This window comes from Brevundimonas sp. (assembly GCF_035998205.1).
Taxonomy (GTDB): domain Bacteria; phylum Pseudomonadota; class Alphaproteobacteria; order Caulobacterales; family Caulobacteraceae; genus Brevundimonas.
Window position 1 is genome coordinate 393,468 of record NZ_DASYHT010000004.1, and the last position, 53,598, is coordinate 447,065.

58 protein-coding genes (2 of these 58 running past the window's edge) are annotated in these 53,598 nt (G+C 71.2%); 36 read left to right on the forward strand and 22 right to left on the reverse strand.

What is annotated here, in order from left to right; genetic code table 11:
* The 5 genes in view from VGN74_RS04565 to VGN74_RS04585 are tightly spaced (each overlapping or abutting the next) and all read left to right on the forward strand, a layout consistent with a single transcriptional unit that may run on beyond the window.
* Positions 1–1,133, forward strand: partial view of a Re/Si-specific NAD(P)(+) transhydrogenase subunit alpha gene (locus VGN74_RS04565; RefSeq protein ID WP_327446178.1) — the 3' portion only. The gene continues 1 nt to the left of window position 1, outside the view; only the last 1,133 of its 1,134 coding nucleotides appear in the window; the start codon is cut by the window's left edge — 2 of its three bases fall inside, at positions 1–2; its stop codon occupies positions 1,131–1,133.
* The gene (locus tag VGN74_RS04570; RefSeq protein WP_327446179.1) at positions 1,130–1,675 is read left to right on the forward strand and encodes an endonuclease domain-containing protein; all 546 of its coding nucleotides are present in this window, start codon (positions 1,130–1,132) and stop codon (positions 1,673–1,675) included. Before VGN74_RS04565 ends, VGN74_RS04570 begins: the two co-directional genes overlap by 4 nt.
* Complete coding sequence (locus VGN74_RS04575) at positions 1,675–2,010, forward strand: NAD(P) transhydrogenase subunit alpha (protein ID WP_327446180.1); 336 nt, start codon at positions 1,675–1,677, stop codon at positions 2,008–2,010. Before VGN74_RS04570 ends, VGN74_RS04575 begins: the two co-directional genes overlap by 1 nt.
* On the forward strand, positions 2,007–2,300 hold the full coding sequence (locus tag VGN74_RS04580; RefSeq protein ID WP_327446181.1) for a hypothetical protein: 294 nt from the start codon (positions 2,007–2,009) through the stop codon (positions 2,298–2,300). The genes VGN74_RS04575 and VGN74_RS04580 overlap by 4 nt, the downstream gene beginning before the upstream one ends.
* Entirely contained in the window at positions 2,297–3,712 is a 1,416-nt protein-coding gene (locus VGN74_RS04585) for an NAD(P)(+) transhydrogenase (Re/Si-specific) subunit beta (RefSeq protein ID WP_327446182.1), read from the forward strand. Before VGN74_RS04580 ends, VGN74_RS04585 begins: the two co-directional genes overlap by 4 nt.
* A 231-nt stretch (positions 3,713–3,943) precedes the next feature.
* On the opposite strand, the gene VGN74_RS04590 is transcribed toward VGN74_RS04585, so the two are convergent.
* Positions 3,944–4,216, reverse strand: coding sequence for a DUF2442 domain-containing protein (locus tag VGN74_RS04590; RefSeq protein ID WP_327446677.1), 273 nt, complete (start codon positions 4,214–4,216; stop codon positions 3,944–3,946).
* A gap of 5 nt (positions 4,217–4,221) precedes the next feature.
* Positions 4,222–4,506: a DUF4160 domain-containing protein gene (locus VGN74_RS04595; protein ID WP_414643523.1), complete on the reverse strand. Its 285-nt coding sequence runs from the start codon at positions 4,504–4,506 to the stop codon at positions 4,222–4,224.
* A 33-nt stretch (positions 4,507–4,539) separates the two neighbouring features.
* On the opposite strand from VGN74_RS04595, the gene VGN74_RS04600 reads away from it, so the two are divergent.
* Positions 4,540–4,962 carry a DUF1801 domain-containing protein gene (locus VGN74_RS04600; protein ID WP_327446184.1) on the forward strand — a complete coding sequence of 141 codons (423 nt, stop codon included), beginning with the start codon at positions 4,540–4,542 and terminating at the stop codon, positions 4,960–4,962.
* 58 nt (positions 4,963–5,020) lie between these two features.
* Here the strand turns inward: VGN74_RS04600 and VGN74_RS04605 are convergent, their stop codons facing one another.
* Positions 5,021–6,487, reverse strand: coding sequence for a sulfotransferase (locus VGN74_RS04605; protein ID WP_327446185.1), 1,467 nt, complete (start codon positions 6,485–6,487; stop codon positions 5,021–5,023).
* Positions 6,484–7,986 carry an Asp-tRNA(Asn)/Glu-tRNA(Gln) amidotransferase subunit GatB gene (gatB, locus tag VGN74_RS04610; protein WP_327446186.1) on the reverse strand — a complete coding sequence of 501 codons (1,503 nt, stop codon included), beginning with the start codon at positions 7,984–7,986 and terminating at the stop codon, positions 6,484–6,486. Before gatB ends, VGN74_RS04605 begins: the two co-directional genes overlap by 4 nt.
* 99 nt (positions 7,987–8,085) lie before the next feature.
* Here gatB and VGN74_RS04615 point away from each other — a divergent pair, with 99 nt between their 5' ends.
* On the forward strand, positions 8,086–8,427 hold the full coding sequence (locus tag VGN74_RS04615) for a hypothetical protein (RefSeq protein ID WP_327446187.1): 342 nt from the start codon (positions 8,086–8,088) through the stop codon (positions 8,425–8,427).
* A gap of 37 nt (positions 8,428–8,464) precedes the next feature.
* Here VGN74_RS04615 and gatA read toward each other — a convergent pair whose 3' ends face one another.
* The 3 genes from gatA to VGN74_RS04630 form a co-directional block, all read right to left on the reverse strand.
* Positions 8,465–9,943, reverse strand: a complete 1,479-nt coding sequence (gene gatA / locus VGN74_RS04620; protein WP_327446188.1) for an Asp-tRNA(Asn)/Glu-tRNA(Gln) amidotransferase subunit GatA — start codon at positions 9,941–9,943, stop codon at positions 8,465–8,467.
* On the reverse strand, positions 9,940–10,227 hold the full coding sequence (gene gatC, locus VGN74_RS04625) for an Asp-tRNA(Asn)/Glu-tRNA(Gln) amidotransferase subunit GatC (RefSeq protein WP_327446189.1): 288 nt from the start codon (positions 10,225–10,227) through the stop codon (positions 9,940–9,942). The genes gatA and gatC overlap by 4 nt, the downstream gene beginning before the upstream one ends.
* Positions 10,228–10,307: 80 nt before the next feature.
* Positions 10,308–10,796 (reverse strand): hypothetical protein, encoded by a 489-nt coding sequence (locus VGN74_RS04630; protein ID WP_327446190.1) that lies wholly within the window; start codon positions 10,794–10,796, stop codon positions 10,308–10,310.
* Positions 10,797–10,865: 69 nt separating this feature from the next.
* On the opposite strand from VGN74_RS04630, the gene ruvX reads away from it, so the two are divergent.
* The 4 genes from ruvX to pyrC all read left to right on the forward strand — a co-directional run bounded on the left by ruvX (position 10,866) and on the right by pyrC (position 14,677).
* Positions 10,866–11,330: a Holliday junction resolvase RuvX gene (gene ruvX / locus VGN74_RS04635; protein WP_327446191.1), complete on the forward strand. Its 465-nt coding sequence runs from the start codon at positions 10,866–10,868 to the stop codon at positions 11,328–11,330.
* Positions 11,327–12,247 carry an AEC family transporter gene (locus VGN74_RS04640; protein ID WP_327446192.1) on the forward strand — a complete coding sequence of 307 codons (921 nt, stop codon included), beginning with the start codon at positions 11,327–11,329 and terminating at the stop codon, positions 12,245–12,247. Before ruvX ends, VGN74_RS04640 begins: the two co-directional genes overlap by 4 nt.
* A 53-nt stretch (positions 12,248–12,300) precedes the next feature.
* The gene (locus VGN74_RS04645) at positions 12,301–13,272 is read left to right on the forward strand and encodes an aspartate carbamoyltransferase catalytic subunit (protein ID WP_327446193.1); all 972 of its coding nucleotides are present in this window, start codon (positions 12,301–12,303) and stop codon (positions 13,270–13,272) included.
* 121 nt (positions 13,273–13,393) lie between these two features.
* Complete coding sequence (gene pyrC / locus VGN74_RS04650; RefSeq protein WP_327446194.1) at positions 13,394–14,677, forward strand: dihydroorotase; 1,284 nt, start codon at positions 13,394–13,396, stop codon at positions 14,675–14,677.
* Between the two features lie 5 nt (positions 14,678–14,682).
* On the opposite strand, the gene VGN74_RS04655 is transcribed toward pyrC, so the two are convergent.
* Positions 14,683–14,910: a hypothetical protein gene (locus VGN74_RS04655; RefSeq protein ID WP_327446195.1), complete on the reverse strand. Its 228-nt coding sequence runs from the start codon at positions 14,908–14,910 to the stop codon at positions 14,683–14,685.
* Positions 14,911–14,987: 77 nt separating this feature from the next.
* Between VGN74_RS04655 and VGN74_RS04660 the strand changes: the two genes are divergently transcribed.
* From VGN74_RS04660 to VGN74_RS04705, 10 genes are all read left to right on the forward strand, one after another.
* The gene (locus tag VGN74_RS04660; protein WP_327446196.1) at positions 14,988–15,971 is read left to right on the forward strand and encodes a WYL domain-containing protein; all 984 of its coding nucleotides are present in this window, start codon (positions 14,988–14,990) and stop codon (positions 15,969–15,971) included.
* A gap of 58 nt (positions 15,972–16,029) precedes the next feature.
* Positions 16,030–17,454, forward strand: a complete 1,425-nt coding sequence (locus VGN74_RS04665; RefSeq protein ID WP_327446197.1) for a hypothetical protein — start codon at positions 16,030–16,032, stop codon at positions 17,452–17,454.
* Positions 17,455–17,491: 37 nt separating this feature from the next.
* The gene (locus tag VGN74_RS04670; RefSeq protein ID WP_327446198.1) at positions 17,492–18,805 is read left to right on the forward strand and encodes a replication-associated recombination protein A; all 1,314 of its coding nucleotides are present in this window, start codon (positions 17,492–17,494) and stop codon (positions 18,803–18,805) included.
* 67 nt (positions 18,806–18,872) lie between these two features.
* A complete protein-coding gene (locus tag VGN74_RS04675) occupies positions 18,873–19,322 on the forward strand; it encodes a hypothetical protein (protein ID WP_327446199.1) in 450 nt (149 codons plus the stop codon).
* 48 nt (positions 19,323–19,370) lie between these two features.
* Positions 19,371–20,117: an RluA family pseudouridine synthase gene (locus VGN74_RS04680; RefSeq protein WP_327446200.1), complete on the forward strand. Its 747-nt coding sequence runs from the start codon at positions 19,371–19,373 to the stop codon at positions 20,115–20,117.
* Positions 20,118–20,143: 26 nt separating this feature from the next.
* Complete coding sequence (locus VGN74_RS04685; protein ID WP_327446201.1) at positions 20,144–20,629, forward strand: CC0125/CC1285 family lipoprotein; 486 nt, start codon at positions 20,144–20,146, stop codon at positions 20,627–20,629.
* A 15-nt stretch (positions 20,630–20,644) separates the two neighbouring features.
* A complete protein-coding gene (locus VGN74_RS04690; protein WP_327446202.1) occupies positions 20,645–21,388 on the forward strand; it encodes an ATP12 family chaperone protein in 744 nt (247 codons plus the stop codon).
* A 201-nt stretch (positions 21,389–21,589) separates the two neighbouring features.
* Positions 21,590–22,039 carry a hypothetical protein gene (locus tag VGN74_RS04695; RefSeq protein ID WP_327446203.1) on the forward strand — a complete coding sequence of 150 codons (450 nt, stop codon included), beginning with the start codon at positions 21,590–21,592 and terminating at the stop codon, positions 22,037–22,039.
* Positions 22,036–22,332: a transcriptional regulator gene (locus VGN74_RS04700; protein ID WP_327446204.1), complete on the forward strand. Its 297-nt coding sequence runs from the start codon at positions 22,036–22,038 to the stop codon at positions 22,330–22,332. Before VGN74_RS04695 ends, VGN74_RS04700 begins: the two co-directional genes overlap by 4 nt.
* A 181-nt stretch (positions 22,333–22,513) precedes the next feature.
* Positions 22,514–24,046: an acyl-CoA carboxylase subunit beta gene (locus VGN74_RS04705; protein WP_327446205.1), complete on the forward strand. Its 1,533-nt coding sequence runs from the start codon at positions 22,514–22,516 to the stop codon at positions 24,044–24,046.
* 403 nt (positions 24,047–24,449) lie between these two features.
* Here VGN74_RS04705 and ileS read toward each other — a convergent pair whose 3' ends face one another.
* Positions 24,450–27,341, reverse strand: coding sequence for an isoleucine--tRNA ligase (gene ileS / locus VGN74_RS04710; RefSeq protein WP_327446206.1), 2,892 nt, complete (start codon positions 27,339–27,341; stop codon positions 24,450–24,452).
* Positions 27,342–27,563: 222 nt separating this feature from the next.
* Between ileS and VGN74_RS04715 the strand changes: the two genes are divergently transcribed.
* Positions 27,564–28,100 (forward strand): DUF3828 domain-containing protein, encoded by a 537-nt coding sequence (locus VGN74_RS04715; protein WP_327446207.1) that lies wholly within the window; start codon positions 27,564–27,566, stop codon positions 28,098–28,100.
* Here VGN74_RS04715 and VGN74_RS04720 read toward each other — a convergent pair.
* From VGN74_RS04720 to VGN74_RS04735, 4 genes are read right to left on the reverse strand one after another with little or no spacing between them, the layout of a single operon-like run.
* A complete protein-coding gene (locus tag VGN74_RS04720; protein ID WP_327446208.1) occupies positions 28,097–29,035 on the reverse strand; it encodes a bifunctional riboflavin kinase/FAD synthetase in 939 nt (312 codons plus the stop codon). The genes VGN74_RS04715 and VGN74_RS04720 overlap by 4 nt on opposite strands.
* Positions 29,036–29,042: 7 nt before the next feature.
* A complete protein-coding gene (locus VGN74_RS04725; protein WP_327446209.1) occupies positions 29,043–29,504 on the reverse strand; it encodes a MaoC family dehydratase in 462 nt (153 codons plus the stop codon).
* Positions 29,505–29,542: 38 nt separating this feature from the next.
* Entirely contained in the window at positions 29,543–30,412 is an 870-nt protein-coding gene (locus VGN74_RS04730) for a TIGR01459 family HAD-type hydrolase (protein ID WP_327446210.1), read from the reverse strand.
* A gap of 37 nt (positions 30,413–30,449) precedes the next feature.
* Positions 30,450–31,724: an EAL domain-containing protein gene (locus VGN74_RS04735; protein ID WP_327446211.1), complete on the reverse strand. Its 1,275-nt coding sequence runs from the start codon at positions 31,722–31,724 to the stop codon at positions 30,450–30,452.
* 105 nt (positions 31,725–31,829) lie between these two features.
* Here VGN74_RS04735 and VGN74_RS04740 point away from each other — a divergent pair, with 105 nt between their 5' ends.
* Positions 31,830–32,600, forward strand: a complete 771-nt coding sequence (locus VGN74_RS04740; RefSeq protein ID WP_327446212.1) for an SDR family oxidoreductase — start codon at positions 31,830–31,832, stop codon at positions 32,598–32,600.
* Positions 32,594–33,517: a lysophospholipid acyltransferase family protein gene (locus VGN74_RS04745; RefSeq protein WP_327446213.1), complete on the forward strand. Its 924-nt coding sequence runs from the start codon at positions 32,594–32,596 to the stop codon at positions 33,515–33,517. The genes VGN74_RS04740 and VGN74_RS04745 overlap by 7 nt, the downstream gene beginning before the upstream one ends.
* On the opposite strand, the gene VGN74_RS04750 is transcribed toward VGN74_RS04745, so the two are convergent.
* Genes VGN74_RS04750 through xseA form a run of 3 tightly spaced genes read right to left on the reverse strand, consistent with a single transcriptional unit; the run spans position 33,504 to position 35,788 of the window.
* Complete coding sequence (locus tag VGN74_RS04750) at positions 33,504–34,010, reverse strand: response regulator (protein WP_327446214.1); 507 nt, start codon at positions 34,008–34,010, stop codon at positions 33,504–33,506. The two genes, VGN74_RS04745 and VGN74_RS04750, sit on opposite strands and share 14 nt — an antisense overlap.
* A 59-nt stretch (positions 34,011–34,069) precedes the next feature.
* Positions 34,070–34,276 (reverse strand): DUF2093 domain-containing protein, encoded by a 207-nt coding sequence (locus VGN74_RS04755; RefSeq protein WP_327446215.1) that lies wholly within the window; start codon positions 34,274–34,276, stop codon positions 34,070–34,072.
* A 39-nt stretch (positions 34,277–34,315) separates the two neighbouring features.
* A complete protein-coding gene (gene xseA / locus VGN74_RS04760; RefSeq protein ID WP_327446216.1) occupies positions 34,316–35,788 on the reverse strand; it encodes an exodeoxyribonuclease VII large subunit in 1,473 nt (490 codons plus the stop codon).
* A gap of 85 nt (positions 35,789–35,873) precedes the next feature.
* Here xseA and purD point away from each other — a divergent pair, with 85 nt between their 5' ends.
* The gene (gene purD / locus VGN74_RS04765; RefSeq protein ID WP_327446217.1) at positions 35,874–37,166 is read left to right on the forward strand and encodes a phosphoribosylamine--glycine ligase; all 1,293 of its coding nucleotides are present in this window, start codon (positions 35,874–35,876) and stop codon (positions 37,164–37,166) included.
* Positions 37,167–37,169: 3 nt separating this feature from the next.
* Here purD and VGN74_RS04770 read toward each other — a convergent pair whose 3' ends face one another.
* A complete protein-coding gene (locus tag VGN74_RS04770) occupies positions 37,170–37,874 on the reverse strand; it encodes a murein L,D-transpeptidase catalytic domain-containing protein (RefSeq protein ID WP_327446218.1) in 705 nt (234 codons plus the stop codon).
* A gap of 120 nt (positions 37,875–37,994) precedes the next feature.
* Between VGN74_RS04770 and VGN74_RS04775 the strand changes: the two genes are divergently transcribed.
* On the forward strand, positions 37,995–39,299 hold the full coding sequence (locus VGN74_RS04775; protein ID WP_327446219.1) for an amidohydrolase family protein: 1,305 nt from the start codon (positions 37,995–37,997) through the stop codon (positions 39,297–39,299).
* Here the strand turns inward: VGN74_RS04775 and lpxK are convergent.
* Genes lpxK through VGN74_RS04795 form a run of 4 tightly spaced genes read right to left on the reverse strand, consistent with a single transcriptional unit; the run spans position 39,290 to position 44,137 of the window.
* Positions 39,290–40,300: a tetraacyldisaccharide 4'-kinase gene (gene lpxK, locus VGN74_RS04780; protein ID WP_327446220.1), complete on the reverse strand. Its 1,011-nt coding sequence runs from the start codon at positions 40,298–40,300 to the stop codon at positions 39,290–39,292. The genes VGN74_RS04775 and lpxK overlap by 10 nt on opposite strands.
* Positions 40,297–41,592 carry a 3-deoxy-D-manno-octulosonic acid transferase gene (locus VGN74_RS04785; protein WP_327446221.1) on the reverse strand — a complete coding sequence of 432 codons (1,296 nt, stop codon included), beginning with the start codon at positions 41,590–41,592 and terminating at the stop codon, positions 40,297–40,299. The genes lpxK and VGN74_RS04785 overlap by 4 nt, the downstream gene beginning before the upstream one ends.
* Positions 41,589–42,296: a lysophospholipid acyltransferase family protein gene (locus VGN74_RS04790; protein WP_327446222.1), complete on the reverse strand. Its 708-nt coding sequence runs from the start codon at positions 42,294–42,296 to the stop codon at positions 41,589–41,591. The genes VGN74_RS04785 and VGN74_RS04790 overlap by 4 nt, the downstream gene beginning before the upstream one ends.
* On the reverse strand, positions 42,293–44,137 hold the full coding sequence (locus VGN74_RS04795) for an ABC transporter ATP-binding protein (protein ID WP_327446223.1): 1,845 nt from the start codon (positions 44,135–44,137) through the stop codon (positions 42,293–42,295). The genes VGN74_RS04790 and VGN74_RS04795 overlap by 4 nt, the downstream gene beginning before the upstream one ends.
* A 153-nt stretch (positions 44,138–44,290) precedes the next feature.
* On the opposite strand from VGN74_RS04795, the gene glyA reads away from it, so the two are divergent.
* From glyA to VGN74_RS04845, 10 genes are all read left to right on the forward strand, one after another.
* A complete protein-coding gene (gene glyA / locus VGN74_RS04800; RefSeq protein ID WP_414643524.1) occupies positions 44,291–45,574 on the forward strand; it encodes a serine hydroxymethyltransferase in 1,284 nt (427 codons plus the stop codon).
* A 7-nt stretch (positions 45,575–45,581) separates the two neighbouring features.
* The gene (nrdR, locus tag VGN74_RS04805; RefSeq protein WP_327446225.1) at positions 45,582–46,049 is read left to right on the forward strand and encodes a transcriptional regulator NrdR; all 468 of its coding nucleotides are present in this window, start codon (positions 45,582–45,584) and stop codon (positions 46,047–46,049) included.
* On the forward strand, positions 46,046–46,687 hold the full coding sequence (locus VGN74_RS04810; protein ID WP_327446226.1) for a RibD family protein: 642 nt from the start codon (positions 46,046–46,048) through the stop codon (positions 46,685–46,687). The genes nrdR and VGN74_RS04810 overlap by 4 nt, the downstream gene beginning before the upstream one ends.
* 14 nt (positions 46,688–46,701) lie before the next feature.
* Complete coding sequence (locus tag VGN74_RS04815; protein WP_327446227.1) at positions 46,702–47,292, forward strand: riboflavin synthase; 591 nt, start codon at positions 46,702–46,704, stop codon at positions 47,290–47,292.
* Entirely contained in the window at positions 47,292–48,425 is a 1,134-nt protein-coding gene (gene ribB, locus VGN74_RS04820) for a 3,4-dihydroxy-2-butanone-4-phosphate synthase (protein ID WP_327446228.1), read from the forward strand. Before VGN74_RS04815 ends, ribB begins: the two co-directional genes overlap by 1 nt.
* Positions 48,422–48,892: a 6,7-dimethyl-8-ribityllumazine synthase gene (ribH, locus tag VGN74_RS04825; RefSeq protein ID WP_327446678.1), complete on the forward strand. Its 471-nt coding sequence runs from the start codon at positions 48,422–48,424 to the stop codon at positions 48,890–48,892. The genes ribB and ribH overlap by 4 nt, the downstream gene beginning before the upstream one ends.
* Positions 48,889–49,422, forward strand: a complete 534-nt coding sequence (gene nusB / locus VGN74_RS04830; protein ID WP_327446229.1) for a transcription antitermination factor NusB — start codon at positions 48,889–48,891, stop codon at positions 49,420–49,422. The genes ribH and nusB overlap by 4 nt, the downstream gene beginning before the upstream one ends.
* Positions 49,409–50,398 (forward strand): thiamine-phosphate kinase, encoded by a 990-nt coding sequence (gene thiL / locus VGN74_RS04835; RefSeq protein ID WP_327446230.1) that lies wholly within the window; start codon positions 49,409–49,411, stop codon positions 50,396–50,398. Before nusB ends, thiL begins: the two co-directional genes overlap by 14 nt.
* Positions 50,399–50,448: 50 nt before the next feature.
* Positions 50,449–50,874: a hypothetical protein gene (locus VGN74_RS04840; RefSeq protein ID WP_327446231.1), complete on the forward strand. Its 426-nt coding sequence runs from the start codon at positions 50,449–50,451 to the stop codon at positions 50,872–50,874.
* 188 nt (positions 50,875–51,062) lie between these two features.
* Entirely contained in the window at positions 51,063–53,213 is a 2,151-nt protein-coding gene (locus VGN74_RS04845; protein WP_327446232.1) for a sodium-translocating pyrophosphatase, read from the forward strand.
* Positions 53,214–53,309: 96 nt separating this feature from the next.
* Here VGN74_RS04845 and VGN74_RS04850 read toward each other — a convergent pair whose 3' ends face one another.
* Positions 53,310–53,598, reverse strand: partial view of an outer membrane protein assembly factor BamE gene (locus VGN74_RS04850; RefSeq protein WP_327446233.1) — the 3' portion only. Its footprint extends 191 nt past the window's final position; only the last 289 of its 480 coding nucleotides appear in the window; its start codon lies off the right edge, out of view; the stop codon is at positions 53,310–53,312.

The following is a 53,598-nucleotide window of genomic DNA, read 5'->3' on the forward strand; positions in this document are numbered from 1 at the left end:
TGGCCGCCACGATCGCCGTCACCCGCGAGCGCCGCGAAGGCGAGACGCGCTGCGCCGTCACGCCGGAGACGGTGAAGAAGCTCACCGCGCTCGGCGCCACCGTGCGCGTCGAGGCCGGGACCGGCGTCGGCTCCTCGATTCCCGACGACGACTATGCCGCGGCCGGAGCTTCGGTGCTTGCGGACACCAAGGCGGTGCTGTCGGGGGCCGACGTCCTGCTCAAGGTGCGGGGGCCGACGGCGCAGGAGACCAGCGCCCTGAAGACCAGCGCGGTGGTCGTCGCCCTGCTCGACGCGTGGCGCGACAAGGAGACGGTCAAGGCGCTCGCCGGCGCCGGCGTCACCGCCTTCGCCATGGAGTTCGTGCCCCGGATCACCCGCGCCCAGGTGATGGACGTCCTGTCGTCCCAGGCCAACCTCGCAGGCTACCGCGCCGTGATCGAGGCCGCCGCCGCCTACAGCAAGGGTTTCCCGATGATGATGACCGCCGCCGGCACCGTCGCGGCGGCCAAGGTGTTCGTCATGGGGGCCGGGGTCGCCGGCCTGCAGGCCATCGCCACCGCGCGCCGCCTCGGCGCCGTGGTCACCGCCACCGACGTGCGGCCGGCGTCGAAGGAGCAGGTCGAGAGCCTCGGGGCCAAGTTCATCGCTGTCGAGGACGAGGAGTTCAGGGCGGCCGAGACCGCCGGCGGCTACGCCAAGGCCATGTCGGCCGAGTATCAGGCCAAGCAGGCCGAGCTGACCGCCGCCCATATCGTCAAGCAGGACGTGGTCATCACCACCGCCCTGATCCCCGGCCGCCCGGCCCCGCGGCTGGTCACGGCGGCTCACGTCGCCTCGATGAAGCCGGGCTCGGTGCTCGTCGATCTCGCCATCGAGAACGGCGGCAATGTCGAGGGCGCGAAGCTGAACGAGGTCGTCACCACCACCAACGGCGTGACCATCGTCGGCCACGGCAACCTGCCGGGCCGCATCGCCGCCGACGCCTCGGCCCTCTATGCCCGCAACCTGTTCGCCTTCCTCGGGCTGATCCTCAAGGAGGGGGCGGTGACGCTCGACCTCGAGGACGAGATCCTCAAGGCCGCGGTCGTCACCCACGGCGGCGAGATCGTCCACGAAGGGGTGCGGGGATGAGGCAACAGCAGTCTCCCTTCCCCCCGGATGGGGGAAGGGTCGGGGATGGGGGTGCATCCGCTGACCTCGCAGGTTTGCATGCGGGAGGCGAGAGCGGGATCGCCTCTTGCGCGTCTTTGTTGGACCATCGAGACGGCACCCCCACCCAACCCTCCCCCATCGAGGGGGAGGGCTTCGCGCGAGAGCGGACACCCGGGCGGACGGTGAGGCGCGCCCGATTGCTACGAAGCACCCCGACATGGACCGAAGCGAAGTTGTGGGAGAGGCTTCGACGTCTGCCAGTGAGATTTCGCAGGCAGCCCGCTTTCGGTCGGTTCGTGCCCGACTTCGCCTGTCACCGGGCGGCTCTGGTCATCGAGATCGACGGCGGCGTGCACCAGCGTCCTGAAGTTGCTCTCCGCGATCTGGAACGGGATCAGTGGTTCGAGAGCCAAGGCTACGCAGTCCTGAGGGTTTCGACCGGCGAGGTCGAGGCTGATCTCGACGGACTCCTGATCCGAATTCGCGCGCTGGCCTCCAGCCGCATAGGCAAGGTCATCTGATGGAACACGTCGACCCCACCGTCTTCCGCCTGGCGATCTTCGTGCTCGCCATCTTTGTCGGCTACTATGTCGTCTGGTCGGTGACGCCGGCGCTGCACACGCCGCTGATGGCGGTGACCAACGCCATCTCCTCGGTGATCATCGTCGGGGGTCTGATCGCCGCGGCGGCCGCAACCGGCCAGGCCGAGGGTCCGAACGCCTGGATCGCCAAGGGGGCCGGCGTCGCCGCGGTGGCCCTGGCTAGCGTCAACATCTTCGGCGGCTTCATGGTCACCCGCCGCATGCTGGCCATGTACAAGAAGAAGGAACGCCCGGCGGGGGCGGCCCACAAGTGACCGCGCCCGATCCCGTCGCCCTCGCCGTCGGGGCCGCCTGGGTGGCCACCGCCGCCGGCATGGCCCTGTGGGTGTGGAGCTGGTTCGGCGAGAAATGCCCGGTCCAGCGCATCCGCTATCGCGACTGCGGGGTGGTGCTTGTCATCGGCGCCCTGCTGATCCGGGTGTTCTTCCCGGTTCGCCCGCTCAACACCTTTGACTGGCTCGTTCTGGCCCTGGGCCCGGTCTTCATCGGCGCCGCCCTGTGGCGGCTGGGCCGGACCGGCGCCTCCGAAGGAAAGTCATCATGAACGCCTCGCTCGCCGCCCTGGCCTATCTCGTCGCCGGGGTGCTGTTCATCCTGTCGCTGCGCGGCCTGTCGAGCCCGGAGACCAGCCGTCAGGGCAACACCATGGGCATGGTCGGCATGGCGCTGGCCGTGCTGGTGACCCTGCTGACCCTGTGGGGCTCGGGGACGCTGGATCTGCTGACTGCGGCGCTGATCCTCGGCGGGGTGGTGGTTGGCGGCGGGGCGGGGGCCCTGATCGCGGCGCGGGTGCAGATGACCCAGATGCCCCAGCTGGTCGCCGCCTTCCACTCGCTGGTCGGTCTGGCCGCCTGTCTCGTGGCCATCGGCGCCGTCTATGCCCCCGAGGGCTTCGGCATTTCCGACGGGACCGGCGGCATCAAGGCCCTGTCGGTGATCGAGCTGAGCCTCGGCGTGGCCATCGGCGCCATCACCTTCACCGGTTCGGTCATCGCCTTCGCCAAGCTCAACGGCAACATGTCGGGCGCGCCGATCCTGCTGCCGGCGCGGCACCTGATCAACATCGGTCTGGGGCTGGCCCTGGTGCTGCTGATCGGCATCATGGTCGGCTCGGACGGCGCGGCCACCTGGGCCTTCTGGGGCGTGTTCGTGATCGCCCTGGTGCTGGGCGCCACCCTGATTATCCCGATCGGCGGGGCCGACATGCCGGTCGTGGTGTCGATGCTCAACAGCTACTCCGGCTGGGCTGCGGCGGCGCTGGGCTTCACCCTCGAGAACATCGCCCTGATTATCACCGGGGCCCTGGTCGGCAGCTCGGGCGCCATCCTCAGCTACATCATGTGCAAGGGGATGAACCGCAGCTTCATCTCGGTGATCCTCGGCGGCTTCGGCGGCGACGCCGCCGCGGCGGGCGAGGGCCGGGTCGAAACCCGCCCGGTCAAGCAGGGCTCGGCCGAGGACGCGGCCTTCATCATGAAGAACGCCTCCAAGGTCATTATCGTGCCCGGCTACGGCATGGCCGTGGCCCAGGCCCAGCACGCCCTGCGCGAGATGGCCGACAAGCTGAAGGAGGAGGGGGTCGAGGTGAAGTACGCCATCCACCCCGTCGCCGGCCGCATGCCGGGCCACATGAACGTGCTGCTGGCCGAGGCCAACGTCCCCTACGACGAGGTGTTCGAGCTGGAGGACATCAACAGCGAGTTCAGCTCCGCCGACGTGGCCTTCGTCATCGGCGCCAATGACGTCACCAATCCGGCGGCGAAGACCGACCCGACCAGCGCCATCTACGGCATGCCGATCCTCGACGTGGAGAAGGCCGGCACCGTCCTGTTCGTCAAGCGCGGCATGGCGGCCGGCTACGCCGGCGTCGAGAACGAGCTGTTCTTCCGCGACAACACCATGATGCTGTTCGCCGACGCCAAGAAGATGGTCGAGGGGATCGTGAAGGGGCTATGACTAGCCTCTACGATCCTTGCGAACGAGCGTGCCCAATGAGAGAGGCTCCTCATTCAGCTCAATCCATGCTTCGGCTTGATCGTCCTTTCGGACAGCTCGGCGCTTGTTGCCATAATTGCAGGCGCGCCCGCCTCCCGGACGCGTGAATACAATTCGGTATACAGTCGTCAGCTTGCGCCCAGCATAGCGCACATCAACTGGCGTCTGACGTATCCAGTTTGGTGACCGCATCTAAGCCACCGCGCTCTCGACTTGCAGCACGCCCGCCGCCCGCATGTCGGCGTGCAGGGCTTCGGGGCTCCAGTCGAAGCCGTTGGGCCAGGTCAGGCCGCCGAACTCCACGAAGACCTTGTTGAAAAAGGCCGGATCCTTGAACGGCTCGACCATCGGCCCCCGCTCGACGTTCGCGAGGTCCGAGAAATCCCACTCGCCGGCCGTGCCATCACTGAACCAAAGCTTGAGGCGATAGCCCCCCAGCCGGAGCACGCGGATCACATGCACCATGTCGGTCACCGGGGCGTATCCAGACCCGGAATCCGCTGCAGCGGATTCCGCAACCCCGGGCGAGACCGCTCCCAGTTCTCCATCAGCGCCGCCTGATTGATCAGCGTCCATTCCTTCACCAGCCCGCGGGCAGACCTCGACAGTCGGCCCTTGATGATCTCGCCATCCGCAATCCGGACCTGCGCCTCATTGCCCGGCTCATACGCATGAAAGTGCGGCGGCGCATGGTCGCCGAAGTACATGCGGATGGATATCCCATAGAACCACGATATGGTCGGCACCCGGTCCACATAACATGGGTCGGTTGAATCCGGAACGCCGCCATGCCTGCAGACGCCAAAACCCGGCCCAAGCCCGCCTCGCCCGAGGCCTTCATCGACAGCGTCGAGCACCCCGGCCGGCGCGAGGACGCGCGCGCCGTGCTGGCCCTGCTGGCCGAGGCGACAGGCGAGCCGCCGGTGATGTGGGGGTCGTCGATCATCGGCTTCGGCAAGTACCGCTACACCTATGACAGCGGCCATTCCGGCGAGGCGCCGCTGGTGGGGTTCTCGCCGCGCAAGGCCAACCTGGTATTCTACATGGCCGCCTATGACGACGCGCGTCAGGCCTTCCTTGACCGGCTGGGCAAGCACAAGGCCGGCAAGGGCTGCATCTATCTGAACCGGCTGGCGGACGTGGACGCCGGCGTTCTGGTCGAGATGGCCCGCTGGAGCGTGAAGACCCTGAAGGAACGCCACCCGGACTGAGCCGGCGCTGACCGTGCCGGGGTGTCCGACGGGGTTCGCCCCGCCCCGGCCTGCCGCCCTATCCCGCGTAGGCCTCGAAGAAGGGCTGCAGGTGGCGCTCGTAGCGCCGCCAGGCGTCGCGCGAGGTGGTGTAGAGCGGCTTGCGCACCTGGGCGAAGCTGGCGGTGACCACGGCCCGCTCGGTCTTGTGGAAGTCCTTCAGCCCCTCCTGGAAGGGCAGGCCCACATGCTCGAGGATGCGGGCGATCCACGGGTCGGGATCCTCGACGAAGGATTCGTACGGGACGGTCAGGACGGCGTGGCCCAGCACCTCGGTCCAGTGGGCGTGCAGCCGGTCCTCGCCGCGGAAGTAGCGGCCCATGTGGCTCAGCGACCAGCTCCAGTCGACGCCGCGGGCGAAGCGGGTGCGGAAGCAGGACCAGGCCACCGCGCCCGGCTCGCGGCGCAGCCAGATGAAGCGCGCCTTCGGCAGCACATGAGCGATCAGGCCGAGGTAGCGGCTGTGGTTCAGGGTCTTGTCGACCACCCGCCCCTCGGGGCCGAACCGTTCCTCGAGCAGGTGCAGATAAGCCTGGCCGATCGCCGTGAAGCCGCCGGGCGAGCGGGCGCCGAAGGCCTCGACGAGGGTCGGGGTGAAGCCGCGGATCGGCATGGCGGCGGTGCGGAACAGGTTGAGCTCGGCCCCGTCGGTCACGGCGTCGTGGCTGACCAGCAGCTGCTCGATCATGGTCGTGCCCGAGCGCGGCAGGCCGAAGACGAAGATCGGGCGGTCGCTGTCGATGGCGCTGGCGGGCAGGGCGGCGAGCCGGGGCCGGTCAAAGCCGCTGATCACCTCGTCGACGAAGGCGTCGGTCTCGTCCGGATCGACCGTGCGGCCCGCATCGACGATGGCGGCGCCCTCGGCATAGGCGGCGAAGGCGGCGTCGACCTGTCCGAGATCGTCCCAGGCCTTGCCCAGCGCATACTGCAGGGCGCTGCGCGCTTCGCGCGTCTCCGGGGTGCGGCCCAGCGTCGGCAGCAACGCCTGCATGGCGGCGACGTCCGGATCGTCGGGGGTGAAGGTCTTGGCCCCGGCGATGGCCAGCCAGGCCCAGGCCGCGCCGGCCTGGCCGCCAGGGCTGGCGATGGCGCGGCGCAGGTCGGCGATGGCCTCGGCGTTGCGGCCTAGCTGGGCCCGGCAGGTGCCGAGGAAGTGCCAGGCGGCCGGGTTCTGCGGCTGGTCGCGGACGAAGTCGAGGCCGACCGCCTCGGCCTCGGCGACGCGCCCGTTCTGGGCCAGGATCTGGCCGAGGTTGAGCCGGGCGGCGGCGTCGTCAGGCTGGGCGGTGACCTGGCGTCGGGCGGCTTCGACCGCGAGGCCGATCTCGCCCACGGCGGCGGCCAGACGCGAGACGGCGCCCCAGCTGCGGCCCAGCGGCGGGTGGGCGGCGACCACCTGAGACAGAATGTCAGCGGTACGGTCGCGGTCGCGCGCCTTGAAGGCCTCCAGCGCGGCGGGAACGAGGGCCGCGGCGCCGGCGCTCACAGGCCCAGCTTGGCCTTCAGGATGTCGTTGACCGCAGCCGGGTTGGCCTTGCCGCCGGTCGCCTTCATCACCTGGCCGACGAACCAGCCCAGCGCCTGCGGCTTCTCCTTCACCGCCTCGGCCTTGTCCGGGTTGGCCGCGATGATCTCGTCCACGGCCTTCTCGATGGCGCCGGTGTCGGTGACCTGCTTCAGGCCGTGCTTCTCCACCACCTCGGCCGGCGAGCCCTCGCCGTTCCAGACGTGGTCGAACACCTCCTTGGCGATCCTGGAGGAGATGACGTTGGTCTCGATCAGCTCGACCAGCTGGGCCACATGGGCGGCGGGCAGGGGGTTGTCGGCGAAGTCACGACCGTCGGCGGTCAGCCGGGCCGAGACCTCGTTGGTCACCCAGTTGGCCACCAGCTTGGCGTCACGACCGTTCGCCGCCGCCTCGAAATAGTCGGCCTTGGCCTGTTCCGAGATCAACACCCCGGCGTCGTACTGCGACAGGCCGTACTGGCTCATGAAGCGGCGGCGCTTGTCGTCCGGCAGCTCGGGCAGGGAGGCGCGGATGCCCTCGATCCAGGCCTCTTCCAGCTCCAGCGGCAGCAGGTCGGGATCAGGGAAGTAGCGGTAGTCGTGCGCCTCTTCCTTGGAGCGCATGGAGCGCGTCTCGCCCTTGTTCGGGTCGAACAGGCGGGTCTCCTGATCGATCTTGCCGCCGTCCTCGAGGATCTCGATCTGGCGCCGCGCCTCGTACTGGATGGCCTGGGAGATGAAGCGGAACGAGTTGACGTTCTTGATCTCGCAGCGGGTGCCGAGGTGGCTGAAGTCGCCGCTGGCGCGGTACTTCTCATACTGGCCCGGGCGGCAAACCGAGACGTTCACGTCGGCGCGCAGGTTGCCCTTCTCCATGTCGCCGTCGCAGGTCCCGAGATAGATCAGGATGGTGCGCAGCTTCTTCAGATAGGCCACCGCCTCGTCCGGCGTGCGCATGTCAGGGCGCGAGACGATCTCCATCAGCGCCGTGCCGGCCCGGTTGAGGTCGACATAGCTCTCCGACGGCGACAGGTCGTGGATCAGCTTGCCGGCGTCCTGCTCCAGGTGCAGGCGCTCGATGCGCACCTCGAAGAAGCTGCCGTCATCGCGCTCGACCTCGACGACGCCCTCGCCGACGATCGGATGGTACAGCTGGCTGATCTGGTAGCCGGTCGGCAGGTCCGGATAGAAGTAGTTCTTGCGGTCGAACTGGCTGCGGCGATTGATCTGCGCCCGCAGGCCGAGGCCCGAGCGCACCGCCTGCTCGACGCAGAAGCGGTTCAGCGTCGGCAGCATGCCGGGGAAGCCGGCGTCGACCAGCGACACCTGTTCGTTCGGGCCGGCGCCGAAGCCGACGGCGGCTCCGGAGAACAGCTTGGCCTTCGAGGCGACCTGGGCGTGGACCTCCAGGCCCAGAACCAGTTCCCAGGGGCCGGTGCGGCCTTTGATGACATAGCGGGGGGCGGCGACGTCGGTCATGTCCGGTGTCTAGCTTCGCGCGCGCGGAAGGGGAAGTTTTGTCGTGACGCGGTCACGAATTCCGGGCCATCCTCCGCCCGTCCTTTTCGGAGACCCACAATGCAAAAGACCGCTCTCGCTCTCGCCGCCCTGATGATCGCCGCTCCGGCGGTCGCCCAGCAGGCCCCGGCCGCTCCCGCCGGCAATGGCCACGCGGGCCACGGCGCTCCGGCCGCCGCCACGCCGGCCGCCCCGGCCTTCACCATCGACACCCCGATCCGCGACATCCTCGCCAACCCGGCCGCCGCCGCCGTGCTGGAGAAGCACATCCCCGGCATCGCCGCCCACCCGGCCCGGCCGCAGTTCGAGGCCATGTCGCTGAAGCAGGTCCAGCCCCTGTCCCAGGGCGCCATCACCGACGCCATGCTGACGGCCATCGACACCGAGCTGAAGGCGCTCTGATTTCAGGGTCTCCCTCTCCCGGCGGGGGAGGGAGACCTTACCACCACCGCGCCGGCTTCGCCGTGAAGCCCGCCGCGTCTTCCAGCGCTTCCGCCACGCGGAACACGGTCGCCTCGTCGAGCGCCTTGCCGATCACCTGCAGGCCCAGCGGCAGGCCGCCGGCGTCGACCCCGGCGGGCACCGATACGCCGGGCAGGCCGGCGAGGTTGGCGGTCACCGTGAAGACGTCGTTCAGGTACATCTTCACCGGGTCGATCTGCTTGTCGCCCAGGGCGAAGGCGGCCGACGGCGTCGACGGCGTCAGGATGGCGTCGACCTGGCCCCAGACCTTGTCGAAGTCCTCGGCGATCCGCCGGCGCACCTTCAGCGCCCGCACATAGTAGGCGTCGTAGAAGCCGGCCGAGAGCACATAGGCCCCGATGGTCAGGCGGCGCTGGACCTCCTTGCCGAAGCCCTCGGCGCGGGTGGTCTCGTACAGGTCGGTCAGGTTGGCGGCCTTGTCGGCCCGGTGGCCGAAGCGCATGCCGTCATAGCGCGCCAGGTTCGACGAGGCCTCGGCCGGGGCGACGATGTAGTAGGTCGGCAGGGCGTACTTCGTGTGCGGCAGGCTGATCTCGACGATCTCGGCCCCCGCGGCCTTGAGCCATTCGACGCCCTTGTCCCACAGCGCCTGGATCTCCGCCGGCATGCCGTCGACGATGTATTCGCGCGGCACGCCGATCTTCAGGCCCTTCACGCCCTGGCCGAGCGCGGACGACCAGTCCGGGGTCTCGATGTCGAGGCTGGTCGAGTCCTTCGGGTCGAAGGAGCACATCGAGCGCAGCATGAGGGCCGCATCCGCCACCGTCCTGGTGATCGGGCCGGCCTGGTCCAGCGAGCTGGCGAAGGCCACCATGCCGAAGCGGCTGGCGCGGCCGTAGGTCGGCTTGATGCCGACGGTGCCGGTGAAGGCCGCCGGTTGACGGATCGAGCCGCCGGTGTCCGAGGCGGTGGCGGCGAGACACAGGTCCGCGGCGACGGCCGAGGCCGACCCGCCGGACGAGCCGCCCGGGGTCAGCTCGGCGTTCGACGTCGCCGACTTCCACGGGTTCTTCACCGGGCCGAAGGCGCTGGTCTCGTTCGACGAGCCCATGGCGAACTCGTCCATGTTGAGCTTGCCGAGCATGACCGCCCCGTCGCGCCACAGGTTGGCGGTCACGGTCGATTCATAGGGAGGGACGAAGCCGCGCAGCATGTTCGAGCCGGCGGCGGTCTGGACGCCCTCGGTGCAGAACAGGTCCTTGATGCCCAGCGGCGCGCCTTCGAGGGCGCCGCCCTCGCCGCGGGCCAGACGGGCGTCCGAGGCGCGCGCCATCTCCAGCGCCTTGTCCGCCGTGACCTCGACATAGGCGTTGAGCGCCGGGTTGGCGGCCTCGATGGCGCCAAGGAAGGCGGAGGTCAGCTCCTCGGACGAGACGCGCCGGGCCTTCAGGGCCGCGACGGCGTCGGTCAGGGTGAGGGAGGTCAGGTCGCTCATTCCACCACCTTGGGCACGACGAAGAAGCCGTCCGCCGCCTTGGGGGCGTTCGACAGGACCGCCTCGACCTTGTCGCCGTCCGTGACCACGTCGTCGCGCAGGCGCAGGGTCTGGGCGACGTTCGAGGTCATCGGCTCGACGCCGTCGACGTCGACCTCGTTCAGCTGCGCGATCCACGCGAGGATGCCGTTCAGCTCGGCCGCGAGGGGCTCGAGCCGGTCCTCGGGGGTCTTGATGCGGGCGAGGTGGGCGACACGCCTCACCGTCGCGGCGTCGATGGCCATCGGGCGCTCCGGACGTTGCGGGAACTCAAGCGGCCGGGATTAGCGTCCGAACGCCCGCGCCACAAGGCGCGTGACGCCGATCAGGCGGCCGGGGTCACGCTGATCGTCTGCGGCGGCGCGCCGTCCTCGCCCGGGGTCCAGCCGACGATGATCCGGCGAGTGGAGGCGGCGACCTGGCCGCTCTCGGCGTCGATGGCGCTTTCACGCAGCTCCAGATCGATCCGTCCGGGCGCCGAGGCCAGCACCTCGAAGCTTTCGAAATCACCGAGTCGGAACACGCGCCAGCCTTCTGCAGCCCCGCCGAAGAAGGCGATGTAGGTGTAGAGGCCGTTGACCGCCGGGTCGCCGGCGGCGGTGCCGAAGACCTTGGCGTTGAGGTCGGGCAGGGGCTGCATCTCGATCACGGACGCGGCGGCCTGCAGCCAGGCGGCGTCATCGACCTCCACCGTTTCGGGCGCGCCTGACGGCTCCAGGGCCGCCGGTGCGGCGACCTCCTGTTGGTCCGCGCCCTGGCCGCAGGCGGCGAGCAGGGCGGCGGCGAGCGCCAGGGCGAGGGTCGATCGGATCATGCGAGTCTCCTTCCGGTCGGCGGCACCCTCGCCTTTGACAGCGGCGATGGCAACGCCTAGCCACGGCCGGTGCCCGTCGTTGACCTGACCGATCTGCCCGCCGCCACGGCCCCGAACACGCCGTGGTTCGGTCTCGACCTTGGCGAGACGACCATAGGTGTCGCCGCGTCCGACCGCAGCCGCATGATCGCCAGTCCGTTGCAGACCCTGAAGCGCCGCAAGTTCACCCTCGACGCCGAACAGCTGTTCGCCCTGATGGACGAGCGCGAGGCGTCCGGTCTCGTCATTGGCCTGCCCGCCAACATGGACGGCAGCGAGGGGCCGCGCGCCCAGTCGGCGCGCGCCTTCGCCCGCAACCTCGAGCGTCTGCGTCCGGTCACCGTCGCTTTCTGGGACGAGCGTCTGTCCACCGCCGGCGTGGAGCGATTCCTCATCGAGGGGCTCGACCTCAGCCGCCGCCGCCGCGCCGAGGTGGTGGACCGGACCGCCGCCGCCTGGATTCTCCAGGGCGCGCTCGACAGGCTTCGCGCATGACCGGGGTGCTCAGCGGTGTCCTGCCCGTCTTCTTCCTGATCGCCCTCGGCTGGCTGCTGCGCCGACGGGGCTTCCTGCATGAGGACGGCTGGAAGGGCGTGGAGCGCCTGTCCTATGTGGTCCTCTATCCCAGCTTCCTGATCCCGGCGGTCTGGGGCGCGGACTTCGGCTCCGGCGCGGCCGGTCCTGTGGCCCTGTCCACCGTCGGCGTGACCCTGGCCTTCGCCCTCGTCACCCTGCTTGTCCGGCCGCTGCTCCGGGTGGACGGGCCGGCCTTCACCAGCGTGTTCCAGGGCGTGATCCGCTGGAACGGCTTCGTCTTCCTGCCGGTGGCGCTGGGGGTGCTGGGACCGGAGAGCGTCGGCCTCGCCTCTCTGGCGTTCGGCGTGCTGGCCCCCGCGGTCAATGTCATCTGCGTGCTGGTGCTGACCCGCTGGGGCGCGGACCAGGCCTCCGGCTGGCGCGGGGCGCTGCGCTCGCTGTCGCGCAACCCGATCATCCTGTCGTGCGCCGCCGGCGCCCTGCTCAATGTTTCGGGGCTGGAGCCGGAGGGGCCGGTGGCCAGCCTGCTGCGCCTGACCGGCGAGGCGGCGGTGCCGCTCGGGCTGCTCGTGGTCGGGGCCGGGCTCAGCTTCACCCATGCGGCCGGGCGACCGGTGACCCTCGGCATGATCGCCCTGATGAAGCTCGTGGCCCTGCCCCTGATCATGTACGGCGTGTGCGGCCTGCTGGGGGGAGATCGCACGGCCCAGGGCGTGGCTCTGCTGGCCGGCGCCGCCCCGGGGGCCGCCGCGGCCTATGTCATGGCGCGCCAGATGGGCGGTGACGCCAAGCTGATGGCGGGCTCGATCGCCTTCACCACGGTCGGCAGCGCCTTCACCATTCCGCTGCTCCTGATTGGCCTCGGCTACGCCTAGCTTCGGTCGAGGCGCTTCCCTCCGGGCGCGGACCTGCCTATAGCGAGCCCTCGATGACCTCCTCCGCCGCCCTCGTCGAGACGATCCGCGCGCGCCTGGTCCCGTTTCCGAAGCCTCACTTCCTGTCGGCGACCGACCTCAATCCGCACGCCACTGCACAGCTTCTGGATCTCGCCGACGCCTTCGTCGCCCTGAACCGGCAGTCCTCCAAGGGGCTGGATATCCTGCGCGGCCATACGGTCGTGAACCTGTTCTTCGAGAACTCGACCCGCACCAGCTCCTCCTTCGAGATCGCCGCCAAGCGCCTCGGGGCGGATGTCGTCTCCATGCCGGTGCAGGCCTCGTCGGTGGCCAAGGGCGAGACCCTGATCGACACGGCGGTGACCCTGAACGCCATGCGGCCGGACATTCTGGTTGTCCGTCACGCCGCGTCCGGGGCCGCGGCCCTGCTGTCGCAGAAGGTCGGCTGCGCCGTGGTCAACGCCGGCGACGGCCGGCATGAACACCCGACCCAGGCGCTGCTGGACCTGCTGTCCCTTCGCCGGGCCCTCGGCGATGTTGGCGGCCTGACCATCGCCATCTGCGGCGACGTGGCCCACAGCCGCGTGGCCCGTTCCAATGTCGCCCTCCTGTCGATGATGGGCGCGCGGGTCCGCCTCGTCGGCCCGCCGACCCTCGTGCCGGGCGACGCCGACCGCTGGGGCTGCGAGGTGTTCCACGACATGCGCGAGGGGCTGGCCGGCTGTGACGTGGTCATGATGCTGCGGCTGCAGCTGGAGCGGATGACCGGGTCGCTGGCCCCGTCGACGCGCGAGTATTTCCGCTTCTATGGCCTGGACCGCGAGAAGCTGGCGTGGGCGAAGCCGGGCGCGAAGGTGATGCACCCCGGCCCGATGAACCGCGGCGTCGAGATCGATTCGGACGTGGCCGACGATCTGTCCGTGTCGCTGATCCAGGACCAGGTCGAGATGGGGGTGGCGGCGCGGATGGCGGTGCTCGCGGCGCTGGCGGAGGCGCGCGCATGAAGCCCCTCCGTCTCGTCGCTTCGCGCCGATCCACCTCCCCATTCGCTGCGCGAACAGGGAGGAGAATGTTTTTCCTCCCCACGGCAGTGGGGAGGGGAACCGCGAAGCGGTGGAGGGGCCAATGACGTCGCTAGCCCTGCTGAACGCCCGGCTGCTCGACCCCGCCAGCGGCTATGATGGTCCCGGCGCCGTGCTGGTCGAGGACGGCCGGATCCGCGATGTAATGCGCGGCGCCGGCGCGGCGGCCCCGACCGGCGTCACGGCGGTCGATGCCGGTGGCCTGTGTCTGGCGCCCGGGCTGATCGATATCCGGGTCAAGACCGGGGAGCCCGGGGCCGAGCCGCGCGAGACGCTGAAGTCGGCGGCGCTGGCCGCCGCGGCGGGCGGCGTGACCACCATCGTCGTCCAGCCGGACACCGACCCCGCCCTCGACGATCCGGCGGGGATCGACTTCGTGCAGCGCCGTGGCGGGGCCCTCGGCCTCGTCAATGTCCGCGCCGCCGGGGCCGCCACGCGCGGGCTCGAGGGGCAGCGCATGGCCGAGATCGGCCTGATGGACGAGGCCGGCGCCCTCTACTTCACCGACGTCGACCATGTCATCGCCGACAGCCGCACCCTGATGCGGGTGATGAGCTACGCCACCGCCTTCGACGCCCTGATCGCCCACCGCCCGGCCGACCCGTGGCTGTCGCAGGGCGCGGTGGCGACGTCCGGCGAACTGGCGACCCGACTGGGCCTGCCCGCCGCTCCGGCCATCGCCGAACGGATCCAGCTGGAGCGCGATCTGGCCCTCGTCGAACAGACCGGGGCCCGTTTCCTTGTCGACCAGATCTCCACCGCCGGAGCGCTGGAGACCCTCGCCCGGGCCCGCGCCCGCGGGCTGGAGGTCGCCGCCTCGGTGTCGATCAACCATCTGAGCTTCAACGAGCTGGATATCGGCGACTACCGCACCTTCTTCCGGCTGGACCCGCCGCTGCGCACCGAGGCCGACCGGCTGGCGCTGATCGAGGCGGTGCGCGAGGGGCTGATCGATGTGATCACCTCGGCGCATACGCCTGCCCCGGCCGAGGACAAGCGGCGCCCGTTCCAGGAGGCTGCGCCCGGCGCCGTCGGGCTCGAGACCCTGCTGCCGGCGGCGCTGGCCCTGCACCACGAGCACGGGCTGGAGCTGCTGGAGGTGCTGCGGCCCCTGACCATCGGCCCGGCCGGCCTGCTGGGGCTGGAGGCGGGCGTGCTCGCCGCCGGGGCCCCGGCGGATCTGGTGCTGTTCGACCCGGGCGCGCCGGTGAAGATCGACGCTGACCGGCTACGCTCCAAGTCACGCAACTCGCCCTTTGACGGGCGGCTGCTGCAGGGGCGGGTCAGCCGCACCTTCGTCGGCGGCCGCGAGGTCTTCGCCGCCTGACCGGCTCAGGCGGCGCGGGCCCAGACGGCCGGCGCCGCGTCCTCCGCCGGACCGCGCGCCTCGTCCCACAGGGCGTCCTCGTCGGAGTAGCGGCTCAGGGTCGCCGCGGAGATCACGTCCACCACCTGCTCCTCCAGCCGGTCCCAGATGATCGACAGGTCCTGGCAGCCCTCCGCCTCGCAGGGCACGATCAGGTAGCGGCGGGCGGCGACGGCGGCGGCGGGCGAGAACATTCGGGTCTCCATCGATCGGTGTCTTGTCGATGATCCGAACATGATGCAGCATTGCGTCAGAAGCGGACGTAGGCGAAATGCGGCACGACAAGGCGGCCATGGTCATCGAACTGGCGCGGCGGATGGCCGCCAGCGCCGAGGGGCTGACGCTCAACGAGATGGCCTCGGAAATGGGCGTCGGCCGCCGTACGGCCGAGCGCATGCGCGACGCCGTGCTGGCCCTGTTCCCAGCCGCCGAGGAGGTGTCGGACCCGCCGACCAAGCGCTGGCGCATCCGCGGGGGCCTGTCCGCCTTCGAGCAGGCCCCGACCGCCGAGGAGCTGCTGGAGCTGTCCAAGGCCGCCCAGGCGCTGCGCGCGGCGGGGGAGGGGGCCAGGGCCCAGGCGCTGGAGGGGCTGGAGCGCAAGATCAAGTCGGCGACCCGGTCGACCGCCCTGAACCGCATCGCGCCGGACCTGGAGGCTCTTGTCCGGGCCGAGACCATCGCCGTGCAGGCCGGGCCTCGCCCTTCCGCCGACGAGGCGGTGCTGGCGGCCATCCGCGGAGCGATCCTCGCCGGCCGGCCGCTGGAGTTCACCTACAGCCGTCCCGGCGCGGAGCCGCGCCGGCGCAGCGTCGCCCCCTGCGGCCTGATGTTCGGCCGCGCCAACTATCTGGTCGCCGCCGATCGCGAGAGCGGGCGCATCCAGACCTTCCGCCTCGACCGGATGAGCGCCGTGGCGGCCGGGGAGGGCAGCGCCCCGCCGCCGCCGGACTTCGACCTCGCCGCCTTCGCCAACCGTTCGTTCGGCATCTACCAGGACGAGGTCGAGGACGTGCTGCTGCGCATCGCCGCCGAGGGCGCGGCCGAGGCCCGGGCCTGGCGCTGGCACCCGACCCAGACCCTGGCGGACCTGCCGGACGGGCGGGTCGAGGTGCGCTTCACCGCCTCGGGGCTGCGGGAGCTGGCCTGGCACCTGTTCACCTGGGGCGCCCAGGTGGAGATCGTTGCACCGGACCGGCTCAAGGCGGTGATGGCCGCCGAGCTCGACGCGGCGCGGCGCGCCCTCGGCGATGCATGAGCGAAGGTTAAGCTGACGCCCTCGCGCCTGCCGGATACGGGAGGGCGAGGAGACCCGGATGCTGACCTGCACATTCCAGCGCCTTGCCGCTGTCGCCGCCCTGACCCTGCTGGCCGCCTGCGCTTCGACACCGGCGGCGAGGCCCGCGGCCGAGGGGGTGACGGCCCGTGTCGAACGCAGCGGGGGGACCTGGACCGCCCGGCTCGATCTGGACCGGGATGCGCCGGTCTGGGCCTTCGTGCGCAGCGCGCTGCTCCGCGAGACGCGCCAGCCCTGGCGTCCGGCGCGCTGGACCGTCCGGACCCCCGGCGTGACCCTGGAGCGGATCGGCGACTACGATGTGCTCCGCAGCCTCGACGGCGGCCCCGTGCCGCGGCGGATCGACATCGTCCTGACCCATGGGTCCGGCGATCTGGAGGCGGACTATCAGCCGACGCTGATGTTCTCGGACGGAACGCGCGCCCTGTTCAGCGAACAGTTCAATCTCGTGCCTCTTCCGTCCCTCGAGGCGGCGCGGGCGTTGCCGCGGGATCTGAACGGTCTTGACCTGCCGGGCGGTCCGACGGCCGTGACCTGGCGCGACCGGGACGGCCTCGTGATGGTCGGCGGACGGCGGCAGCGCGAGGCGACCACCCGCGAGGCGGACACCTATGTGCTGTTCGGAGCCGCGCGTGTCGTCGGCGGCGAGGGCGTCGCCGCGGTCGTGGACCCGAACCTCCCGGTCTGGCTGGGGGAGCATCTGCGCGGCTTCACCCCGCGGGTCATGGCCCATTATCGCGAGCGGCTCGGGCCGGCCGGTGACGACACGCCGACGCTGATGGTCGCCTGGAACGGCCCGCGGGCAGGCCTGACCAGCATGGGCGGCAGCGTTCTGCCGGGTCTGATCGTCATGAGTTTCGAAGGCGAGGGGGTGCTCGCCCCCAGTCCGCCCATCCTGCAACGCGCGCGCTGGTTCATCGGCCATGAGGCGGCGCATTTCTGGCTGGGGTCCGACGGCCTGCGTTACGCCTTCGCCCGCGAGGCCTGGATCACTGAAGGCGGGGCCGACCTGATGGCGATCCGCGCCATGGGTGCGGTCGAGCCGGACTTCGACGTCGCCGCCGAACTCCAGCGCGAGGCTGACGAGTGCGTGCCCCTGATGGCCGCCGGCGTGGAGTCGGCGCCGGAGCGAGGCGAGCATCGCGCGCACTACGCCTGCGGAGCCCTGTTCTGGCTGGCGCTGGAGAGCTGGTCGCAACGCGGCGGGGAGGGCGATATTCTGGCGCTGGTGCGCCGTTTCCACGGGCAGCAGACCGACGGCGTCCTGAGCCGCGCCGACTGGCTGGCGGAACTGACCCGCCTCTCCGGTTCGGACGCCGCCGCGAGGCAGGTGGCCCGCTGGCTGGACCAGGGGGCGAGCGCGCCGGCGTCGGAACTGGCCGCATTCCTCCGCGCCGCCGGGACGCCCGCCCGGGCGGAGGGCGAGCGGCTCATCCTCGGCTGAGCTTGGCGCGGGCCCTGCCGAACGCCTAGGAAGGCGCATGAGCGATCTGTTCGAGGCGGCGGGGGTGGTCCCGCCCACGGCCCCGCTGGCCGACCGGCTGCGGCCCCGCGCGCTGGACGAGGTGGTCGGCCAGGACCACCTGCTGGGCGCGGGCGGGCCGATCCGGCGCATGGTCGAGGCCGGCCGGCTCGGCTCGATGATCCTGTGGGGACCGCCGGGCACCGGCAAGACCACCATCGCCCGGCTGCTGGCCCAGGCCGCCGGCTACCAGTTCCAGCAGATCTCCGCCGTTTTCTCCGGCGTGGCTGATCTGAAGAAGGCGTTCGAGACCGCCCGCGCCCGCCGCGCCGCGGGCCAGGCGACCCTGCTGTTCGTCGACGAGATCCACCGCTTCAACCGCGCCCAGCAGGACGGCTTCCTGCCGTTCGTCGAGGAGGGGACCGTCACCCTCGTCGGGGCCACGACCGAGAATCCCTCGTTCGAGCTGAACGGGGCGCTGCTGTCCCGGTCGCAGGTGTTCGTGCTGCGTCGGCTCGATGAGGCGGCGCTCGATCAACTGTTGATGAAGGCCGAGGCGCACCTCGACCGGACCGCGCCGCTGACCCCCGAGGCGCGTCAGGCGCTGATCGCCATGGCTGACGGCGACGGGCGCTATCTGCTGACCCTGGCCGAGGCGCTTTTCGATCTCAGCCCCGAGGGCGAGACGCTCGATCCGGCGGGCCTCGCGGCCCTGCTGCAGAAGCGCGCGCCTGCCTACGACAAGAGCCGCGAAGAGCACTACAACCTCATCTCGGCCCTGCATAAGTCGGTGCGCGGCTCGGATCCGGACGCGGCCCTCTACTGGCTGGCGCGCATGCTGCAGGGGGGCGAGGACCCGCTGTATCTGGCCCGCCGCATCGTGCGCATGGCGGTCGAGGACATCGGCGAGGCCGATCCCCTGTCGCTCCTCGTCGCCAATGCGGCGAAGGAGACCTACGACTTCCTCGGCAGCCCCGAGGGCGACCTGGCCCTGGCCCAGGCGGTGGTGCACCTGGCGACTGCGCCCAAGTCGGTCGCGGTCTATGAGGCCTTCAAGGCGGCGAAGCGGGCGGCGGCCGAGACCGGCTCGCTGATGCCCCCGGCGCATATCCGCAACGCCCCGACGAAGCTTTTGAAGGACCTCGGCTACGGCAAGGGCTACCAGTACGACCCGGACACGCCGGAGGGCTTTTCCGGCGCCAACTACTTCCCCGACGGCATGGCGCGCCGGACCTTCTATGCGCCGAAGGGGGAGGGGCACGAGGCGAAGATCCGCGAACGGCTGGAGCGCTGGAGCGCCCTGCGCGCCCGCCGCGGCGACGGCGCTGACTGAACGCCGTTCATTGTTCCCCGCCGTGCAGGGGCGCATGCTCCCGTCCTGATCCTTGGGAGGGGACGACATGAGCACATCCTTCGTGACCGGCGACACCGCGGGCAAGACGCCCTGGCACCTCTGGCTGGTCGGCGGCGTGGCGCTGCTGTGGAACGCCTTCGGCGGCGTCGACTACATCCTGACGCAGACGCGTAACGCCGCCTATCTGGCTCAGTTCACGGCCGAGCAGCGCGCCTATTTCGAGAGCTATCCGGTCTGGATGGAGGCGGTCTGGGGGATCGGCGTCTGGGGCGCGGTGGCCGGGTCGGTCCTGCTGCTGCTGCGGATGAAGTGGGCCTTCCACGCCTTCCTCGCCTCGTTGGTCGCCTTCGCCGTCAGCGTGGTCTACGGCCAGACCTCCGGTGGCAATGCGGTGATGGGGTCGACGGGTATGATCTTCAGCGCCGTGATCTTTCTGCTGGGGCTGGGCTTTGTGCTGTACAGCCGCGCCATGACCCGCAAGGGCGTGCTGCGCTGAAGTCGGCGCCGGGCTGACGCCGGGGCTGCGGGCCGCTATGGACGCCGGGTGACCGCCCGCACCCCCGTCCAGCTGACGCCTGAAGAGATCGCCGCCGTACGCTCGTGGGTGCTCCACGAGGACGCGGCGGTGATCGCCTTCGCCAAGCCCGCCGGCCTGTCCAGTCAGGGCGGGCGGATCCGCGCCCACACGCTGGACGACCTGCTGTGGGCCTTCGCCCGTTCCAACGGCAAGCGGCCCGAGCTGGTGCACCGGCTGGACCGGGATACCTCCGGCGTCATCCTCGCGGCGAAGACCAAGCCGGCGGCCGGTTTCCTCGGCAAGGCCATCCAGGCGCGCAAGCTGCGCAAGACCTACCTCGCGCTCGTCTCCACCGCGCCCGAGCCGGCGGCCGGCCGCATCGACCTGCCGCTGCGGCGCGAGGAGATCGGGCGGGAAAGCTACATGCGGGTGGCGACGGCCGAGGCGCCCGGGGCGCAGGTGGCGAGCAGCCTCTACCGCACCCTGTCGGCGGGGCCGGACGGGGCGCTGGTCGAGCTCAGCCCCGTCACCGGCCGCATGCACCAGCTGCGGGTGCATATGGCGGCGATCGGCCGGCCGCTGGTCGGTGACGCCCGCTACGGCGGAGCCCTGACCTTCGCCGGTCAGGCCGCGCCGCGGCTGATGCTGCATGCGGCGGCCCTGACCTTCCCGCATCCCGAGGGCGGCAGCCGCACCGTCGAGGCCCCGCCGCCGGAGGACTTCGCCCGCCTGCTGACGGCGGCGGGGCTGGCGGGAACCGCTGTCGCGCCCTGACGCTTGGCAAGGGAAGGAGCTTCGCCATGCGCCCCACCCTGATCGCCGCCGCCGTCCTCGCCCTGTCGCTCGCCGGCTGCGCCAGCCTCGCCCCCTACGGCCCGCAGGTTCGGCCGGGCGGGCAGGGCTTCGTCGAGCAGCGCATCGAGGCCGACCGTTTCCGGGTCACCTATAACGGCGTCGGCGCGCCCGGGCCGGTGGCGGATCTGGCCCTGCGCCGCGCCGCCGAACTGACCCTCGCCCAGGGCGCCGACTGGTTCGAGGTGACGCAGCGCTACATCGACGGTCGGCCCGACAGCGCCGGCGGGGTGCGCCCGTCCGTTTCGATCGGGGCGGGCTCCGGCCGCTACGGCGGCTGGTCCAGCTCGGGCGTCGGTGTGGGCGTCGGGCTGAACCTGTCCGGGCCGCAGCCGACCTCGACCACGCTCGAGATCCTGATCGGCCGCGGCCCGCGGCCTGACCGGCGCAACGCCTATGACGTCCGCGAGGTGCTGCGCGCGCTCGGCGGCTGATCTATAGGGCGCGGCATGACCGATCGCGCCCCGCCTTCCCGCTTCACCGAGTTCGCTCCCGACCGTCCGCGCCGCTTCTGGACGGCGGTGGATGTCGTTCCCCGCGACGGCGGCTTCGCCGTGACCCTCGACGGGCGGATCCCGAAGTCGCCGGCGAAGGCCGGGCTGGTGCTGCCGACCGAGGCGCTGGCGCGGATCTCTGCGGAGGAATGGGCGGCGGTGGGCGAGCTGGTCGACCCCGCGACGATGCCGGCGACCCGGCTGGCCTTCACCGCCATCGACCGGATCCCGGCGGTGCGGGCCGAGACGGCGGACGAGATCGCCGCCTACGCCGGCTCCGACGCCCTCTGCTACCTGGCCGAGGGACCCTCAAGCCTGGTTGAGCGACAGGCGCGCGAGTGGGCCCCCTGGCGCGACTGGGCGGCGCGGGAGCTGGGCGTGACGCTGGTCCCGGCCGAGGGCATCGTGCACCGGGCCCAGGACCCGGCGGCGCTGGCCCGGGTGCGGGAGCTGGCGCTGGCGCTCGACGACTTCGGCCTCGCCGCCCTGGCGCTGGCCACGCCGCTGCTCGGCTCGGCGGTGCTGGCCCTGGCCCTGCAGCGTGGCACGCTGGACGCCGACGCCGCCTTCGACCTCAGCCGGCTGGAGGAGGATCACCAGGAGCGCCAGTGGGGCGTCGACGCCGAGGCGGCGGAACGCACCGCCGCCCGCCGCGCCGAGGCGGTCCTGCTGGGACGGTGGTTCCGGGGACTGGCGTGAGCAGTGACAGTGCCAGTGAGCAAGGGGTGAGCAACGTCGTGTGACCCATTCCTTCCCCGCAGGGGGAGGGGGACCACGCGTAGCGTGGTGGAGGGGGCTGACGCGCAGCGCCTGCAGACTCTCACTTTCCACATTGGCAAATTGTAACTTGCCGAGCTGGAAAGCCGTGATACATTTTCCGCATTGGAAAGAGAGGCCGGCATGACCCAGGATCCCACCCCCCACGAGGCGCTCGCGAGCATCGCGCAGACCCGGTCCGCCACGGCGGGTCGGCTCGCCTATCCCCTTGGCCGGCAGCTGATGCACGCCGGCCTGATGACCGGGCTGGTCGGCGTGTTCGCCGTCCCCGCCTCGGTGGCGGTCCCCCTCGCGGCCATGCTGGCCGTCGGGGTGATCATGGTCGCCCGCCGGAATGTCGCCGACAGCGGCTGGCAGGCTCGGCCGCAGCTGTCGGCGGGAGCCATGGGTGCGGGTCTGGCGCTGGGCCTCGTCCTCATGGGACTGATCACCGTCGCCATGTCGCCGCGCCTGTTCGGCACGCCCGACTGGACGTCGTGGGTGGCGGTGGTCGCGGCCTTCCCGCTCACCTTCGTGGCGAACAGCCTGTGGATGCGGGCCTACCGTCGCTCGGTCGTCGCGGGCGCCCGATGAACGTCCCGGTCTTCGATGCGGTCATCCACGCGCCCGGCCGCCTGCAGATCTGCGCCCTGCTGACCGGGGTGGAGGATGCCGAGTTCGCCTTCCTCCGCGAGACCCTGGAGGTGTCGGACTCGGTGCTTTCCAAACACCTGAAGCAGCTGGAGGAGGCGGGCTATGTGGCGGTGCGCAAGGCGACGCAGGCGGGGCGACAGCGCACCTGGCTGAGCCTCACCGCCGCGGGCCGCAAGGCTTTCGCCGCCCATGTCGCCGAGCTCCAGCGCCTCGCCGGCCTGACAGGCGGCTGAACGGCTGCGGCCCGGGTGAACAGTGCTGGTGTCAGTGAGCAGGACGTGAACCTTGGCCCGCAGCGTACGATGTGCCCACCCCTCGCTCACTAGCACTGGCACTGTTCACCGGCCCCCGCGCCCCTCCCGCCTTGCCACCGGCGGCGCCCCTCCTTAAGCCTCGCGGCACAGGGAGACGCCCATGCAAGACATCCTCGACCAGCTCGAAGCCCGCCGTGCGGCGGCGAAACTCGGTGGCGGCGAAGCGCGCATCGCCGCCCAGCACGCCAAGGGCAAGCTGACCGCCCGCGAACGCATCGCCGTGCTGCTCGACGAGGGATCGTTCGAGGAGACCGACATGTTCGTGGAGCACCGCTGCACGGACTTCGGCATGGAGGCCCAGCGCATCCCGGGCGACGGGGTGGTCACCGGCCGCGGCACGATCAGGGGAAGGCTTGTCTATGTCTTCTCCAAGGATTTCACGGTCTTCGGCGGCTCTCTTTCGGGCGCGCACGCGGCCAAGATCGTCAAGATCCAGAAGATGGCCCTGACCAGCGGGGCGCCGATCATCGGCCTGTTCGACGCCGGCGGCGCGCGCATCCAGGAGGGTGTCGAGAGCCTCGCCGGCTATGCCGACATCTTCCTGCAGAACACCCTGGCCTCGGGCGTGATCCCGCAGATCAGCGTCATCATGGGGCCGTGCGCCGGCGGCGACGTCTATTCGCCGGCCATCACCGACTTCATCTTCATGGTGAAGGACACCTCCTACATGTATGTCACCGGCCCGGATGTGGTGAAGACGGTGACCAACGAGGTGGTCAGCCACGAGGACCTGGGCGGGGCCCGGGTGCACGCCGGCAAGTCGGGGGTGGCCGAGGGCGCCTTCGAGAACGACCTGGAGGCGCTGGCGGAAGTGCGCCGCCTGGTGGGCTTCCTGCCGCTCAGCAACCGCGACCGCCCGCCGGTGCGCGACAGCTACGACGACCCGGACCGCGACGAGGACAGCCTCGACACCCTGATCCCGGCCAATCCGAACCAGCCCTACGACATGAAGGAGCTGATCCTGAAGGTCGTGGACGAGGCCGACTTCTTCGAGATTTCAGCCGACTACGCGAAGAACATCATCACCGGCTTCGGGCGGCTGGACGGCCAGACCGTGGGCGTCGTCGCCAACCAGCCGCAGGTGCTGGCCGGGGTGCTGGACATCGACTCCAGCCGCAAGGCCGCGCGCTTCGTGCGGTTCTGCGACGCCTTCCACATCCCGCTGGTGACCTTCGTCGACGTGCCGGGCTTCATGCCGGGGACGCGCCAGGAGTACGGCGGGCTGATCAAGCACGGCGCCAAGCTGCTGTTCGCCTACGCCGAGGCCACGGTGCCCAAGCTGACCGTCATCACTCGCAAGGCCTATGGCGGCGCCTATGACGTGATGAGCTCCAAGCACCTGCGCGGCGACGTCAACTACGCCTGGCCCTCGGCCGAGATCGCCGTCATGGGCGCCAAGGGCGCGGTCGAGATCATCTTCCGCAAGGAGGCCGGCGACCCCGAAGCCCTGGCCGCCCGCGAGGCCGAGTACAAGGCGCGCTTCGCCAACCCCTTCGTGGCGGCGAAGCTCGGCTACATCGACGACGTCATCATGCCCCACGGCACCCGCCGGCGGCTGATCCGGGCGCTACGCACGCTGAAGACCAAGCACGTCGAGAACCCGTGGAAGAAGCACGATAACATTCCGCTGTAGGCAAACATGTCTGCCCTCCCTCTCCCGGCGGGAGAGGGCTTGAGCGCACGGCGGCGCAGCCGTCGTTCTGGCGCGAAAGGGTGAGGGGTTACGACGGGGTGGGACTTTTCTCTCCTCCCCCATAGCGAAGCGTATGGGGGAGGGGGACCGTCCGGAGCCCGAAGGGCGAAGGAGGGTGGAGGGGGCGACCGCAAGCGCCGCGCTTCGTCCCTTGCCCCCTCCACCGCCTTCGGCGGTCCCCCTCCCCCGCAAGCGGGGGAGGAGGGGTGCGGCCCGCGGCGCAGGCGCACCTTGCGGGAAGTCGGGGCACGGACGGCCGCCCAGGTAACCCCTCACCCTTTCGGCTTTTCCAGTCGCTGCGCTCCTGGAGCCTCAAGCCCTCTCCCTATGGGAGAGGGAAGGCTTACCCCCGCCCCTCCAGATACCGCACCGCATCCGCGTCGCGGGCGGAGAGCTCGGGGTAGTCGGGGTCGGCGCCGACGTCCGGCACCCGGCGCCAGGAGCGGGCGCACTTCGGATGGTCGGCGACGGCGACCTCGACGGCGATGGCGTCGCCGGCGACCAGTTCGGCGCCCGAGGTGCGGAACACCTCGGCGGCGTCCAGCCCCTCGAAGGCGGCGAGGGCGTCGGCGGGCAGGGTGACAGTCGGCCAGGCGTCGAGCGCCCCGCCGATGCGCTTGTCGCGCCGCGCCGCCTCCAGCGCCTCGTTGACCACCTCCAGCACGCCGTCGATGGTCGCCCACCGCGCCGCCTCGGCCGGGTTCTCCCAGGCCGCCGGGGTGTCCGGAATGACGCGGGCGCAGTTGCTGCCGGCCTCGGGGAAGCGGGTGGTCCAGGCCTCTTCCATGGTGAAGGGCGTCAGGGGGGCCAGCCAGGCGGTCAGGCGGGTGAAGACCTCGTCCATCACCGTGCGGCAGGCGCGGCGGCGGAGCGAGTCCGGCCGGTCGCAGTAGAGGCTGTCCTTGCGGATGTCGAAGTACAGGGCCGACAGGTCGCCGGCGCAGAACTCCAGCACCGGCCTCACCACGTCCTGGAAGCGGTAGGTCTCGTAGGCGCGGCGCACCTGGCCGTCGAGCTCCCACAGCCGGTGCAGGATGTAGCGCTCCAGCGGCGGGAACTGGTCGAGGTCGGTCAGCCGCTCGGCATGGTCGAAGCCGTTCAGCGCCCCCAGCAGATAGCGCACGGTGTTGCGCAGCTTGCGGTAGGCATCGACCGTGGTCTGCAGGATCTGCTTCCCGATCCGCTGGTCCTCGGCATAGTCGACCAGCGCCACCCACAGCCGCAGGATGTCGGCCCCGGACTCCTTGATGACGGTCGCCGGGTCGGTGGTGTTGCCCTTCGACTTCGACATCTTCTCGCCGTTCTCGTCGAGCGTGAAGCCGTGCGTCAGGACCGCCTCGTAGGGCGCGCGGCCGCGGGTGCCGCAGCCTTCCAGCAGGTTGGACTGGAACCAGCCGCGGTGCTGGTCCGAGCCTTCCAGATACAGGTCCGCGGGCCAGCGGCTGCCGGCGCGGCCCTCGAGGGTGAAGGCGTGGGTGCAGCCGGAGTCGAACCAGACGTCGAGGATGTCCTCGACCTTCTCGTACTGGGCCGGGTCGTGCACGCCGAGGAAGTCGGCGTCGGGGGTCTCGAACCAGGCGTCGGCCCCGCCGGCCTCGATGGCCTTGAGGATGCGGGCGTCGACCTCGGGGTCGTTGAGCGGCTGGCCGGTGTGCTTGTCGACGAACATGGCCAGGGGCGTGCCCCAGGCGCGCTGGCGGCTGATCAGCCAGTCGGGCCGGGTCTCGACCATCGACCGGATGCGGTTGCGCCCGCCGGCCGGGTGGAAGGCGGTCTGGTCGATAGCCTTGAGGGCCAGTTCGCGCAGGGTCTCGCCGTCGTCGCCGCCCAGCGGCTTGTCCATGCGGATGAACCACTGCGGCGTGTTGCGGAAGATCACCGGGGCCTTGGAGCGCCAGCTGTGCGGATAGGAATGCTCCAGACGGCCGCGCGCCAGCAGGGTTCCCGCCTCGATCAGCTTCTGCACCACCGCGGGGTTGGCGTCGGCGAACTTGCCGGTCTTCTTGCCCTCGGTCTCCAGCACCTTGAGGCCGGCGAACAGGGGCACGTGCGGATAGTAGGCGCCGTCGGGATCGACCGTGTCCGGCACCTCGTGGTGGCCGTGGGCCTTCCACACCTCATAGTCGTCGGCCCCGTGGCCCGGGGCGGTGTGGACGAAGCCGGTGCCGGCGTCGTCGGTGACGTGATCGCCGGCCAGCAGCGGCACGGCGAAGCCGAAGCCCGGATGCAGCGCCGCCAGCGGGTGGGCGCATTCGAGGCCGGACGGGTTCAGGTCGCTGACCCGCGTCCAGGTGGCGATCTTCGCCGCCTTGAACACCTCTTCGGCCAGCTTGTCGGCCACGATCAGCCGGTCGCCCGGCTTCGCCCAGGGCTCGAAATCGAGGCCCTGCTCCATCGCCTGGACCTCATAGAGGCCATAGGCGATCTCGGGGCCGTAGCTGATCGCCCGGTTGGCCGGGATGGTCCAGGGCGTGGTGGTCCAGATCACCACGCTGGGGGTGGCGTGGCGGAAGGCCAGCAGGTCGTCCGGATGGTCGTCGGTGGCCCCGGTGACCGGGAACTTTACCCAGATCGTCGGGCTGACGTGCTCGTGGTACTCGATCTCGGCCTCGGCCAGGGCCGTGCGCTCGACCGGCGACCACATCACCGGCTTGGAGCCGCGGTACAGCTGGCCCGAGCTCTTGAACCTGTGGAACTCGCGCACGATCGCCGCCTCGGTGGCGAAGTCCATGGTGGCGTAGCGGTTGTCCCAGTCGCCGATCACGCCCAGCCGCTTGAACTGGTCGCGCTGCACATCGATCCAGCCGGCGGCGTACTCGCGGCAGGCGGCGCGGAAGGCGGCCTTGGAGACCTCGTCCTTGCGCTTGCCCTGGGCGCGGAACTTCTCCTCGATCTTCCACTCGATCGGCAGGCCGTGGCAGTCCCAGCCGGGCACATAGTCGACGTCATAGCCCAGCAGGAAGCGGCTGCGGACGACGAAGTCCTTCAGCGTCTTGTTCAGGGCGTGGCCGATATGGATGTCGCCGTTGGCGTAGGGCGGGCCGTCGTGCAGCACATAGAGGGGCGCGCCCTCCGCCTGCCGCCGGCGGCGCAGGTCGCTGTACAGGTCGCCCCAGGCCTCGAGGATCTGCGGCTCCTTCTGGGGCAGGCCGCCGCGCATCGGGAACGGCGTGTCGGGCAGGAAGACGGTGTCGCGGAAATCGCGGGCGGGGGCGGTGGAATCGGCGTCGGCCATGGGGTGTCTCGGGTCGCGGAAATCGGGAAGGGCGGCGGTCCCGGCGAGCGCGGGGCGGACCCGGAGGCGCTACGCCGGGCGGCGAATCCCGATCAGGCGGATGCTCACGAACATGCCCGTGCCTCTAGCAGAGGGCGGCGGGCCCGCGCCATCCCTGATCGGGGGCCAGTTCACGCCGGCCGCGCCCGGTGCTAGCCCTTCCGGCCTGAGCTGGAGGGTCTCATGAAGCGCCTGATCGCCGCCGCCCTGATCGCCGCCGCCGCTGCGGCCTGCTCGCCGCCTGCCGAGGCCCCCGCGCCCGCCGAACAGGCGGAGCCGGCGCCGGCTGACCGCCGGCAAGCGGCTTACCGCGCTGGCGAGCAAGGCCCCGAGCCCTTCGTCCGCGCCCTGTTCGCCCGCTACGACATGGCCAGTCCGCTGCCGGCCGGCGAGACCCCGCCGCCGGGGCGCGAGCCCCTCTACGGCCGCACGCTCAACGCCATGATCGGGGCCGACGCCCGCAAGGCCGGGGACGGGGTTCCGTTCCTGAACTTCGACCCGGTGTGCGGCTGCCAGGACGGGGAGATCGTGCTGCAGTCGGTCGAGATCGCCGAGACAGCGGTCAATCAGGCTGACGCCCGCGTGGTCTTCACCCGCGACGGCCGCGAGGTGCGACAGCTGATGAAGCTGGAGCGCGAGGGCCCGATGTGGCGCGTCGCGGACGTCATTCCGGAGGGCGAGCGCCCGCTGACCGAGCGCCTGCTGGAGGTGATCGGTTAGCCCGCCTTCGCCAGCGCCGCGCGCGCCGCCTCCGCGTCGCGAGCGATCTGGGCCTTGAGGGCGTCGAGCCCGTCGAGCTTGGCCTCGCCGCGCAGGAAGGCGACCAGTTCGGTCTCGATCGTCTGGCCGTAGAGGTCGCCGTCGAAGTCGAACAGCCAGACCTCCAGCAGCGGGGTCTCCAGAGCATACATCGGCCGCACGCCGAGGTTGGCGACCCCGTCCAGGACCCGGCCGTCGGCCAGGCGGGTGCGGGTAGCGTAGACCCCGTAGGCGGGCCGCATGTAGTCGCCGAGCGCGACATTGGCGGTGGGCACGCCGATGGTGCGTCCGCGCTTGTCCCCATGGATGACCTCGCCGGCGATGGCGAAGGGCCGACCGAGGATGGCGGCGGCGCGGGCCATGTCGCCGGCGTGGACGGCCTCGCGCACGGCGCTGGAGGATAGTTTCAGGCCGTCCGGATCATCGACGCGCGGGCAGACACCCACCGTGAACCCGTGGACGGCGCCGTCCCGGGCCAGCGACTCCGGCGAGCCGGCGCGGCCCTTGCCGTAGGTGAAGTCGAAGCCGACGGCGGCGTGGGTCAGGCCCAGCCCCTGCGCCAGCACCTCGCGGGCGAACGCCTCCGGTCCGAGCGCCGCCATGTCGGCGTCAAACGGCAGGAGGAACAGGGTCTCGACCCCGAGCGGCGCCAGCGCCCGCACCATCTGGTCGGGCGTCATCAGCCGGAACGGCGCGGCGTCGGGCTGGAAGAAGCGGCGCGGGTGCGGGTCGAAACTGACCACGGACAGGGGACGTCCGAGCCGGCGCGCCGCCTCGGCCGCCGTGGCGATCACCGCCTGGTGCCCCCGGTGCACGCCGTCGAAGGCGCCGAGCGCGGCGGCGCTGCCGCGCAGATCGTCGGGCAGGCCCTGCCATTGACGGATGAGGCGCGTCACGGCGGGCTCAGCGGCTCTGCGGCTTCCGGCGGCGGGGGACCCGCACCACGGCGATGCCGTCCATCACCATCTTCTCGCCCGCAAAGCCCTCGCAGTTCAGCTCGACCCGGGCGCTTTCCGGATCGACCGAAATCACCGTGATGCGGATGAGGACCTGGTCGCCGATCCGCACCGGGAAGTGGAAGGCGAGGGTCTGGGAGACATAGATCGAGCCCGCGCCCGGCAGGATGGTGCCGACCACGGCCGAGCCGAAGGCCGCCGACAGCAGGCCGTGGGCGATGCGGCCGCGATAGGCCGTGCGGGCCGCATAGGCCTCGTCCAGGTGGACCGGATTGAAGTCGTCCGAGGCCTCGGCGAACAGCCGGATGCGGTCCTCGGTGACGTCCACGATCTTCTCGGCGGCCATGCCGACGTGGAGCTCCTCCAGGATGTAGCCGCCGGAGGGGTGCGCGTGGACGAGTTGGGTCATGGCCGGGCTTTAGCGGTCCCGGCCCGGCTTGGCGAGCCTCACCAGACGAGGTCCAGCAGGGCGTAGCGGGCATGGGCGCCTTCCGCCGCCAGCAGGGCGCCGGCGCGCGCCACATCGACCCGGCCATCGGCCCCGCGGGCCAGATCGCCATGGATGCCCGAGGCCACGAACAGGCAGTCGAGCCCCTGCCCATTGGCCCCCAGCACATCGGTCACCACGCCGTCGCCGATGCAGAGGATACGTGCGCGATCGACCGGCCCGCCGGTCAGACGTTTGGCCTCGGCCAGCGCGAGGTCGTAGATCGGGGCGAACGGCTTGCCGGCCATGACCACCGGGCCGCCCAGCGATTCATAGAGGTCGGCCAGCGCGCCGGCGCAGTAGATCAGCCGGTCGCCGCGCTGGACCACCCGGTCCGGGTTGGCGCAGATCAGCTCCAGTCCACGCGCCGCCGCGGGGGCGAGGCGGTCGCGATAGTCCTCCGGCGTGTCGACCTCGTCGTTGTCGGGGCCCGTGACCGAGATGAAGTGCGCCTCGGCCGGGTCCTGCGTCGGGATCACGCCGGTGCCGGCGTACAGCGGCGCATCGCGCGGCGGACCGATCAGCCAGGCGGGGCCGGGGGCGCGCCGGGCCAGTTCGGCGCGGGTCGCGTCCCCCGAGGTGACGAAGCCGCGCCAGGCCGATCGCGGCACGCCGAGGGCGTCAAGCTGGGCCACCACATCGCTGGCCGGCCGTGGCGAGTTGGATATCAGCACCACATGACCGCCGCCGGTGTTGAAGCGGCTCAGGGCGTCGCAGGCCTCCGCCCAGGATTCCCGGCCGTTGTGGATCACGCCCCACACGTCGCAGAGCAGGATGTCGTAGTCGGCGGCGATGCGGCCGAGGCCCTCGAGGGCGGAAAGCTGGGTCATGGGGCGCAGATAGGGGCTCGGAACGGCCCGGTCGAGGTCAGGCGTAGCGGCGGCGCTGTTCGGCGGTGCGCAGGGTGGAGCGCAGGAAGTCCGAGGGCGGATCGGTTTCCGCCAGCACCTGTTCCTTGATGGCGCGCGGCTCGCCGAACAGGTGGCCCTGGCCGAGGGCCACATCGAGCTCGAGGATGTCGATGACCTGACGCTCGGTCTCGACCTTCTCGGCGATCAGCTGAACGCCGTAGCGCTCGGTCAGGGCGGCGAAGTCGGCCGCCCGGATGTCCGGCATGGAGGGCAGGGGGGCCGCGCCGTCGAGGTCGAGCAGCTGTTCGATCAGCAGTTCCGCCGCCACCTTGATGAAGCGCACGTCCGACCGCTGCAGGTCGGCGAAGTCGAGGTCCAGCGTCTGCACCTTGTCCAGCGAGAAGCGGAAGCCGAGGTCGGCCAGCTTGGCCATGTTGCGGGCCTCGACTGCGCCGCGGGCGTCGAAGGTGGCCTGGCCCAGCTCGAAGATCAGCGACTGGCCGAGGTCGCGGTTCTGGCTGAGGAAGGCGAGGAACTCGGGGAAGAAGGTCTCGTCGCCCAGCGAGGTCAGGGAAATGTTGCAGAACACCCCCACCTTGCGGTCCTGCCGCGACAGCCGCCGCACGATCTGGGCGCAGCGGAACAGCAGCAGGTTGTCGATGGCCGGCAGAAGGCCCTCGCCCTCGGCCAGCGACAGATACTCCGCCGGCATCATGACGCGATCGGAGGCGTCGCGCAGGCGGGTGAAGCTCTCGTAGAAGATGGTCCGCCGCTGGGGCAGGGTGACCACCGGCTGCAGGTAAAGGTCGACCCGGCCCTCGGTCAGGGCCTCGTGCACCGTCTGCAGCAGGACGTTGGACTGCTGGCGCTTGCGGCCCTCGGCGCTGCGCGGATCCTGCAGCGGGGCCACCGCCAGACGCGCCTCGATCGAGTCGCTCATCTGCTGGACCAGGTCCTCCAGGATGCGCACCTCGCCGGTGAGGGTCTCGGTCTGGGTCAGGGCGCCCTTCTCGATGGCGTCGGTGAGGTCGGTGACGGCGCCCTGGGTCGCGTCCAGCGCATCGGCCAGCAACCTGTGCGCCTCGCGCAGCTGATCGAGGTCCCGGCGCAGGGCGCGTGCGTTCAGCGCCTGGGCGACAAAGCCGTGCATCGCGCCGAGCGTGCCCATGGCCCCCAGTGCGCCCGCCACCGCCGCGCCTCCGCCGAGACCGGCGCGCCACAAGGCGGCCCCCACTGTCAGCGACAGGAAGACGTAGGAGCAGAACAGGACCAGATGGGTCAGACTACGCATCAATGAAGGTCGGGCCTTCCCCGAAAGGATTCGGGACAGTATCCGATGAGAATCACCCGGCCGCCAGCGCCGAGCAGAACTGACGTCAGGGAAGGACGCCCACCCATGCAGCTCTTCGATCTCACCGGCAAGTCGGCGGTCATCACCGGCTCCTCGCGGGGCATCGGCAAGGCTATCGCCGAGCGCCTCGCCGAGCACGGGGCCCATGTGGTGATCTCGTCGCGCAAAGCCGGCCCCTGCGAGGAGGTGGCCGCCGACATCAACGCCCGCTACGGGGCCGGCCGCGCCATCGCCGTGCCGGCCAACATCGCGGAGAAGGCCGACCTGCAGCGGCTCGTCGACGAGACCAACGCCGCCTTCGGCAAGATCGACATCCTCGTCTGCAACGCGGCGTCCAACCCCTACGCCGGCCCGATGGGCGGCATCACCGATGATCAGTTCAACAAGATCCTGCAGAACAACGTCATCTCGAACCACTGGCTGATCCAGATGGCGGCGCCGCAGATGCTGGAGCGGCGTGACGGGTCGATCATTATCGTCTCGTCGATCGGCGGGCTGCGCGGCAACGCCCTGATCGGCGCCTACAACGTCTCCAAGGCCGCCGACATGCAGCTGGCCCGCAACCTTGCCGTGGAGTGGGGACCGTCGAACGTGCGCGTCAACTGCATCGCGCCGGGCCTCGTGCAGACGGACTTCGCCAAATACCTCTGGGAGAACCCCGAGATCCTCAAGACCGTTACCGAGCCGGCGCCGCTGAAGCGGATCGGCCAGCCGGACGAGATCGCCGGGGCGGCGGTCTACCTGGCCTCGCCAGCCTCGACCTTCATGACCGGCCAGACCCTGGTGGTGGACGGCGGCGTCACCATCGCATGGTGAAGCCGGGGCTGCGCCGCGATCTGGTCTGGCGGCTGGAGGCGGCCGGCTTCGCCCTGTTCATCGGCCTGATGCGGCTGATCGGGCTGGAGGCCGCCTCGGCCTTCGGCGGCGGCCTGTTGCGGGCGCTCGGCCCCCGCACCGGGACACACCGCACGGTGATCCGCAACCTCCGGCTGGCCTTCCCGGACATGCCGTCGGCCGAGCGCGAGGCTCTGGCCCGCGACGCTTGGGAGCAGACAGGCCGCACCTTCGCCGAGACGGCGGTGATGGACCGGCTGACCCCGGCCTCGGGGCGGATCGAGATCGAGGGGCTTGAGCGGTTGCACGCCATCCGCGACTCCGGCCAGCCGGTGGTGTTCGTCTCCGGACACCTGGCCAATTTCGAGGTCATGGCCGCCTGCATCCTCGCCGCCGGCGTGCCCTGCCAGATCACCTATCGCGCCGCCAACAATCCCTATGTCGACGCCCAGATCCGGGCCGCCCGCGCCCGCTACGGCGTGCGCCTGTTCGCGCCCAAGGGCGGGGATGGCGCGCGAGAGCTGCTCGCCGGAATGCAGCGCGGCGAGTCCGTGGCTCTCATGAACGACCAGAAGTTCTCCGAAGGCCCCGAGGTCGAGTTCTTCGGCCATCCCGTCAACGCGGCGCCCGGGCCGACACGGCTGGCGCTGAAGTTCGGCACGGTGCTGCAGCCGCTGTCGGTGACCCGCCTGCCGGGGGTGCGCTTCCGCCTGACCGTGCATCCGCCGATTGCGGTCGGCGGCAGCGGCGACCGGTCGGAGGACATCCGGCAGGGCGTCCAGGCGGTGACGCGCTTCGTTGAGCAGCGGGTGCGCGAGGCGCCGGCTGACTGGTTCTGGGTGCACAAGCGCTGGCCGGACCACGTCTACGCCCGGCTGACCGACCTCAGTCCAGATTGACGTAGTGCTGGTCCTCGGCGCGCCGCCACGGCCCGGCGTAGTCCGGGCGGGTGACCCGGCGGCGGCACGGGCCGAAGTAGTCGTTCGTGCGGATAAACGGACGCGGCTTCATCACCACCGCCTCGATCCGCGCCATGACGCTGCGGGCGGTCAGCGGCTTGACCACGAACTCATTTACCCCGGCGTCGCGCGCCTCATGCACCCGGCGCCGTTCCGCGTGCCCGGTCATCATGATGATCGGCAGGAAGGTGTTTGGACTCTCGGCGCTGTTGCGCACCAGCCGGGTGAAGGCGACGCCATCCAGCGGCGCCATGTTGAAGTCGACCAGCGCCAGGTCGGCGGGAAACTGGGCGAGGGCGCTGAACGCCTCGGCCCCGTCGCCGGTCTCGCGGATCATCTCGGCGCCCGCCGACCGCAGAATCGCGGTCAGGATCTTGCGCATATGGACGTTGTCGTCTGCGATCAGGATTCTGAAGGGCTGCAGGGCCGCCATGGTCGGGTCTTGAGGGCGTCAGGGGGAGCGTTACAGGCGCAAGGCGCAGTCAGTCGCAATCAGAAACGCGCGAGACGGGAAAGAGCTTCATCGGGTCCTGCATAGGCTTCCTGCCGACTGGCGCTCCAGTAGCGCAGCAGCTCCAGAGGCACGATCCGGCCGCTGACCGCGCAGCGGACATGCCGCCCCGGGCGCAAAACGACGAATTCGCCGTCACCGTAGTGCAGCTGGGCTTCGGTCGCAGCGTCGGGAGCAGGCGTCGTCATCACGCCACTCTATGTCGCGGATTCCCGTTCTGGAACAGCCTAGAAAAGCTGGCCCTGATCGGGCGGACGGCCCGGCGGCGCGGCAGGCCGCCGCTCCCGCGGCCTGGGCGGCGGCGGATCCCCATCAGAGATCTGCGCGGCGCGGCTCCCGTCCGCGAACACGAGGCGGACCCCATCCCCGGCGGCCAGATCTGCGGCCCGACGCACCAGCTGCCCCGAGGCGTCGTGAATGCGGGCGAAGCCCCGCTCCAGGGGACGGTCGGGATTCAGGCTGCCCAGCAGCCGCGCGGTGCGGTCGAGACGTTCGGCTTCCCGCGCCGGGACCCGCGCCAGCGCCGCCGCCATGCGCCGCTGCAGGCCGTCCAGCCGCTCGCGACCGCGATCCAGCTGGCCCCGGGCGCTTGCCGGCGTCAGGCGGGCTGCGGCGCGCAGAAGGTCACGTTCGTGAGCGGCGACGTTTCGGCCCAGCGCGGCCCCCAGCCGGCTGGCCGCCAGATCGAAGCGCTGCTGCGGCAGGGCGAGCAGCTCGTCGGGCCGCGGCGGAAGCCCACGCGCGGCGGCCCGCAAGGCCGTGCGCCGGTCCTCCACCAGCCGCCCGGCGGCGCGGGCGAGACGTCGGTCCAGTTCGGCCGTTGCCGCCCTCAGGTCGGCCAGGACCGGCGTGGCAATCTCCGCGGCGCCGGTCGGCGTCGGGGCGCGCCGGTCGGAGACGAAGTCGATCAGGGTGGTGTCGGTCTCGTGACCGACGGCCGAGATGATCGGCACGCGCGCCGCCGCGACCGTGCGCGCCAGCGTCTCGTCATTGAAGGGCCAGAGGTCCTCGACCGAGCCGCCGCCCCGGGCCACGATGACCACGTCCGGGCGCGGGATCGGGCCGTCCGCCGGCAGGGCGTCGAAGCCGCGCACCGCTGCGGCGACCTGGGCGGCCGCGGCCTCGCCCTGGACGACGCAGGGCCAGACGACAACGCGGCAGGGCCAGCGCTCGGCGATACGATGGAGGATGTCGCGCACGACAGCTCCGGTCGGGCTCGTGATGACCCCGATGGTCGCGGGGAAGGCGGGCAGGGGCCGCTTGCGGGCGGGCTCGAACAGGCCTTCGTCGCGCAGTCGGGCCTTGAGCCGCTCCAGCTGGGCCAGCAGGGCCCCGGCCCCTGCCGCCTCCATGGTCTCGATGACGATCTGGTAGCTGGAGCGCGCCGGGTAGCTGGTGATCTTGCCGGTGACGATCACCTCGAGGCCGGTTTCCGGCTGGACCCCCAGCCCGCGCACCTGGCCCTTCCAGACCACACCGTCGATCGCGGACTTGTCGTCCTTGAGGGTCAGATAGACGTGCCCGGAGGCATGCCGGTTGACCTTCGAGACCTCGCCGCGCAGCCGCACATGGCCGAACCGGTCCTCCAGCGTCCGCTTCAGGGCGAACGAGAGCTCGGAGATCGACAGCGGTGGATTGTTGTCCCGGGGCGCCGCCGGCGGGTCGGCCGGGCCTTCGAAGACGTAGGAGTCGGAGGGCATGGGCCGATGCTAGCGGGCGCGGGCGGCGGGTGAAACCCGAAGCGGCCGCCTTGACCGCTTGGGTGCGGCGCGTCATTGCCGCGGCATGAATATTCTGCTGGTCGGGTCGGGCGGGCGCGAACACGCCCTTGCGTGGAAGATCGCGCAGTCGCCGCGGGTGACGCGGCTCGTCTGTGCGCCCGGCAATCCCGGCATCGCCCAGCACGCCGAGCTGCGCCCCGAGCTGAAGGCGGCGGATGCCGAACGGCTGGCGGCCTTCGCCCGGGAGATGAAGGCGGACCTCGTCGTTGTGGGCCCCGAGACGGCGCTGGAGGCGGGGCTGGCCGACCGGCTGGCGGCCGCCGGCATCCCCTGCTTCGGGCCCAGCGCGCGGGCGGCGAAGCTGGAGACCTCCAAGGCCTTCTCCAAGGCCTTCATGGAGCGGCACGACATTCCAACCGCCGGCTATGGGGTCTACGAGCGCCCGGCCGACGCCATCGCCGCCCTCAAGGTGTTCAAGGCCCCTTACGTCATCAAGGCGGACGGGCTGGCCGCCGGCAAGGGCGTCTCGATCTGCCCGGACGCCCGGGACGCCCAGGCCGAGATCGAGCGGATGCTGGGCGGCCGTTTCGGTGAGGCCGGGTCGCGGGTCGTGATCGAGGAGTTCATGGACGGCGAGGAAGGCTCGCTGTTCGCCCTGTGCGACGGCAAGGTCGCCATGCTGCTGGGCGGGGCCCAGGACCACAAGCGGGCCTTCGACGGCGATCTCGGGCCCAATACCGGAGGCATGGGCGCCTATTCGCCGGCCCCGGTCTTCACGCCGGAACTGGTCGAGCGGGCCCGGGTCGAGGTGGTCGAGGCGGCCATCGCCGGTATGGCCGAGGAAAACACCGCCTACCGCGGCGTGCTGTACGCCGGTCTGATGGCGACCGCCGAGGGCCCCAAGGTGGTGGAGTTCAACGCCCGCTTCGGCGATCCGGAGTGCCAGGTGCTGATGATGCGCTGGGCCGACGACATCGTGCCCTATCTGCTGGCCTGCGCCCGCGGCGACCTGGCCCGGATGGCGCCGCCGTCCTTCACGCCGGAGACGGTCATCTGCGTCGTGCTGGCGGCCAAGGGCTATCCGGACAGCCCGCTCGAGGGCTCGATCATCCGCGGCGCCGAGCAGGATTTCGGCCCTGACGTGCAGGTGTTCCATGCGGGGACCCGACGTAATGACGAGGGCCATCTGGTCGCCGCCGGCGGGCGTGTGCTGAACGTCTGCGCCCGCGGCAAGGACGTCGCCGAGGCCCGCAGCCGGGCCTACGCCGCGATCCGCAAGATCGACTGGCCCGCCGGCTTCCACCGCACCGACATCGGCTGGCGCGCGCTGGCGCGGGACGAAGCGGGCGAGGACTGAGCCCTAGCTCCAGGCGAACAGGAGCCGGCCCTCTCCCATGCGGGCGCGCAGGGGCTCGAGGTCGGCGTGGGCCACCGAGAAACAGCCGTAGCTGCGGCCCAGCTTGCCCTCGCGCTCGAGAAACGCGGGGTCGGCATAGTCCGCGCCGTGCACGATGATGGCGCGGTCGCGGGCGAGGTTGTTGCTGTACTCCAGCCCGTCGAGCAGGACGTTCGGCCCCTGCTGCGGCCCCCAGTTCGCGCCGGCAGTGGCGTAGGCCCCGACCGAGGACATGTGGCTGTCAGGCTCGTTGGAGAAGCGCTGGGCGAAGCCGGTGTGCGCCGGATCCGAGCCGCGTCCGTGGGTGGTGCGGAAGGTCGTCACCTGACCCGAGGCGATGTCGACCTCGTAGAGCCGCGCCTCACCGGAGAACTTGCGGAAGTCGACCAGATACATGCGATCGCGATGCGGCAGCCGGTGATGATGAATGTCGAGCGCGGCCAGCGCCCGGTCCAGCAGGTCGCGCCGGATCTCGCCGCGGGGATCGACCACCGGGCGCCCCACGTCGCCGAGCACCTCCACCCGGGGCGTTGTGGCGACCACCTCCGTCGCCGCCGGGGTCGCCGGAGCCGCGGCCACCAGCGCCGGCGCAGCCGTCCGGGGTGCGGTGGCGCAGCCCGCGAGGGCGAGGGAGCCGCCGAGCATCAGACCGCGTCGGGACAGCCGCATGGAACGCCTCATTCGTCGTGAACGTCCATGAACCATGACCGCCCGGCCGCCATCGTGGCAAGCGTGGCTTGGCGGCGCGCGCCGGCCTGATACGGTAGCGCAAACCACGGGGGAGATGTCATGCGGCTGTCAGCGACCATCGGGGCCTTCGCGGCCTGTCTCGCAATCTCGGTCCAGGCGCCTGTAAAGGCGCAGGAAACGGCGACGACCTATGTCCATGCGGGCCGGCTGCTGGCCGATCCCGCCGCGGGCGTTGTGCAGCGCGATAAAACTGTCGTGATCCGCGATGGCCGGGTGGTCGAGATTCGCGACGGCTTCGTCAGCGAGGCCGACGGCCGGGTTGTGGACCTGTCGCAGGGCTTCGTCCTGCCGGGCCTGATCGACAGCCACGTCCACATCACGCGCCAGCAGAATCCGAACGCCCGGTTGATGCAGGTGACGGACAGCGAGGCGGACCTGGCGATCGCCGGCGCCCATTTCGCCCGTATCACCCTGGAGGCCGGTTTCACCACGGTCGCCGACCTGGGCGGCGACAACAACGCCATCTTCGCCCTGAGGGACGGGATCGCCGCCGGGCAGGTGCCGGGGCCGCGGATCATCGCGTCGGGCCGGTCGGTGTCGATCCACGGCGGGCACGGCGACGCCAACGGCTATCGCGACGACATCATGCACCTGCTGTCGTCGGAGAGCATCTGCTCGGGCCCGGAGGACTGCATGCGTGCGGTGCGCACCCAGGTGCGGGCCGGAGCCGACGTGATCAAGATCACCGCTACCGGCGGGGTGCTGTCGAACACGGCGGCCGGTCTGGCGCAGCAGTTCACCGACGCCGAGCTGGCGGCCATCGTCGAGGCCGGGCACCGGATGGGCCGGCGGGTCACCGCCCACGCCCACGGGGTCGACGGGGTCAACGCCTTCCTGCGCGCCGGCGGCGACTCCATCGAGCACGGCACCTATCTCGACGAGGAATCGATCCGCCTGTTCCGCCAGAGCGGGGCCTTCCTCGTGCCGACCCTGCTGGCCGGGGACTTCGTGGCCCGGGTTGCGTCCTCGCCGGAGAACTTCTTCACCCCGGCCCAGACCGCCAAGGCGCTGGAGGCCGGGCCGAAGATGCTGGACATGGCGCGGCGCGCCCATGCCGGCGGCGTGCGTATCGCCTTCGGCACCGACTCCGGCGTCTCCGCCCATGGAGACAACGCCCAGGAGTTCGCCCTGCTGGTGCAGGCGGGCATGACCCCGCTGGAGGCCATTCGGGCCGCTACGGTGGTGGCGGCGGAGCATCTCGGTATCGAGCGCGAGGCGGGTCGGCTGGCGCCGGGTTTCCCGGCGGATCTGATCGCGGTCGGCGGCGATCCGCTGACCGATGTGACCGAGCTGGAGCGGGTGCGCTTCGTGATGCGCGGCGGCCGCGTCTACCGTCAGGACTGAACCGCGTCCCGGATCAGGGCCAGCAGGCCGGCCGGGTCGTCGAAGCGGGCCCGCACCGGCCAGGCCTCGACGCGCGCGCGCCACGCCGGGGGCAGGCGGACCCAGTCCTTCTCCGTAGTCACCAGACGGGCTCCGAACAGGGCGGCGCGGTCGGCGAGGAAGGCCAGGTCGCGCTCGCTGAAGCCGGCGTGATCCGGGAAGGGCGCGAAGTCCTTGAGGTCCGCCCCCGCGGCGAGGAGCGACCGCTCGACCTTCCACGGCTTGGCGATGCCGGCGAAGCCGACCAGCGGTCCGGCCGGGGGGGGGGCGTCGGGCGCGAGGCGGGCCAGGAACACCGGCTTGTGCGCGAACAGGGCCAGAAGCTCCGGCCCCGGCGTGTCGAGGTCGGTCGGCAGCAGCACGATCACCGCGTCAGCGCGCCCCAGACCCGTGGCGATGGGCTCGCGCATAGGGCCTGCGGGGAAGACTGCGCCGTCGCCGAACGGCCATTCGTCCTCGCGGGTCTCGCCATCGACGACCACGAGGCTGACCGTCTTCCTCAGCGCCGGGTTCTGGTGCCCGTCGTCCAGCACAAGCGCCCGACCGCCGGCCGCGACGGCGGCGCGGGCCCCCGCCACCCGGTCACGGGCGATCCACGCGGGGGCTTCGCCGGCCAGCATCAGCGGCTCGTCGCCGACCTCCGCGGCGTCGTGACGGGCCGGGTCCACCTGCACCGGGCCGCGTAGCCGCCCGCCATAGCCGCGCGACAGGGCATGGGCCTCGATCCCGGCGTCCCGCAGCAGCCGCAGCAGCTCACGCGCCACCGGCGTCTTGCCGGAGCCGCCGACCGTCAGATTGCCGACCGAGATGACCGGGACGCCGACGTCGACCGGCGTCGTACGCGCCAGCCGGCGGGCCGTCGCCGTCGCCCAGATCGCGCCCAGCGGTCGCAGCAGAAGCCGGGTCACCCGCGCGTGGTCAGGCTCGCGGCGATACCACCAGCGCGGGGTGTTGAGCTTCATGCCCGGTCGCCTCCGTGGGGGGGCGGCAGCAGCGGCGTCAGGGCCTGCATCAGCCGGTCGAGGCCGGCCCCGGCCTCGGCGGCCGTCCGCCGGGCGCGCTCGCCCATGGCCCGGGCCTCTTCCGGATCATCCAGCAGGGCCTCGACCGTCTCCGCCAGTTCGATGGCTGAACGGACCACGCCGAGCGCGCCCCGGGCGGTCAGCAGCGCCGTCACCGCCGTCCAGTTGCTGGCGTCCGGGCCGGACAGGGTCGGCTTGCCCAGCCGCGCCGGTTCCAGCGGATTGTGCCCGCCCACCGCCGGCCGGCCGAGCACCGGGGCGAAGGAGCCGCCCATGATCACGACGTCGGCGAGGCGCAGGAACAGGCCCATCTCGCCAAGGGTGTCGGCGACATAGACGTCCACGCCGGCGTCCAGCGCCTCGCCGCGCGACCGTACGGCGTGGGCGCGGCCCTCGCGCGCCAGCAGGGCGGTGATCTCCGTTCCGCGATCCGGGTGGCGGGGCAGCAGGACGAGACAGAACGGCTGCGGTACGGTCGACAGGGCGCGCAGGAGGAAGGCCTCCTCGTGCGGGTGGGTGCTGGCGGCCACCAGCACGGCCCGGTCGCCGATCGCCTCGGACAGGCGGGCGAAGGCGGCGCGGTCGTAGGGCAGGGGGTCGCCGGCCAGTTTGAGATTGGCCTCGCCGTCGATCCGGGCCCCCAGATCCTCGAGCCGGGCGACGGACTCGGCATCCTGCGGCAGGACGAGATCGAACCCGCCGAGCAGGGCGCGCGCGGCCCCCGGCAGGCGCCGCCAGCCGCGGTGGGTGGCCTCGGTGACCCGGGCGCTCACCAGCGCCACGGGGATGTCTCGCTCGCGGGCGGCGAGGATCAGGTTAGGCCAAAGCTCGCTCTCGACCAGCAGACCCAGCGCCGGGCGCCAGTGATCGAGGAAGGCGGCGACGGCGCGCGGCCCGTCGACCGGGACGAACTGGTGGATGACGCCGGCGGGCAGGCGTTCCGCCAGCAGTTGGGCCGAGGTGACGGTGCCGGAGGTGACCAGCAGCGTCAGGTCCGGCCGGTCGGCCCGTAGCCGCGCGACCAGCGGCAGCAGCGACAGGGTTTCGCCCACGCTGACGCCGTGGAGCCAGACGAGCGCTCCCGCCGGCCGCGGCTGTCCGGCCAGGCCCAGGCGCTCCCCGATCCGGGCCGGGTCCTCCTTGCCGGCGCGGGCGCGGGCCGCCAGCAGGCGCGGGACGAGTCCCTCCAGCAGGCCGGTGATCCGGCGGTAGGCGTCGAGCGCGAGGCTCATCCCGCCCGGTCCCGCAGACCGGTCAGGGCGTCGGCCCGCGCCTCGACGGCGTTCAGCCGGGCCGTCCATTCGGGAATGACGTCGCCGATGTCGGCGTCTTCCGGGAAGTCGGCGCGGTCCCAGACGATCGCGCCGCGGCCGAAGGGCAGCGGCAGCACGGCCCGGTCCCAGCTGCCCAGCCGGATGGCCGGGCTGCAGGACAGGCCGATGAACAGCACCGGGGCGCCGGACAGCTTGGCCAGCAGGGGCAGACCCTCGGCCATCTGGCGCGCCGGGCCGCGGGGCCCGTCCGGCGTGACCGCCAGCGCCGCCACCTTGAGCTGGCGCAGCCCGTCCCGCAGCGCCTGGGTGCCGCCCTTGGCGGCGGCGGCGCGGGCCTTCTCGCCCTTGTCGGGGTTGGCCGAGGAGCCGCGCACGGCGGGAATGCCCTGCAACGCCATGGCGCGGGCGAGGAACTCGCCGTCGGCGGACAGGGAGATCATGCCCTTGACCGGCTGGGCCCGGTCCAGCGGCCAGCAGGCGGGGGACAGGGCCAGACGACCGTGCCAGAAGACGCACAGGACGCCGCCGCCCTGCGACCACACGGCCTCGGCCAGCTGCCGGTTCTCGTGGGTCCAGCGCAGGGTGCGGAAGCAGAACTGCATCCAGCCCGCCAGCAGGTGCGACAGGACCGTCTGGATCACCGGGTTGCGCAGGGGTCTCATGCAGGGGCGAGCTCCGGGGCGCCGGCCGGCGACGGACCGTCAAGGGACTGCTGCTGCGCCAGCCGGGCGTACAGGCCGCCGCGGGCGACCAGCTGCTCGTGGGCGCCGGCCTCGACCACCCGCCCGGCCTCCAGCACGTGGATGCAATCGGCGCGGCGGACGGTGGACAGGCGGTGCGCGATCATCAGGGTGGCGCGGCCCTGCATCAGCCGCTCCAGCGCCGCCTGCACCAGCGCCTCGCTCTCCGTGTCGAGGGCCGAGGTGGCTTCGTCGAGCAGCAGGATCGGGGCGTCCTTTAGGAAGGCGCGGGCGATGGCGATGCGCTGGCGCTGCCCGCCGGACAGGCGCATACCGGCCTCGCCGACGCGGGTGGCGTAGCCGTCCGGCAGGGCCGTGATGAAGTCGTGCGCGGCCGCGGCCTGCGCGGCGGCCTCGATCTCGGCCGGGCTGGCCGTGGGGCGTCCGTAGGCGATGTTGGCGGCGATGGTGTCGTCGAACAGGAAGGGCTCCTGGGTGACGAGGGCGATGCGGTCGCGCAGGTCGGTCAGGCTGACCTCGCGCAGGTCGACGCCGTTGACCGTGATGCGGCCGCCGCTGACGTCATAGAAGCGCGGCAGCAGCGACAGAAGGGTGGACTTGCCGCCGCCGGAGGGACCCACCAGCGCGGCGGTCTGACCGGGGGCGATGGTCAGCGACACACCCGACAGGGTCGGCGCGCCCGCGGGCGCATAGGCGAAGTCGACGGCCTCGAAGGCGACCTGAACGGGACCGGGGGGCAGGGGGATCGGTGCGGCGGGCGCGCGGATCTCCGGCTCGATGTCGAGCGCCTCGAACAGCCGGCGGGCGGCGGTCAGGCCCTCGGACAGGACCGTCTGCAGGTTGGTCACCTGCCGCAGCGACTGGCCGGCGGCCATCAGCAGGCCGATGTAGGCGGCGAAGGCGCCGACGCTCATCTCACCCTGCCGCGCCTGCCAGCCGGCGTAGGCCATCACCGACGCGACCACCATCATCGCCACCAGATTGGAGAAGGGGCCGGCGAAGGCGCGGCTGTCGGCGGACTTGATCACATGGCGCTGGCGCCGGGCGACGACCTCGCCGACGCGCGCTTCCTCCGCGGCTTCGCGGTTCTCGATCTTGATGACGCGGACGCCGTCGAGGTTCTCCATCAGGGCCGTCGACAGGTTGGAGGTCTCGACCATGGCCCCCGTCGTGGCCTTGCGCATGCGCTTGCCGAAGCGGCGGATGATCCAGGCGATCAGCGGCGCGCCGAGGAAGACGATCGCCGTCAGCCGCCAGTCGCTCCACGCCATGTAGGCCAGCACCGCGATCAGGGTCAGGGCGTGCTGGGTGTAGTTGACGACCCCGTTGGTGAAGGCCTCTCGCACCAGGTTGGCGTCGAACAGCACGCTGGAGACGAAGCCGCCGGAATGGCTGGCGCGCAGCCGGGCGAGGTCGGCCCGGATCATGGAGCCGAACAGCCGCACCTGGATGTCGCCGACGATGCCGTGGCCGATGCGGTTGACCAGCGCCGCCTGGCCGAGGGCCGCGACCGTCCAGACCACGCCGGCGCCGACGATGATCAGGGGGATCAGGGTGAGGGCGTGTTGCGGCGCGATCGTGATCAGGCCCCAGATCGACACGGGCCGGCCGAGGAACAGGCCGTCGATGGCCGGCTCCAGCAGCTGCAGCACCGTCGCCGCCATGACGCCGACGATGGCCGCGCAGACCAGCGACAGGCCAAGGGCCCCGCGACGGCGCTGGAGATACTCGCGCCAGATGCGCCGCAGCAGCGGGCGCGCGGGCGCCGCCGGGGGCTCGGCGATCGGGGCGGTCGAACTCATGGCCCGGAGGTCGGACGGCCGGGGGCGCGTGTCAAGCGATCCGGCGCGCTTCGCCCTGCGCCGCCTGCGGCGTGCGGACACAAGATGTTGTGGCGGAGGGCCCGCAGGCGTAGATAGGCCAGCCCCTCAAACCCGCCGCCAGGGATGCCTGCCGTGACCGCGCTGACCCACGACGCCTTCTTCCAGACCGAGCTGTCGGGCGCTGACCCGGACATCTTCCGCGCCATCCAGAGCGAGCTGAAGCGTCAGCAGGAGCAGATCGAGCTGATCGCCTCGGAGAACATCGTCTCCCGCGCGGTGCTGGAGGCGCAGGGCTCGATCCTGACCAACAAGTACGCCGAGGGCTATCCGGGCAAGCGCTACTACGGCGGCTGCGAGTTCGTCGATGTGATCGAGGATCTGGCCCGCGAGCGCGCCAAGGCCCTGTTCGGCTGCGCCTACGCCAACGTCCAGCCGCACTCCGGCGCCCAGGCCAACCAGGCGGTGTTCCTGGCCCTGCTGCAGCCGGGCGACACCTTCCTCGGCATGGACCTCGCGGCCGGGGGTCACCTGACCCACGGCAGCCCGGCCAACCAGTCGGGCAAGTGGTTCCGCCCGGTCACCTACAAGGTGCGCGAGGACGACCACCTGATCGACTACGACCACGTCGCCGAGATGGCGGCGGCGGAGAAGCCGAAGCTGATCATCGCCGGGGCCTCGGCCTATTCGCGGCACATCGACTTCAAGCGCTTCCGCGAGATCGCCGACTCGGTCGGAGCGTACCTGATGGTCGACATGGCTCACTATGCGGGGCTGGTGGCCGGCGGCGTCTATCCCAGCCCGCTGCCGCACGCCCATGTGGTCACCACCACGACGCACAAGACCCTGCGCGGCCCGCGCGGCGGCCTGATCCTGTCGAACGACCCGGAACTGGGCAAGAAGTTCAACTCGGCGGTGTTCCCGGGACTGCAGGGCGGTCCGCTGGAGCACGTCATCGCCGCCAAGGCCGTGGCCTTCGGCGAGGCGCTGAAGCCGGAGTTCGGTCAGTATGCGCAGCAGGTGATCGACAACGCCCGGGCGCTGGCCGCCGTGCTGGTCGAACGCGGGCTGAAGATCGTCTCCGGCGGCACCGACAGCCACGTCATGCTGGTCGACCTGCGGCCCAAGGGCGTGACCGGCAAGGCCACCGAGGCCCAGCTCGATCACGCCCTGATGACCTGCAACAAGAACGGCGTGCCGTTCGACACGGCCCCGTTCACCGTCACCTCGGGGATCCGCCTCGGTACGCCGGCGGCGACCACGCGCGGCTTCGGCGTGGCCGAGTTCCAGCAGGTCGGCCACTGGATCGCCGACGTCATCGACGCCATGAATGGCACCGACGAGGCTGATCCGGCCGTCGTCCAGAAGGTCGCCGGCCAGGTGCGCGAGCTGACGCGCCGCTTCCCCATCTACGGCTGAGCCGCCGATGAAGTGCCCCTTCTGCGGTCATGCGGACACCCAGGTGAAGGACAGCCGCCCGTCGGATGACGGAGCGGCCATCCGGCGCCGGCGCTCGTGTCCCAACTGCCAGGGGCGCTTCACTACCTTCGAACGCGTGCAGCTGCGCGAGCTCGTCATCGTCAAGCGCAACGGGCGGCGCACGCCCTTCGATCGCGACAAGCTGGAGCGGTCGCTCAACGTGGCCTTGCGCAAGCGGCCGGTGCAGCCGGAACAGGTCGAGCAGCTGGTCAGCCGCATCACCCGACAGCTGGAAAGCCTCGGCGAGACCGAGGTGCCGTCCAGCGTGGTCGGGGACTTCATCATGAAGGCGCTGAAGAGCGTCGATGAGGTGGCCTATGTCCGCTACGCCTCGGTCTACAAGGACTTCCGCAAGACCGGCGATTTCGCCCGTTTCCTGGACGCCGAGGGCCTCGACGAGACCGACCGCTCGTGAGTCGTCCGCACGTCACCTGGAAGGTCGCCACCTCGCTGGACGGCCGCATCGCCACCTCGTCCGGTGAGAGCCGCTGGATCACCGGAGAGGCCGCCCGGCTGGAGGGACACCGCCTGCGCGCCGCCTCGGACGCCATTCTCGTTGGCGTCGAGACCGTTCTGGCCGATGATCCGCGCCTGACCACCCGCCTGCCCGACGGCGGGCGCGACCCGCTGCGGGTCATCCTCGACAGCAAGCTGCGCACGCCGGACTTCGCCCGCGTGGCGGCGCCCGGCACCCTGATCCTGACCACGTCGGAGCCCCGTCCCGTCGGCGGAGCCGAGGTGGTGCGGGTGGCGGCCAATCCCCACGGCCGGCCGGCGGTCGAGGCCGTGCTGGCCGAGCTGGGCGCGCGCGGCGTCTCGCGCCTGATGGTGGAGGGGGGCGGCCGGGTGGCCGCCGCCTTCGTCAGCGCCGGGGCCGTGGACGCCATCGAGTGGTTCCGGGCCCCGATGCTGCTGGGCGCCGAGGGCCGGCCCTGCCTCGGGCTGCTGGCGCTCAAGCGACTGTCTGACGCGCCCCGCTTCCGGCGCCTTGCGGCGGAGCTTCTCGACGACGACCTGTGGGAACGACTGGAGCGGGTCGGGGCCCGCGACTGAGGACAGCCCTTCTTATGTTCACCGGGATCATCACCGACGTCGGGCGTATCCGGCGTGTCTCCGCGACCGACCGCGACCGGCGCTATGAGGTCGAGACGGCCTGGGACGTCGCGGGCATCGACCTCGGGGCCTCGATCAGCCATGCCGGCTGCTGCCTGACGGTGGTGGAGAAGGGCGACGGCTGGTTCGCCGTCGAGGTCTCGAACGAGACCCTGTCGAAGACCACCCTCGGGGCCTGGGTCGAGGGACAGGCGGTCAATCTCGAGCGCGCGGCGCGGCTGGGCGACGAGCTGGGCGGCCACATCGTGTCCGGTCACGTCGACGGGCTGGGCCGGGTCCTGGCCATCACGCCGGAGGGCGGCTCGCACCGCATCGAGATCGAGGCCCCGGCGCCGCTGCACCGCTACATCGCCCCGAAGGGCTCGATCACGGTCGATGGCGTGTCCCTGACCGTCAACGCCGTCGAGGACCGGGTCTTCGGCGTCAACATCATCCCCCACACCTGGGAGGTCACCACCCTCGGCCGGCTGGCGGTCGGCGATCAGGTGAACTTCGAGATCGACATGCTCGCGCGCTATCTCGCGCGATGGCAGGAGACGGCCTGATGCAGCCGGCGGCGAATGTGAACGACAGTCCGATCAGTCCCATCGAGGACATCATCGAGGACGCCCGCAACGGCCGTCCCTACATCCTCGTCGACGCCGAGGACCGCGAGAACGAGGGCGATGTCATCATCCCCGCCCAGTTCGCCACCCCGGACCAGATCAACTTCATGGCCAAGCACGCGCGCGGCCTGATCTGTCTGGCCATGACCGACGAGCGGGCGCGGCAGCTGCGGCTGCCGCCGATGGCGGCCGAGAACCGGGCCGGCATGGGCACCGCCTTCACCGTCTCGATCGAGGCCCGTGAGGGTGTGACCACCGGGATCTCCGCGGCCGACCGGGCCCGCACCATCCAGGTGGCGGTCGATCCGACGCGCGGCGCGGACGACATCGTCTCGCCCGGCCACGTCTTCCCGCTGGTGGCGCGCGAGGGCGGGGTGCTGGTCCGCGCCGGTCACACCGAGGCGGCCGTCGACATCAGCCGGCTGGCCGGGCTGACGCCCTCGGGCGTGATCTGCGAGATCATGAACGACGACGGCACCATGGCCCGGCTGCCGGACCTGGTCGCCTTCGCCCAGCTGCACGGGCTGAAGATCGGGACCATCGCCGACCTGATCGCCTATCGCCGGCGCACCGAGCGCTTCGTCGAGCGGGTGCTCGAGACCCCGTTCGAGAGCGTGCACGGGGGGCCGTTCCGGCTCATGCTCTATCGCAACATGATCGAGGGGGCCGAGCACGTGGCCCTCGTCAAGGGGCGCATCGAGCCGGGCAAGCCGACGGTGGTGCGTATGCACCAGATCGATTTCGCCGCCGATCTGCTGGGCCACGTCGAGGCGCGGCAGGACTATGTGCCCCGGGCGCTCAAGACCATCAGCCGCCAGCCGGGTCCCGGCGTCGTCGTGTTTCTGCGTGATCCGGCGCTGCAGGGGCTTGCGGAAAGGCTCGCGGGGGCCGACAAGCCCGCCGCTGTGGACCGCTCGCTCAAGGCCTATGGCGTCGGCGCCCAGATCCTTCTGGACCTGGGTGTGCGCGACATGATCGTGATGAGCTCCACGCGACCTGCGCCGACCGCGCTCGAAGGCTACGGCCTGCGCATCGTCGGCTGGCGCGACATGGACGGAGAAGAGCCATCCTGAAGGATCCCCCGCGCGTCCTGATCGTCGAGGCGCGCTTCTATGACGAGCTGGCCGACGCCCTTCTGGAGGGCGCGCGCGACGCGCTGGAATCGCGCGGCGTCGAGGTCGATGTGGTGACCGTGCCGGGTGCGCTGGAGATCCCGGCGGTGATCGCCATGGCCGAGGAGGCCGGGCGCTACCCGACCGCGCCGCGCTACGACGGCTATGTGGCGCTCGGCTGCGTCATCCGCGGCGAGACCTACCATTTCGAGATCGTCGCCGACCAGTCGGCGGCCGGCCTGATGCAGCTGGCCCTCAAGGGCTTGGCCATCGGCAACGGCATCCTGACCACCGAGGACGAGGACCAGGCCTGGGCCCGGGCCCGTCGCAGCGAGGGCGACAAGGGCGGCTTCGCCGCGCGCGCCTGTCTCGATCTGATCGAGCTGCGTGGCCGTCTCCGGGTCGGCCTCGGCGGGAGCGCGGCATGAGCGAGCCGGGGGACCTGAAGGCCGTGCTGGCCCAGCTGGAGGCGGCCGAGGCCGTGCGCGACGGCGGCCGCGAACCGCATCTGTCGGCGCGGGAGCGGCGCGCCCGCACCGTGGCCCGTCTGGCGGCGGTCCAGGCGCTCTATCAGATGGAGCTGGCCGGGGCCGGGGTCGAGACCGTGATCCGCGAGTTCTCCGACTACCGTTTCGACGCCGACATCGAGGGCGAGCCCCTGGCCGAGGCCGACGAGGCCTGGTTTGCAGACGTCGTGCGGGGCGTGGTGGCCGGTCAGGCGGAGATCGACACGGCGGTCAGCGCCCGGCTGGCCTCCAACTGGCGGCTGGAGCGGCTGGATGCGACCCTGCGGGCCCTGCTGCGGGCCGGGGCCTATGAGCTGCGCGACAAGCCCGAGGCCCCGCGCGAGGTGGTCATCAACGAATACGTCGAGCTGGCCAAGGCCTTCTTCGACCCGGCCGAGGCCAAGTTCGTCAACGCCGCCCTCGACGGGGTTGCGCGCGATGCCCGCGATTGACGCCACGGACGAGTTCGAGACCCTCGACCGCCTGTTCCGTCCGCTCGCCCATCCGGTCTGGGGGCGTGACCTCGCCGATGATGTCGGCGTCGTGCCGTCCCGGCCGGGCCACGATCTCGTCCTGACCAAGGATGCGATCGTCGAGGGCGTGCACTTCCTGCCCGACGATCCGCTTGACCTGGTGGCGCGCAAGCTGCTGCGGGTGAACCTGTCGGACCTGGCGGCCAAGGGGGCCGAGCCGTTCGGCTATCTGCTGGCCTGCCACTGGTCGTCGCGCTGCGGCTGGCCCGAGCGCGAGGCCTTCGCCGCCGGACTGGCGGAGGACCAGGCGACGTTCGGGCTTGGCCTGATCGGCGGCGATACCGTCTCCACGCCCGGGCCGGCGTCGTTCAGCGCCACCCTGCTGGGCTGGGCCCCGAGGGGGGGCATCGTCGGCAGGGCCGGGGCCCGCCCGGGCGATCTGGTGCTGGTGACAGGAAGCATCGGCGACGGCGGCCTCGGCCTGCAGGCGGCGCAGGGGCGGCTGGAGCTGGAGCCGGAGCGGATCGCGGCCCTCGCGGCCCACTATCGGCTGCCCGAGCCGAGGCTGGCCTTCGGGGCGGCCCTGCCGGGGCATGCCCACGCCAGCGCCGACATCTCGGACGGGCTGGCCGCCGACGCCGGACGGATCGCGGCAGCCAGCGGCGTGGCTATCGAGCTGGACCTCGGGCATCTGCCCCTGTCGGCGGCGGCGCGCGCCTGGTTCGACAGCCGCGTCGACCCCGAGGCGGCGCTGAGCTTCCTCGCCACCGCGGGCGATGACTACGAGATCCTGCTGACCTGCGCCCCGTCCGCCGAGGCGGCCCTGATGCGCGCCGCCGAGGGGTTGCACCTGCGCCTGACCACCGTGGGCCGCGTCACGGCCGGGCAGGGGGTGACGGTCCGCCTCGGCGGGAAGACGCTGGCGCTCGACCGTCTCGGCTGGCGTCACGGCTGAGGCCGCCGCCGGGCAACGGTTTGGCAAGCTCGATGTGCGAGGCTTGTCGCATGAAGCGCCGTGACCTGATCGCCGCCGCCGCTGTCACCGCCGCCGCCGGGCCCGCCATGGCCGCCGGCCCGGGCGGCGGGGGCTCCTCCGAACCGCCGATGCTCAGCCTGCTGTCGGTCGGCCTGCCGGTGATCGCCGAAGGTCGCGTGCGGAACTATGTGTTCATGACCATCCGGCTGCACATCGCGCCCAACAACGATCTCGCCCCCCTGCGGCTCAAGGAGCCGTACTTCCGTGACGAGCTGGTCAAGGCGGCGCACCGCACGCCGTTCACGGTCGCCGGTGACTACAGCCGTCTCGACGTGGCAGGCATCAGCCGCGTCCTGACCGCGGCCGCCACGCGGCTGGTCGGGCGGGGGGTCATCACCCGCGTCGAGGTCGTGTCGCAGCTGCCGCGTCGCCGGGCCCGCGCGCCGGCCGCCTGAGGCCGCAACCCCGATCCTTAATCAGTCGTTGCGCGTCCGCCGCGCTTTTGGCACCGTCTCGCCGCATTTCCCCATGGACGCGATCTTGCGTCCTTCGCGCACGGGGGGACCGGAAGGCGGACAAGAGGCGATGACGCCCGCCGCGCCAAGGGCCGCGCGCTGAACTGCAACTAGGGTTGGAAAACGCAATGACGTCATATCTCTGGCTGGTCATCGCGGCCGGCGCTCTGGGGGTGCTTTACGGCGCCGTCCAGACCGTCGCCCTGATGAAGGCCGATGCCGGCAACGAAAAAATGCGCGAGATCGCCGCGGCGATCCAGGAAGGGGCTTCGGCCTATCTGCGCCGTCAGTACACCACCATCGCCATGGTCGGCGTGGTCATCCTCATCGCCGCCTGGCTGCTGATCGGCACCTGGGCCGCGCTCGGCTTCCTGATCGGCGCCGTGCTGTCCGGCGCCGCCGGCTACGCCGGCATGCTGATCTCGGTCCGGGCCAATGTCCGCACCGCCCAGGCCGCTTCCCAGAGCCTCGCCAAGGGGCTGGACCTGGCGTTCCGCTCGGGCGCCGTCACCGGCCTGTTCGTGGCCGGCGGGGCCCTCCTCGGCGTGGCCGGCTACTATGCGGTCCTGACCGAAGGTCTGGGGCTGGAGAGCACCGGGCGCGAGGTCATCGACGGTCTCGTGGCGCTGGGCTTCGGCGCCTCGCTGATCTCCATCTTCGCCCGTCTGGGCGGCGGCATCTTCACCAAGGGCGCCGACGTCGGCGGCGACATGGTGGGCAAGGTCGAGGCCGGGATCCCGGAGGATGATCCCCGCAACGCTGCGACCATCGCCGACAACGTGGGCGACAACGTCGGCGACTGCGCCGGCATGGCCGCCGACCTGTTCGAGACCTATGCGGTGACCACGGTCGCCACCATGGTGCTGGCAGCCATCTTCTTCCGCGGCCAGCCCTATGTCGACGCCCTGATGCTGCTGCCGCTGGCTATCTGCGGCGCCTGCGTCGTGACCTCGATCCTCGGCACCTTCTTCGTCCGTCTGGGCAAGAACAACAACATCATGGGCGCCCTGTACCAGGGGCTGATCGTGACCGGCGTGCTGTCGGTCGGGGCCCTGTGGTTCGTCGTCAACGGTCTGATCGGCGGTCCTGTCACCACGACGGCCGGCGACATCATCCTGCCGATCAACCTGTTCTGGTCGGGCCTCATCGGCCTGGTCGTCACCGCCGCCATCGTGGTGGTGACCGAATACTACACCGGCACCGGCTTCCGGCCGGTCAAGTCGGTGGCCAACGCCTCGGTCTCGGGCCACGGCACCAACGTCATCCAGGGCCTCGCCGTGTCGCTGGAATCGACCGCCATCCCGGCGCTGATCATCATCATCGGCATCGTCAGCACCTTCCAGCTGGCCGGCCTGTTCGGCATCGCCATCGCCACCACCACCATGCTCGGCGTCGCCGGCATGATCGTGGCCCTGGACGCCTTCGGCCCGGTCACGGACAACGCCGGCGGGATCGCCGAGATGGCGGGGCTGCCGCCCGAGGTCCGCGTCTCCACCGACGCCCTCGACGCGGTCGGCAACACCACCAAGGCCGTGACCAAGGGCTACGCCATCGGCTCGGCCGGTCTCGGCGCCCTGGTGCTGTTCGCGGCCTATACCGAGGACCTGCGCTACTTCTCAGCCAATCCGGGCGACTATCCGTTCTTCGCGGATCTGGGCGCGGTCGCCTTCGACCTGTCCAACCCCTATGTCGTGGTCGGGCTGCTGTTCGGGGGGCTTCTGCCCTTCCTGTTCGGCGGCATGTCGATGATGGCCGTGGGCCGGGCGGCCGAGTCGGTGGTGGCCGAGGTGCGTCGCCAGTTCCGTGAGAACCCCGGCATCATGACCTTCAAGGTCAAGCCGGAGTACGGCAAGGCGGTCGACATCCTGACCTCGGCGGCGATCCGCGAGATGATCGTGCCGTCGCTGCTGCCGGTGCTGTCGCCGATCGTCCTGTTCACCGTGGTGCTGATGATCCAGCCGGACAAGGCCAACGCCTTCGCCGCGCTCGGGGCCATGCTCATGGGGGTGATCGTCACCGGCCTGTTCGTGGCCATCTCGATGACCTCGGGCGGCGGCGCCTGGGACAACGCCAAGAAGCTGATCGAGGAGGGCTACACCGACAAGACCGGCGTGGTGCACAAGAAGGGCTCCGAGGCCCACAAGGCCGCGGTGACCGGCGACACCGTGGGCGATCCCTACAAGGACACCGCCGGTCCGGCCGTGAACCCGATGATCAAGATCACCAACATCGTCGCCCTGCTGCTGCTGGCGGTGCTGGCGAGCGGCAAGATCGTCTGATCGACGGCGCTTCAACGACAAACGCCCCGGAGAGCGATCTCCGGGGCGTTCTTTTTTGTCGTGGACACGCCCGGGGCTGAAGCCGGGCGGCCCGGATCAGTCGGGGCGGCGCTGGCCCGGGACGTTTTCCTCGGTGCGCGGCAGCTGGCCGCGGCCGACGTTGCCGAGCAGCTGTTCGAGAATCGTCAGCTGACGGCCCCGGGTCGGGGTCTGGCGGTCGTTCATGGCGATCTGCTCGCCGGCCTCCAGGTCCAGCTCGCGCACCTCCAGCACCTTGTCGTCCGCTTCATTGAAGGTGATGGCCGTGACCGAACGCTGGGCCACCTGGGCCCGGTTGAAGGTGTACTGCTCGGTCGTCTGGGTGATGTAGTACCAGACGTTCTCG

Bases quoted from the DNA above. Each gene is read 5' to 3' on its own strand.
- VGN74_RS04590 (WP_327446677.1), bottom strand. From the start codon at position 4,216: ATGGTGCATGTGATCCGCGTGCTCCGGCTGGGGGGCTATCGCCTCAAG.
- nusB (WP_327446229.1), top strand. From the start codon at position 48,889: ATGAGCGAGCCGGGGGACCTGAAGGCCGTGCTGGCCCAGCTGGAGGCG.
- VGN74_RS04745 (WP_327446213.1), top strand. From the start codon at position 32,594: ATGGTGAAGCCGGGGCTGCGCCGCGATCTGGTCTGGCGGCTGGAGGCG.
- VGN74_RS04730 (WP_327446210.1), bottom strand. From the start codon at position 30,412: ATGACCCAGCTTTCCGCCCTCGAGGGCCTCGGCCGCATCGCCGCCGAC.
- gatA (WP_327446188.1), bottom strand. From the start codon at position 9,943: ATGAGCGACCTGACCTCCCTCACCCTGACCGACGCCGTCGCGGCCCTG.
- pyrC (WP_327446194.1), top strand. From the start codon at position 13,394: ATGACGTCGCTAGCCCTGCTGAACGCCCGGCTGCTCGACCCCGCCAGC.
- VGN74_RS04795 (WP_327446223.1), bottom strand. From the start codon at position 44,137: ATGAGTTCGACCGCCCCGATCGCCGAGCCCCCGGCGGCGCCCGCGCGC.
- VGN74_RS04585 (WP_327446182.1), top strand. From the start codon at position 2,297: ATGAACGCCTCGCTCGCCGCCCTGGCCTATCTCGTCGCCGGGGTGCTG.
- VGN74_RS04690 (WP_327446202.1), top strand. From the start codon at position 20,645: ATGACCGATCGCGCCCCGCCTTCCCGCTTCACCGAGTTCGCTCCCGAC.
- VGN74_RS04575 (WP_327446180.1), top strand. From the start codon at position 1,675: ATGGAACACGTCGACCCCACCGTCTTCCGCCTGGCGATCTTCGTGCTC.
- VGN74_RS04640 (WP_327446192.1), top strand. From the start codon at position 11,327: ATGACCGGGGTGCTCAGCGGTGTCCTGCCCGTCTTCTTCCTGATCGCC.
- VGN74_RS04775 (WP_327446219.1), top strand. From the start codon at position 37,995: ATGCGGCTGTCAGCGACCATCGGGGCCTTCGCGGCCTGTCTCGCAATC.
- VGN74_RS04840 (WP_327446231.1), top strand. From the start codon at position 50,449: ATGAAGCGCCGTGACCTGATCGCCGCCGCCGCTGTCACCGCCGCCGCC.
- VGN74_RS04660 (WP_327446196.1), top strand. From the start codon at position 14,988: ATGCGGCACGACAAGGCGGCCATGGTCATCGAACTGGCGCGGCGGATG.
- VGN74_RS04755 (WP_327446215.1), bottom strand. From the start codon at position 34,276: ATGACGACGCCTGCTCCCGACGCTGCGACCGAAGCCCAGCTGCACTAC.
- ribB (WP_327446228.1), top strand. From the start codon at position 47,292: ATGCAGCCGGCGGCGAATGTGAACGACAGTCCGATCAGTCCCATCGAG.
- VGN74_RS04675 (WP_327446199.1), top strand. From the start codon at position 18,873: ATGAGCACATCCTTCGTGACCGGCGACACCGCGGGCAAGACGCCCTGG.
- VGN74_RS04815 (WP_327446227.1), top strand. From the start codon at position 46,702: ATGTTCACCGGGATCATCACCGACGTCGGGCGTATCCGGCGTGTCTCC.
- VGN74_RS04670 (WP_327446198.1), top strand. From the start codon at position 17,492: ATGAGCGATCTGTTCGAGGCGGCGGGGGTGGTCCCGCCCACGGCCCCG.
- VGN74_RS04790 (WP_327446222.1), bottom strand. From the start codon at position 42,296: ATGAGACCCCTGCGCAACCCGGTGATCCAGACGGTCCTGTCGCACCTG.
- VGN74_RS04655 (WP_327446195.1), bottom strand. From the start codon at position 14,910: ATGTTCTCGCCCGCCGCCGCCGTCGCCGCCCGCCGCTACCTGATCGTG.
- VGN74_RS04725 (WP_327446209.1), bottom strand. From the start codon at position 29,504: ATGACCCAACTCGTCCACGCGCACCCCTCCGGCGGCTACATCCTGGAG.
- nrdR (WP_327446225.1), top strand. From the start codon at position 45,582: ATGAAGTGCCCCTTCTGCGGTCATGCGGACACCCAGGTGAAGGACAGC.
- VGN74_RS04740 (WP_327446212.1), top strand. From the start codon at position 31,830: ATGCAGCTCTTCGATCTCACCGGCAAGTCGGCGGTCATCACCGGCTCC.
- VGN74_RS04600 (WP_327446184.1), top strand. From the start codon at position 4,540: ATGCCTGCAGACGCCAAAACCCGGCCCAAGCCCGCCTCGCCCGAGGCC.
- thiL (WP_327446230.1), top strand. From the start codon at position 49,409: ATGCCCGCGATTGACGCCACGGACGAGTTCGAGACCCTCGACCGCCTG.
- VGN74_RS04570 (WP_327446179.1), top strand. From the start codon at position 1,130: ATGAGGCAACAGCAGTCTCCCTTCCCCCCGGATGGGGGAAGGGTCGGG.
- VGN74_RS04845 (WP_327446232.1), top strand. From the start codon at position 51,063: ATGACGTCATATCTCTGGCTGGTCATCGCGGCCGGCGCTCTGGGGGTG.
- VGN74_RS04770 (WP_327446218.1), bottom strand. From the start codon at position 37,874: ATGCGGCTGTCCCGACGCGGTCTGATGCTCGGCGGCTCCCTCGCCCTC.
- VGN74_RS04695 (WP_327446203.1), top strand. From the start codon at position 21,590: ATGACCCAGGATCCCACCCCCCACGAGGCGCTCGCGAGCATCGCGCAG.
- xseA (WP_327446216.1), bottom strand. From the start codon at position 35,788: ATGCCCTCCGACTCCTACGTCTTCGAAGGCCCGGCCGACCCGCCGGCG.
- ileS (WP_327446206.1), bottom strand. From the start codon at position 27,341: ATGGCCGACGCCGATTCCACCGCCCCCGCCCGCGATTTCCGCGACACC.
- gatC (WP_327446189.1), bottom strand. From the start codon at position 10,227: ATGGCCATCGACGCCGCGACGGTGAGGCGTGTCGCCCACCTCGCCCGC.
- VGN74_RS04615 (WP_327446187.1), top strand. From the start codon at position 8,086: ATGCAAAAGACCGCTCTCGCTCTCGCCGCCCTGATGATCGCCGCTCCG.
- VGN74_RS04665 (WP_327446197.1), top strand. From the start codon at position 16,030: ATGCTGACCTGCACATTCCAGCGCCTTGCCGCTGTCGCCGCCCTGACC.
- VGN74_RS04700 (WP_327446204.1), top strand. From the start codon at position 22,036: ATGAACGTCCCGGTCTTCGATGCGGTCATCCACGCGCCCGGCCGCCTG.
- VGN74_RS04685 (WP_327446201.1), top strand. From the start codon at position 20,144: ATGCGCCCCACCCTGATCGCCGCCGCCGTCCTCGCCCTGTCGCTCGCC.
- VGN74_RS04705 (WP_327446205.1), top strand. From the start codon at position 22,514: ATGCAAGACATCCTCGACCAGCTCGAAGCCCGCCGTGCGGCGGCGAAA.
- VGN74_RS04630 (WP_327446190.1), bottom strand. From the start codon at position 10,796: ATGATCCGATCGACCCTCGCCCTGGCGCTCGCCGCCGCCCTGCTCGCC.
- VGN74_RS04715 (WP_327446207.1), top strand. From the start codon at position 27,564: ATGAAGCGCCTGATCGCCGCCGCCCTGATCGCCGCCGCCGCTGCGGCC.
- lpxK (WP_327446220.1), bottom strand. From the start codon at position 40,300: ATGAAGCTCAACACCCCGCGCTGGTGGTATCGCCGCGAGCCTGACCAC.
- VGN74_RS04735 (WP_327446211.1), bottom strand. From the start codon at position 31,724: ATGCGTAGTCTGACCCATCTGGTCCTGTTCTGCTCCTACGTCTTCCTG.
- gatB (WP_327446186.1), bottom strand. From the start codon at position 7,986: ATGACCGACGTCGCCGCCCCCCGCTATGTCATCAAAGGCCGCACCGGC.
- VGN74_RS04785 (WP_327446221.1), bottom strand. From the start codon at position 41,592: ATGAGCCTCGCGCTCGACGCCTACCGCCGGATCACCGGCCTGCTGGAG.
- VGN74_RS04645 (WP_327446193.1), top strand. From the start codon at position 12,301: ATGACCTCCTCCGCCGCCCTCGTCGAGACGATCCGCGCGCGCCTGGTC.
- purD (WP_327446217.1), top strand. From the start codon at position 35,874: ATGAATATTCTGCTGGTCGGGTCGGGCGGGCGCGAACACGCCCTTGCG.
- VGN74_RS04750 (WP_327446214.1), bottom strand. From the start codon at position 34,010: ATGGCGGCCCTGCAGCCCTTCAGAATCCTGATCGCAGACGACAACGTC.